Origin of the sequence: Streptomyces sp. NPDC059874, assembly GCF_042731135.1 — a bacterium.
Taxonomy (GTDB): Bacteria; Actinomycetota; Actinomycetes; order Streptomycetales; family Streptomycetaceae; genus Streptomyces.
This window is the reverse complement of the sequence record NZ_JBHWJY010000033.1, coordinates 1-44,561: the sequence shown is the minus strand read 5'-3', so window position 1 is coordinate 44,561 and position 44,561 is coordinate 1. Positions and strand designations below refer to the sequence as shown.

The window sequence follows — 44,561 nt, the reverse complement described above, 5'->3', positions numbered from 1 at the left end:
CGGGGGGTACCGCCGCGTGCGGGCCCCCCGGGTGGCCGTGGTGGGCTGGCCCGGCCGCTATCGGGGGCCCCCCCACGGGGCGGCTTTCGGCCCCTTGTTGGGGGGGGGCGGGCACCCCGCCGCCCCACCGCCACCCGGCCGGCCCGGCACGGAACCGGGCCACTACCTGGAACGGGTGGGGGAGTTCGACGCGGAGTTCTTCGGGCTCGACCCGCAGGAGGCCGCGCTGACCGACCCCCGGGAGCGCCTGCTGCTGGAGACGGCCTGGGAGGCCTTCGAGGACGGCGGGTGCACCGGCAGCCGGCTCGACGCACTGCGCGCACCGGACGGAACCCCGCGCAACGTCGGGGTGTTCGTCGGCGCGGGAGCGGGCGACTGGCCGCTGCTCGCCGCCGAGGCGGGAGCGGCCTCGCGCGGCGGTCAGTGGGACATCGCCAACGGAGTGTCCCGGGTGCTCGGCCTGACGGGGCCCAGCCAGTGCGTGGACACGGCCGAGGCCTCGGTGCCGACGGCCGTCCACCTCGCGCTCGCGGCCATGGAGCGCGGGGAGTGCGCGGCCGCCCTGGTCGGGGGCGTCCACCTGCTACTGCACCCCTGGAGCCGCCGGCCGGGCGCGGCCGGCGCGGGCGCGGCGGGCGAGGCAGTGGGGGCGCTGCTGTTGAAACCGCTCGACCGGGCCCTCGCCGACGGCGACACCGTGCACGCCGTCGTCCGCGGCAGCGCGGCGGCCCACGCGCGCGACGGGGTGGCGCCCGCGGCGGCCCTGGCCCGGGCCGGGGCCCTGGAGGAGGAACCGGCCCTGCGGGAAACGGCGCCGTGCGCGCGGCCTTCCGTCGGGGGCGGCGGCCCGGCCACCGGACTGGCCCTGCTCACCCGGGCCGTCCTCCAACTGCGTCACGGCGTCCTGGTCCCCGCCCCGGGCCGCGAGGTCGCCGAACCCTGGAACCGCCCCGACCCGTCGGAACCCGCGGTGCCCCGCCGCGCGATCGCGGGCCTGCGCGGCGCCGGCGGAGTGGACGCCCAGGTGGTGCTGGAGGAATACGCGCAGGAGTACGCGGAGCACCACGCGGACCGGGCGTCGTCGCCGGCGCCCCACCGGCACGCCGCGGCCGCGCCGACCCGCGACCGCGTGGCCGGACGCGGGGAGCTGGTGCTGGTGTCCGGACCCACACCGGCCCATGTGCGGGCCACGGCGCAGCGGCTGGGGGAGTGGCTGCGGGCCGGTTACGAGGTGCCCGGCCTCGCGGCGGTGGCCCGCGGCCTGCGGACCGGGCGCGCCGCCATGGACTGCCGGCTCGCGTTCGTCGTGCACGGCGTGGAGGAACTCGTACGGGTCCTGGAGGAGGCGGAACCGTCGTGCGCGGACCTGCGCGACGGGCGCCGGGACCCGATGCGGCTGGGCCAGGCGCCCGAGACCGCCGACTACCTCGCCGGCCTGTGGCACGGCGGCCGGCTCGGGCAGCTCCGCGACCTGTGGCTGGCCGGGGTCGACGTGGACTGGGCCGCGTTGGAGACGGCACCCGGCGCCGGGGCGGTATCGGTCCCGATACCGCCGTCCGCCCTGCTGCGCACCGCCCTGTGGCTGCCGGCGCGGTGAGCGTCACCCGGTGAGCGTCAGCCTCTGGTTCTGTCCCGACGCGGACCTCGCCCCGGCGGTCTCCGCGACCCTCGCCGCCCACTGGCTCGACGAACAGGAGCGGGAGACCGCCTCCCGCTTCCTCTTCGAACGGGACCGGCGCCAGTACCTCGTGGCGCACACCCTGCTGCGCCGGGTGCTGGCCCTGGAGACCGGGATACCCGAGGCGGAGGCCGTCCTACGGCGCTCACCGCACGGCCGGCCCCACCTCCAGCCGCCGCCGGGAGGACTGCCGGGCGGGGGCGACGCGCCGGACTTCAACCTGGCCCGCACGCACGGCCACACCCTCGTCGGCGTGACCCGCGGCCACCGCATCGGCGTGGACCTGGAACACCTCGGCCGGGGTGCGGCGGCCCTGGACGGCATCGTCGAGGGCTTCCCGCGGGCGGAGCGGGACTGGATCGGCGCGGTGCCCGCCGGGCGTCCGCGCATCCGCCGGGCGCTGCGGCTGTGGACGCTCAGGCAGGCGTACGCGAAGGCGTGCGCACCCGACGGCGGGCCGGACCGCGCCCCGTACACCTTCACGCGGTCCGACGAGCGCGGCACGCTCGCCTTCACCGTGGACGGGGAGGGTGGCGACGGCGGGGAGGACCGCTGGCGCTTCCTGGAGTTCGAGCCGGTGCCGGAGATGCTCGCCGCGGTCGCCGTCCGCACCGCACCGCCCGCGGGCGGCCCGCCGGCGGTGCACCTGAGGCGGGGATTCCCCTGGGCGCGGTCGGCGCCACGCGTCCTGCGCCTGACCTGACCCGGGTGCCCCGAGTGACCTGAAACAGACCCCCGTTCCAGGGGAATTCAAGCGCCGTTCGAAGGGCCCGTGGCAATGGGAAATTCGGTGCCGGGCCTTCCGTATACGGCCTTCGCCAGCAACAACTCCCTTCGGGCGTAAGGAAATTGGAAGCCCGCTCGACGGCTGCTCAAGCTTCCGGAGGTTATTCGCGGAGTCCCGCTACCGTGCACGGGTCAAGGCTGGAAATCGAGGGGAACTCGACGAAAGTGACGGAGGAGACCATGCAGATTCAGGTTCTGGGTCCGTTGAGTGCCGAGGTCAACGGGGGCTCGATTGTTCCGACCGCCCGAAAGCCGCGCCAGATCCTGGCACTGCTCGCGCTCTACCCCGGCCGGGTCATGCCCGTACCGACACTCATGGAAGAGATCTGGGGGACGCAGCTGCCGCACAGCGCCCTCACCACCCTCCAGACCTACATACTCCAGCTGCGCCGACGCCTCGGAACCGCCATGGGACCGGGGGCCCCGGGCAATGCCAAAGAGGTGCTCGCCACCCGTCACGGCGGCTACCTCCTGCAGATATCCCCGGAGTCCGTCGACGTCCACGAATACGAGCAGCTGGTGACGCGCGGCCAGGGCGCCTTCGAACAGGGGGACGACGAATCCGCGGCCACGATGCTGCGCCGCGCCCTCGCCCTGTGGCAGGGCAACGCCCTGGTCGACGTACGCGTCGGGCCGATCCTGGAGATCGAGGTGATGCGGCTGGAAGAGAGCCGGCTCGTCACCACCGAGCGGCGCATCGACGCGGACCTGCGCCTCGGCCGGCACACCGAACTCCTCGCCGAACTCAAGGAGCTGATCGCCCGCCACCCCCAGCACGAGGGGCTGCACTCGCAGGCGATGGTGGCCTTCTACCGCTCGGGCCGCCAGGCCACCGCCCTCGACATCTACCGCAGGATGCGGGCCCGGCTGATCGAGGAGCTCGGGGTGGAACCCTCGCCCCAACTCCAGCGGCTGCACCACGCGATGCTCGCGGTCGACCCGGCGCTTGACGTGGTCGCCGGACCGCGGGGAGGCTCGACCTTCAATCTGTACGCGGCCTGAGCGGCCCGACCGACACGGGAAGGGCACGAGGATGGGCGTACGGGTGTGGTGCTTCGCGCACGCGGGGGCCGGGGTCTCGGCCTTCCACCTCTGGCCGAGGCTGATCGGACCGGGCGCCCTGCCCGACGCGTGGCTGCTGCCCGGGCGGGACGCGCGCCGCGGCCAGGCACGGGCGACCGACCGGCCCGGGCTGCTGGCGGACCTCGCCCCGCTGGTGGAATCGCTCGCGCGGGCCCGGGAACCGTACGTGCTGTACGGACACAGCCTCGGCGGCCTGGTCGCCCACGCACTCACCCGGCACCTGCACGACCGCGGACTGCCGCTGCCCGCCCTGCTCGCCGTCGGCGCCGTGCCTCCGCCCGACGGGCCCGCCGCGCTCGCCGCCTCCGCCGACCTGCCCGACACCGCACTGCTCAGACTCCTCGACACCTTCGACGCGGTGCCGGCCGGCACCGCACCCGGTGACCTCTGGCACCGCATGGTCTTCCCCGTCCTGCGCGACGACCTCAGGCTCGCCGGAGCGCTGCGCACCGACGCCATGGATACGGGGGCCGCCGATCCGCTCCCGGTGCCGATCCTGGCGGTCGCGGGACGCGAGGACCCCCTGGTCACGCCCGAGGTCGTGGCGGGCTGGGCCCGCTGGACGACGGGCCCCTTCATCCACCGCACCGTGCCGGGCGGGCACTTCTTCGTACGCGACCGGGCCCTGCCGCGCCTGATCGGGCGGGCCGCGCGGGTCGTGGGGCGGGTGGCGGCGCCGGCGCCCGTGCCCGCCGCGGCCGTGGTGAGGGGTCGGTGAGGCGGGCCGTCGTCACCGGCCTGGGCGTCGTGGCCCCGGGCGGGACCGGGGTGCGGGGCTACTGGGACCTGCTCACCTCCGGGCGCACCGCCACGGGGGCGCTGACCCGCTTCGACCCCTCCGGATTCCGCTCGCAGGTGGCCGCGGAGGCCGAGTTCGACGAACTGGCCCGCGGGCTCAGCCTGACCGAGGCGCTCCGGCTCGACCGCGTGGCGCAGTTCGCGGTGGCCGGGGCGCGGGAGGCACTGGCCGACAGCGGGCTGACCGGGCTGACCGGGGCGGCGGACCCGCTGCGCCGCGGGGTGTGCCTGGGCAGCGCGCTCGGCTGCGCGAGCTCCCTCGACCGGGAGTTCGCCACCGCTGCCGCCACCGCTGCCGCCACCGGCCGTGCCGCGGTCCGCTCGGCGGAGCGGCTGTACGACTACTTCGTGCCCTCCTCCATGGCGGCCGAAGTGGCCCGTACGGTCAGCGCGCAGGGCCCCGTGTCCCTGCTCTCCAGCGGCTGCACCTCGGGCCTGGACGCCATCGGGCACGCCGTCGACCTGATCCGCGACGGCACCGCAGACGTGATGGTCGCCGGGGCGAGCGAGGCGCCGATCTCACCGATGACGCTGGCCTCCTTCGACGCCGTCCGGATCGCCTCGCACCACCGCAACGACGACCCGGCGGGCGCCGCCCGGCCCTTCGACCGCACCCGCGACGGGTTCGTCCTGGGCGAGGGCGCGGCCCTCCTCGTCGTGGAGGAGCTCGAACACGCGCGGCGCCGCGGAGCCCACGTGTACGGCGAGATCGCCGGGTTCGGCTCGCGCAGCAGCGCCTTCCACATGACCGCGCTGCGCGCCGGCGGAGCCGACCTCGCCGAGGCCGTCCGGGCCGCGCTGGACGAGGCACGCTTGGACCCCGGCGCCGTCGACCACGTGGCCGCGCACGGCTCGGGCACCCGCAGCGGCGACGTGCACGAGACGGCGGCGCTCAAGCGCGCCCTGGGCGCCCACGCCCACCGGGTGCCGGTCAGCGCGGTCGCCTCGATGATCGGCTACTCGCTGGGCGCGCTCGGCGCCCTCGCCGTGGCCGCCTGCCTGCTGGCCGTCGAACACGGCGTGGTCCCGCCGACCGCGAACCTGTACGAGCCCGACCCGATCTGCGACCTCGACTACACCCCGGTCACGGCCCGCGAGCAACGCGTCTCGACCGCCCTCACGGTGGGCAGCGGCTTCGGCGGCACGCACAGCGCGCTGGTGGTGACCCGCGTCTGAGCCGGCACGCGATGGGGTACCTCGTCACAGGTCACCACCTACCGGGTCGCGGGCCGGACGGCGGCTGTGGACTTTGGCCTCGCCGGTGTGGGGTGCGGTGACGACGGAGTGGTCCGGGACGGTGCGGATGGCGAGGGTGACGCCGCTGTTGATCCGGGTGTGGCGGCCGATGGCGACGCCGGGGCCGAGGCTGATGTTGTTGCCGGTCTGGGTATGGTCGCCGATGAGCGCGCCGAACTGGGGGGGTGCCCCTATGTCTTTGGTCAAGCTGGTCAGGTGTGAGTTCGGGGCGTCTGGAACGATGTGTCCGTGCATGCTGATGATCAGGTTGGTGAGGGTGTCCCCGCGGAGCTCGCGGTGTTCCTGCAGGGTGCGGTTGACGGACGCCCGGTGAAGATCGGTGCTTCCGTGTGTGAGTGCGGTGGCCGGGTGTTTTTCGTGCTGGTCAATGCGTCCGGAGCGGAACGGGAGTGCTCTGTCTGCGGCAGCCGTGCGTTCATCGCGGATAGCGAGGAGTACTGGAACGAGGAGTCCTGGGAGGACGACGAGCCCGGTGCGGCCGGCTGCCCCTGCGGGAGCGAGGAATTCGAGGCCGCGGTCGCGTTCTCACTCGGCGACGACGGATCGGTCCGCTGGGTAACCGTGGGCTTGCGGTGCATCAAGGATGGATTCTGTGGGGTCTATGCCGACTGGAAGATCGACTACGGTCCCACGGATCACCTCCTGACCATGGTTTAGGTCTGCGGAGCGACCGTCCGAACAGGCTGTGGTTCGTAGAAGGTTCCGTCCCGGAGCATCGCGAAGAGGACATCTGCCCGGCGTCGTGCGAGGCAGAGCAGGGCTTGCGTGTGGTGCTTTCCCTGAGCGATCTTCTTGTCGTAGTAGGCCCGCGATTCCGGGTCCCCCAAGGCCGCGAACGCGGAGAGGAAGAAAGCCCGTTTGAGCTGCTTGTTTCCTCGTCTGGAGGGCTGTTCGCCGCGGATCGACGACCCCGAGCTGCGGGTCGCGGGGGCGAGTCCGGCGTAGGCGGCGAGGTGGCCTGCGGTCGGGAAGGTGCTGCCGTCACCGACCTCGATCAGGATCCTGGCTCCGGTCCTGACGCCGACTCCCGGCATGGACGTCAGGACCTTCGAAAGAGGGTGAGCCTCCAGGAGTTCCTCGATCCTCGTGGCCAGCAGTTTCCGCTGGTCAAGCACGGCCGTCAGCGAGCCGGCCAGGCTCGGGACGATCAGCGCTGCCGCCTCGGTCCCCGGAACGGTGACGGTCTGTTCGTCCAGAGCGGTGAAGATGTCCTCGACCAGCCGCTCGGCCATCCTCGGGGCCTTCGGCCGTAACAGCGTGACCAGCCGTCGCCGCCCGGCCTTGCGGATCTGGGCCGGAGAACCGAACCGCTCCAGCAAGACCAAGACGGCCGGGTGATGCAATCGCGGCCCCAGCACCCGTTCCAGCGACGGATGGATCTGGGTCAGCAGGCCGTGGAGCCGGTTCGCGACCCTGGTGGCCTCGCCGGCCAGGTCGTCGTCGAAGCCGACGATCATCTCCAGCTCGGCGATGGTCTCGTCCTCGCCGTCGATCGCCCGCAGCGTGTGGGGCATCGCCCGGGCCGCGTCCGCGATGATGAACGCGTCTTTCGCATCCGTCTTGGCCTCGCCCGGGTAGAGGTCGGCGATCCGTCGCATCGTCAGCCCCGGCAGGTAGGCGACCGGGCAACCCATATCGCGGGCGACCGCCAGGGGCAGGGCTCCGATCGAGGCCGGCTGGTCGACCACGACCAGCACCGTCCCGTGCTTGGCCTGGAGTTTCGCGAAGAGCTCGCGGAGCTTGGGCTCCGTGTTGGGCAGCCGCTTGTTGAATGCCTTCTTCCCGGCCGGGGTGACGGCGGTGGCGTGGTGTTCGCCCTTGCCGACGTCCAGGCCGAGGAAGACGTCGATGTCGCTGGTGTCGATCACGTGCAGGCCCCTCCGCTCACGTTCTCGTCCGGCCTTGCCTCGGCACCGAGCTGCCACATCCACGTTACGGAGAGCTCTTCCGGCTCGGGTAGGCCGGTGCTCAAGCCCCTCATCAGCGGTCCGTCGATACCTCCGGACCCGGTGACACCACCCCCCGGATCATCAAGAACAGGAGGGGGAAGTCATGCCGGACCCGAAGGCCGGAGGCCCCATTGCGGAGCCACGAAAAAGGTAACGGGGGGGGCGGATGACGACCTCGCGTTCCGGGTTGCGTATGTCGTCGCACATGTTGATCGCGGCGACCGTCACCCCGGCGGACAGGTGCGCGCCGGTGCCGACGATCGTGCGGTTGATGCCGATGCGGTGGCCGAGGACCGCGCCCGCGCCGACTGCTCGGCCTGCGGCGGCGGTTGGCCGGACTCGGCGCGGACGCGGCGATCGTGGGGATGCTGGACGCGGCGATGGACGCCGACCGGATCATCAGCGCCACCCTCGGCGGCACCGGCGGGCCGCACCCCCTTGCGGAGTGGGTGCACACCCGGGACACCGCGCACATGCTCGCCTGGGCCCTGACCGGGACCCGGCCGCCCTCTCTCGCCGGGATCCCCTCTGCCCGACGCAGAGGTCCGGCGGCAGCGTCTCCGGCCCTCCCCGTGCGGGACCGGGCCGTGTTCTTCGAGCGCCTGCGGACCACGGTCGAAGCGGCCCCTCGTGCCGATGCCCAGGGGGTTCTCCTCCACCGCCAGGCCCTGTACCTGACCTCGTACGACAAGACTCCGGCGGCGGCGGCCTGGACGGCGCAGGCCCTCCACGCCCGGCGGGGACTCCTCGCCCGGCGCGGGTGGACACCGCAGTGGGCGGAGGCCCGGTCGACGGCCACCGCCCTGGCCCGGCTCGGCGACCCGGTGCCCCTGCTCGACTTCATCGAGCGGGCGATGGTGGACGACGACGCGGGCGAGGCCGCGAACCTGAACTACTGGGCGTACTGGCTGGGCGGCACTCCGCTGCCGCAGTCCGACGACCTGTTCATGCGCGACCGGCAGCTGACCGGCTGGGACCCCGTCACGCTGCTGCGCGGGCTGACGTACGGAATGCACCATGCCCCCGGGTACGTCGACCTCTACGCGCACACCATGTGGGCCCTGCTGACGGCCCATCCGTGGCTCTCGCAGGCATCTGGCGTGCTGGCGCGCGACCTGGCAGAGCGTACGGAGCGCCTGTTGGACGGGGGCGGCATCTCGGAAAGAGCCCGCCGTGAACTGAGCACCGTGAACTACGTTCTACGTGATCGAACCTGAAACCGGAGGTCACCACATGGCAGCAGACTCAGCAGACGAGACGGCGAACGCACAGGGAACCGCCGGATTCCTCTTTGAGATGGGCGTGCTCAAGAATGCCAAGCGGACCGGCTGGTGGTTCACCGGGAACAACAACCCCGAGTCGATCGCGGAACACTCGTTCCGCGTCGGCATCGTCGGCGCCGTGATGGAGGGCGTGGACCCCGCCAAGGTGGCCCTGATGTGCCTGTTCCACGACACGCAGGAGACCCGGATCGGGGACATCCCCCACATCGGGCGCCGCTACATCGACGCGGCGACCAACGAGACCGTCACCGCAGACCAGGTCTCCGCCGCGCACCCGGCGGTGAAGGCCGGGGTACAGCGGGTCGTCAGCGAGTACGAGAACGGTGACACCCCCGAGGCGATCGTGGCCAAGGACGCCGACAAGCTGGAGTGCCTGGTGCAGGCGGTGGAGTACCGCGCCCAGGGCTACAGCCTGGTGCAGGACTGGATCGACACCTCGCTCAGCAGCCTCAAGACAGCCTCTGCGCAGGCCCTCGCCGAGGCCGCGCTGACCATGTCCCCACTGGAATGGCGCAAGACGTTCCTGGGAGAGTGACCGTACGGGCCCAGCCCCGTCAGGCGTTGTGAACACGAGCCACAGAAAGCCGGCCCAGACGATGCCCGCCATGCGGACTCCGGTAGCAATGTGGGCATCAGCCAGCCCCGGTATCAGCCACGCTGACTGGTTTTGCTGGTCCTCCCGCGCCGACACGGAGAGTACTGGTGCTCGCTGGGCGGTGGAACCACCTGGGAGCGCTGTCGTGAAGCGACAGGGCGAGCAGCAACAGCCCTCCCACCAAGGGACGTAGCCCCAGTCGGCGTGCGGGCTCCGGGTGTTGGTGTTCCTGATGGCGGACATAGAGGACGCAGCCCCCGAGAGGCTTTGACCTGCGGAAACTGGATAAGGATGGGCATCCTGGGATGCCCATATCGGCACCCTGGGATGCCATTACGTGGCGTGTGTGGTCATGTCATTGGTGGTCGGTGAAGGAACCGCAGGATTCGTTCAGTTACCACTGACGACATGACACCTGCGGTAATGTCTAAGGGGATTCGGATCACACAAGTCGGGGGTCGGAAGTTGCCAGGGAATCCGCGCAGCACCCGCCGGGAGCTGGTCAACAGGCAGACCGGTGAACTGCACGAGCTGTGGGAAGACGAGCCTTCGCGCCGCTCGTACAACCTCGGTGGCCGGTTCGGGCAGTTCTCCTTCGCCCGGATCATGGCCATGCTGAGCAAGGACTCCGGTCTGACCGGCGACGACTTCCGGGTGTTCTTCTACTGCGCAATCCAGACGTACGAGCAGGGCGGAGCCACGGCTGTCGAGGCTGCCGCGTACCTTGGGCTGACGCCTCAGGGAACGAGGAGGATCGCGAAGAAGCTGGCCGAGAACAAGATCTTCCTCGTCGCCGAGACCGTGGGTCGCACGATCAAGTACCGGGCCAGCCCCCACATCGTGTCCAGCCTCACCGGCGAAGAACAGTCGGAAGTAGCGGCCGCCTACCACTTGCCTACTCTCCCGGGGAGACCCGACGCAGCACCGAAGGACGAACGCCATGTCACGCCAAAGCCCGTACCCCGAGCTCGAAGCTCTGCGTCTGCGGATAAGCGGACTGTCGCACCTGAAGCAGAACTTGCTGATGACGTACGCGATCTTCGGCGGGATGGACCGCGCCGTGGAAATGACGGCCGCCGAACTGGCTGAGATCGTCGGCGTTCCCGCCTCGCACTTCTCCCGGAGCCGACGGGAGCTGGAGGCGGAGGGGTGGCTGGAGTTCACGCACAAGGAGGGCCAGGTGAAGTTCTTCCGTCTGGGCGCGAAGGCCACCGGCCGGCGCGTGGTCGTTCCTCTGCGGCGGGTAAGTGGCTGACGTTTGAGACGACCCCCTCAAGGGGGATGACCGCGGTGGTTCAGCCTTCGTGGTCGTCGTGGTCGTGCAGGCGTTGGTCGAGGTCGGTGACCCAGTTCTGGGCCCAGGCCCGCAATTCGGCCGTGTCCGTCTCGGTCAGGCCGTACGCGGCGAACTCCTCGTCGTCGGCCCAGTCCGCTCCGGCGAGGCGGTCGCGGAGGTCGGAGAGGCGGAACTCGTCGCGGCCGTGGCGTTCGCCGAGCCGTTCGAGCTCGTTGGTGGTGCGGTGTGCGGCGGCGGCATGGACGTCGATGAGGTCGCGTACGGCGCCACGGTTGGCGAGGGCGCGGACCTTGGTGCCGATCACCGAGTCGAGGGCGAGTACCGGGCCGTACTCGGTCTGGGCCGGGGGAGCCCAGAAGTGCTCCTTGAGGACGTCGACCTCGCAGTCCTCGCCGGTTTCCGGGTCGGTGACCATGAGGCGGGCGGAGAGCGCGTCGACGTCGATGACCCGCACCCGCCATCCGCGCGCCGCCAACTCGCGGCGAGCACTGGTGGCTGCCGGGTGGTGGACCCGCCTGGGAGCGCTGTCGGGAGCGACGGGGCGAGCAGCGAACGCCCGCCGGGGTGTAGCCCCGGCGGGCGTTCGGGGCCCGGGACCCCGCGAACCCCAGCCCACGACGGAGCGAGGGTGGCTGCTTTGTTGCCGGTCTGGGTGTGGTCGCCGATGAGGGCGCCGAACTGGGGGATGTCGCACCGGTAGAGGCCGGTGCCGGTGCGGATGACGACCTGACGGTCCGGGACTCGACGCCCCTGCGAGCGATGTGGTGACGGATTCCCCGACCGCGGAGCCATCGGCGCAGGTAGTCGTAGTCGTATCCCTTGTCGGCGTGAGTTTCGCTGGCCTTCGGCGCCGGGGGCTGCGGCGGGACCGGATGGGTGGGATGCCGCGCATGAGCGGTTTCAGGACCTGACTGTCGTGCATGTTCGCAAGGTGCCCTTGCCCCTTGTCGGCGTGAAGTCGCTGGGCGTTGCCGGCGCGGTACGCGGATCGGCGGGATCCCCTTCGCCAGTGGGATCAGGGCCTGGCTGTCGTGCAGGTTGGCGCCGGAGATGCCCCGCGACAGGGGCAGACCAGTGCGCTGGGTTACGAGATGACATCCCGCCCGTCAGTTCCCCCCTTTCAGCGCCCGCATGTTCACCGAGTCGATCGCACAGCGCGACCAGTCGAGCTCGCCGTGCGAGCCGAGTTCGTCCAGGATCAGCCGGTGCAGTTTGGCCCACGCGCGCGCCGCGCTCCACTCGGTGAAGCGGCGGTGCGCGGTCGGCCCGGACGGACCGAACACCGGCGGCAGCTGCTTCCAGGTACAGCCCGAGGCCACATAGATGATCGCCGCGAGCACGGCGCGGTCCCCGTACCAGCGACGCCCGCCACCCTGCGGCCGCGTCGGTGCAGGCGGCACCACCTGTAGGAACAACGCCCACAACTCGTCCGGCACCAGCCGCTCCACCGGATCCATGCCCCGGAGCGTATCGGCGATCACGCCAAATGACTCCAGCTCTAAAGGGGCAACCCTCGCGCCCTTCCAGTCTCGGAACACCGCTCCAGTTCCTTGAGCGCACAGCTGTATCCGGACGGAGCCAGTGGGGTAGGCAGCCGGCGCCCAGCGGACCCTCGGTTCGCCTCAGGTGTTGGGTCGAGCGCGCCGGGTCGGGGGTCATGAACATGACTGAAAAATCGCCATCGGACCCGCACAGCCGCCCTCACGGCTGGGCGAGTTGGTCCGCGAAGGCACGAGAAGGAGCACCCGGCCCGCCCGGAGCTCCTCCGCGCTCTGGGCGGCGACGAGACTCTTCCCGGACCCGGTGTCGTGATCATCTGAGTCCTCAGCCCGGGTGGAGAGACGGCTGATCTTGCAGGCAACTCCAGGGCACGCAGTACCGCGTCCACGGCTTCTCGCTGGTGTGCACGGAGTTCGTTGACTGCCATTCCGATCTCAGTTCTCCCTGCGGGTCGCGCGGCAGGACTCGCACGGCCGGAATCGCGAAGCCTGCACGTAGACAGCGTGATTGCGCGTTTGCAGGCCCTTCGTGGTCTGGGCGTGAGTGTTGGAAGTGTTCCGGGCCCGGCTGTCTGCGGCAGTCCCGGGGTCAGCGGGAACCGCCACGTTGGCGCCGGATCAGGAGATAGGTCGCCGCTCCTGCGGCTGCGAGGACGGCGCCGCCGATCAGCCAGGAGGTTGACTGTCCAGGCTCGCTCGCCTGGGGCGGGGCGGGGTCGTGGCAATCCGGTGCGGCTGGGGTCACGCGGTAACGGGCCCAGATCTTCGCGGGTTTGCGCTGCTCGTTCCAGTGCACGGTGTAGAGACCGGGCTTCGCGTCGCATCGGATCTGGACGGTGGCGGACGCCAATTTCGCGCCGTGCATCACTACCGGCCGCGTGAACGCCGGGGATGACAGAGTGACTTCCCCGTCGTTCGCCATCGCCAGCCCGTCCGTGGCTTTCAGCTGCCCCCCAGCCTGTATGGAGCGCACGTCCCAGGGCGAGGCCGGCCAGACACCGTCATCAGGCCAGTGCTCCTCCTGCGACACCGGTGGTAGTTCGGCCACCCGCCGTGCGCAGTCCGCCTGCTCCGCCTCGTCGGCTGGCGACACTCGGACGCTTCCCCACAATGTGTCGATCTTGGGCATGTTTTCGTCGCCGACGGGCGGGGCGAACCGCACCTCGTAGGAACCGGGGGCGGATGAGCACGAGACCGTCACCACTGCCACGAGGAGGCTGTCGTCCCTCCGCAAAGTGCCGTCGGCGGCAAAGGCCGGCGAGGTCACCCGTACGCCGTTGAACGCGTCCCCGGAAACCTTGGCCTTGGCTGTGACGGTGATCCGTTCACCGGGCCGGACGGGCAGCTCCGCACCGCTGGGTAGCGGTCGGGGCGGATCCACGGGAGGCGCCGCTAAGGCCACTCCCGTTGCGCCTGACAGCAGTAGCGTCAGCACGGTTGCTGCGACGGCCCTCGTCCCGTTCGTGGCCATAAAGCCTCGCTTCATCTCCGTTGACGATCTTTCAGATCGCTGCATACCCTGCCCCCTTATCGAACTGACGCACGATTATGTCTGCCGTGATGCGTCCTCACCTTCTCCAGGAAGTCAGTGCCTTGAGATCCAAATGGTTGACCATATTCGCTCTCAGCGTTGCCACTGTCTTATTTGGGAGCCATGCCGCTGTGGCCGCGGGTACGCCATCGCCGACCGCTTCGGCTTCCGCTTCCCCGTTCGTCTTGCCCTCTCCCTCCCCCTCCGGATCCCCTTCCGGATCCCCGTCCGTGTCACCGCCGCACGCACCACCGAAGTCCGCGTCCTCCTCAGCGGCTTCCTCACCACCACCGACGCGGCGCGCTTCGCCGCCGACTTCGCCCTCCGCTTTCCCCTCCACTTCTGCGGAAGAGGAATTCTGGACCGCTGAGCGGATGGCGCAAGCCGAGCCCCTCGACCCTTTGCGCAGTGGGGGATCTGCTGCGGGCGATTCCTCGCCCGCAGCCCAGGGCCTGGCCGCTGCCGCCCCTGCGGGCACGCCGACGGCGGTCCACTTCGACGGGCTCCCGATGGTCGGGACGTTCTTCTTCGACGGCACGCCGGTGAGCGGCACCAGCACGTACTGCAGTGGCAGTGTCGTGCGCAGCAAGGGCAAGAACCTGGTGCTCACAGCCGGCCACTGCGCGAACGGCCTGAACGCCGCGACACACCGTATCTTCGTGCCGCAGTACCGCTACGGCCTCCATTCGAGCGCGCAGCCGTGGGGTGTCTTCCCGATCTCAGCCGTCTACAAGGACCCCCGGTACCCCAACGGCGAGGCCACGAGGGGCCCGCTGTCCGACCTGGACTTCGCTTTCGTCGTGGTCACACCCAATGCCAAGGGGTCGGTCGAGAATGTCACGGGCGCGCTGACCTTCACGCCCGTGACCACGTACGAGCACAACGTGAAAGTGGTCGGATACCCGTCCAGAGACTCGGAAAACAAGACCCACAGAGCCATCACGTGCGATGTGCCTACCACCCGTCTGTACGGGTTCCGTCAGATGAGGATGGAGTGCAGCGGATACTACGGCGGCGTCTCCGGCGGTCCGTGGATCAGGGCATACGACCCGAAGACGAACACCGGACAGGTGATCGGGAACGTCGGCGGCGAGGGCGGCGGCGGCGACGTTCACTGGATCTCGTACTCACCGATCTATGGCAAGGACGCCCAGGACCTCTACAACGACGCCAACAGTGGCATCGGACCTGGCAACGTCAAGCGGCCGAATCCCTACCAGGGCGTGACGGACGGCCCGGTCCTGCCGGGCAGTGGTGAGACGTGGAAGCATGCCAAGCAGATAGCCTCCGGCGACTTCTCCGGCACGGGCCACAGCGACCTGCTCGTCATCTGGACCGACGGCGAGGTCACGCTCTACCCCGGCGACGGCAACGGCGGGTTCCGGCCCGAGCGACAGCTCCTGGCACCCAACGCGTCCTGGAAGCCGGCCGCCACCATTACGGCGGGGGACTTCGCCGGCTCGAACCAGTTCGACCTGATGGTCCGCTGGGACGACGGCAGGATGACGTTGCACGCCGATGTCGGCTCCAACGGCCTGGGCATCGGCACCGAGATGGCACCCTCCGGGTCCATCTGGAGCCACGCCACCCAGATAGCAGCCGGCCGGTTCAACGCCTCGACCTACGTCACCGACCTGATGGTGCGCTGGTCGGACGGCGAGCTCACCCTCTACACCAACGTCGGGGCCGGCACCCTGGGACAGGAGTACAAGCTCAAGGACCCCAACGACACCTGGAAGGGCGCCACCCTGTTGACCGCCGGGCAGTTCTCCGGTAACCAGAAGTGGGACCTCATGGTCCGCTGGTCCACAGGTGAGCTCGACAACTACGTAGGCACCACCACCGGCGGCCTCGGCCGGGAGGAGCCCATCCACGGCCCCAACAACACCTGGACCCACAGCGTCATAATGACCACCGGCCAGTACACCGGCGACGGCCTCACCAACGACCTCATCATCCGCTGGACCGACGGCGAAACCACCATGTACCGCGACACCCGCATGAACAACCTCGGCACCGAACGCATGCTTACCCCACCCGCCTGACCCATGACCGATGATGAGACCGCGCGGGCCGCCTGCACGCGGCCCGCGCGGTCTCATCATCGCCCTGAGGTTCGCTTGGGCAGCGCCCTGGGGCACGCGCCCGTGCAGACCGGGGCGCCTCAGTCGCCGGTGAAGACTCCACTCAGCTGAGCGGGAGGACTGAGCGGAAGGAATGAACGGGAGTTCGCGATCTTGCAGGCCACCGGCCCGATGCGACCACAAATTTGGCCCGGGACCTGGGACTTCTTCTCGGCCTTCTGAGCTGCCTCCAGTGTGGCCCGGTGGGCCTTCGCCTTCCAGGCCGACTCCGCACAGCTGGCGCGTTCACTGTGTCCAGGACCGCTAACGCGTTGCGTGGCCCCGTGTAACCGCGGGGCGGCACGTCGTGATCCGGATACGCAGAGCCCCACCCGACTCCTTGACCGCGAGGACGTCTTGAGCGGCTTCCCGTCCGGGGTCGTCACCAGGACGCTGAAGTCAGCTCATCGAGCAGCGAGCGAAGCCGCGGGCGGACCGGGTCGCTGTCGCCCATGACTGGATCGTACGGCCGCTGGCGTGCGACAGCTGGCGTGCGGGTCGTGCGTCGAGTCCAGCCACGGTGACACACGCCCCGCTGCTTGATCCGCCAGCCGACTGGACCGCCCGGACAGGGCTGCGCGGCGAGTTGCTTGCGCTCTTGGTCCTATTCGCGCGCTTCGCCGACGTGCCGGAGGGTGAACGGTCCGGCCGGTGCGGGGTCTGTGGCTCCGGGCGATAGTAGGGACGTACGCATGATGCCAGCCGCTCACTTGTTGTCGGGCCGGTACAGCAGGAGGTCGCCGGGTTGGCAGCCGAGCGTCTCGCAGAGCCTGGTGAGAGTGCTGAAGCGAACGGCCTTGGCACGGCCGTTTTTGAGGATGGAGAGGTTCACACTGGTGACGCCGACTCTGGCGGCTAGTTCGGTCAACGTCATGCCGCGTTCGGAGAGCAGTTCGTCGAGTCGGAGCTGAATCGCGTGCGGCTCACCGTTGGTCTCCGCCATCAGATCGTCGCCTCGATGTCCTCGCGCATGTCGGAACCGTTGCGGATGACAGAGCTGAAGACCAGCAGGGAGAGCCCGATGAAGACGGCGAGGTAGGGCGCCGTCCAGAGGTCGAACCAGGAGAACGCCGAGTACGGCGCTTCGCGGGTGAGCGTGGCCAGCAGAGCAGCCTGCGCGTTGGCCTGGGCGACCTCCGCGGTGACACTGCCCACGATCAACCACCAGCCGAGCCTGCGCATCCTGGTCGCGCTGTCCCTGGTGTAGACCCCGTCCCGGCCGGCGGTCCGCAGGAGCATGTTCAACAGGAGCAGCCCACCGACCAGCATCAGCATCCACGGCAGTTCACCGAGAGTGCTGAGTGTGCGTTGGTAGGCACTCGCGCTCACTGCGCAGTACTGGGGAATGGCGCTGACCTGCGAACCGTCCAGGGTGGGGAAGAGCGCGGTGGTATCGGCCGAACGCCCGTTCATCCACGTGGCGGTCACGCATCCGTCGCCTCCCCAGCCCATGCGTACGTCGGTGAACAGACTCAGGACGAACGTGACGACGGTGAGCCCAGCCAGGACGCGCAGGGTGCCCTCCACGGTCGAAGCCAGGGGGCCGATGAGTTTCGGCTCTTGGGGCATCGCCACCACCTCATGTATCGTTTATCGATAGTATCGATAAACGATACATGATCGGGCGGGTGGTGACACCGTGTCTGCTGGAACAGCAGATCCGACCTGTGCTCAAGTGGGTCCGGTTTTTTGCAGGCGAGGCGTCACAACCGGCTGCGATTCCATCGGGTGAGGCGGTGTCCCCTTGGTAGCGGCGCCTCACCCCCCAACCTCTGGAGAGCTCATGCTGAACATCATGGGGCCGGGCCCCGTCCTCGCGACCCTGGTGCTGATCGCTGTGGTCGTTGCCGCTGGCCTGGGAGTGCGGGCCTGGCGCAAGCGCCGCTGACCCTCCGCCCCGACCCATGCGCAACCGTCCGATGCGGCCCCCTGTCGATGTCGACGCTCGGGAGGGTCGCGTGTGCACGCATAAGGCGGCCCGGTGTCGGTTCGACCGGCATCGCATCGTCCACCGCTTGATCTGCTGTAGTCGACCCGCATGATCGGCCTGTTATTGCATGCATGGCTCGAACCTTTCCGTCATGCTCAGGTAAACCTCAAGGAATGGTCGTTCCTATTGATCTGGTTCGCCTCAGCGTGGAACTGTCATGGCTGTGCAGGGAGTTGAGGGGAAAAGCAACGACCTCTGCATGGGGGAATTGGGGGATGGTCGCTGGCGTGAGCCTGGACGGCTGTTGTCTGTCACCCCGCTCTATTCACCTGATCACGAGACGGCGGAGAGCGGAATTATGTCCATCACCACGAAGAACAAGATCGCAACCAGGGCGGGACTGACTGCGTCGGTCGCTACCGCGTTACTCCTGGCGGGTGTGGGAGCTGCTGGCGCCGCGCCCGTGCCGATCGACCCGGTCGAGAGGTACGAACTCTACCTGTCGGAGAAGGTTGCGGCCGGAGTGCCGGAGGCGGCCGAAGTCATGAATGGCTTCAAGGCACTCTCCGACGAGAAGAAGGAAGACTTCGTCGGGTACATCAACGACCCGGAAGTGAACAAGGCGTTCGTGGAAGCGCTCTCCGGCGCCGGCGGGCCGTCGGACACCCCCGTGAACGAGGAGAACTTCGTCACGGAGACCCGCAAGGTGCTTCACGGCGGGGACGTAGTCATCGAGAGCGAGCACAGCACGGGGACGGCCGCCCCGGCCGCCCCGGCCAAGGCGGGCTTCTCGGCCCTCGGGTGGGCGGGCGACCACTCGGAATGGCACAGCGTCTCAGACACCGTCCTGGGCATCAGGGTCACCACAGTGACGATCGGCGTGAACTACCGGACCTCGGCGTGGCGAACCCTTGAGGTCTACAGCGGTTGGGCAGGGCAGTCCAACTTCGTCCCCGGCGTCACGTTCTCCAACAGCCCGGTCCAGAAGTGGATATCTGTCGACCCGGGCAACAACGCCCACGCGGAAACCGTCTGGAAGGGCAAGATCGCCGGAACCTACTCCTGGTCTGCCCGGCATCGCGTGTGGGCCGACCAGGACGGCTACCAGGGCGGATACCTCAAGAGGATCTGAAACCCGATGGGGAACCAGGCGGAATGCCCGATGCGCCATCGAACATAGACGCCGATGCGGGGTGGAGCAGCATGGCCTCCACCCCGCAGCGGCGCATCTCTGACGATATTCAAGCGGCCGGTTTGAGTTCCCGATCTCCGCGCGCTCGCCTTCGAGTCGGACGGGTTCGGCCGAGTAGGCGAGGTGCCGCACACCGTACTCATCGAAGGACTGCTAAAGCGTGCAGGCGGCTCAGCAGACGACTCATCGGTTGACTAGCCGCTGCATTGTGTCGAGCCCCTACGGGTTCTCCAAATTGGGGAGGGATGTTTCATGCACCGCATCGCCAAGGTGGCTGTTCTCGCGACAGCCGCCGTCGCCTTCAGCGCTCCCGTCGCGAACGCAGAACGCTCCTACATCTACAGCAGTTATAGTGAGGATATTTGGGAATGGCGCTCTGGTGTCCAGTGGGCCGGCGCGATTGCGTGTGACATGGACCAGGACGGGAACTCTGTGAAGGCTCACTACACTCGGGACAGTGGTTCCGTGGGCTATTCCCACGCCTCTGGTGGATACGGAACATGTAATTCCGGAACCCTCAGCACGACCAATCGGGTCACGAAGCACCGCTCGCAGCAGATTCGTGACTGGGCGACCGACCCCTACGGCCCCTGGAAGTACCGGCCCTGATCCAGCACATGCTCATCGCGCGGAGCCGGAATGTTCGGCACACCCGGCTCCGCGCCGCCCGGCCGAGAATAGGGAAGAATGAATACTGACCTGCACAGTCGCAAGACGGCCGCGGTGCAAGTGGAAGACCTGCACTACAGCATCGGCGACCGCCGTCTTCTGAACGGTTTGACCCTAGATGTTGCGGCCGGGTCATCCGTCGCTGTCACAGGTCCCAGCGGATCGGGGAAGACGACCCTCCTCTGCTGCCTCAGCGGCCTGATCGCTGCCTCCTCCGGCGTCATCCGCATCGCCGGCATCGACATCGCCCAGGCATCTGCCGGCGAGCGAGCGGCCATGCGGCTGCGCACCGTGGGCACCGTCTATCAGTTCGGTGAGCTGATTCCCGAGCTGTCGCCTCTGGAGAATGCCGCACTGCCGGTTCTGCTTGCCGGAGGCGACGCGAAGAAGGCGTACCGGGACGCACAGAGCCTGCTGGATGACCTCGGCGTGCAGGGAGCCTCGTCCAAGAACACCGCATCGCTGTCGGGCGGAGAGCGTCAGCGTGTCGCGGTCGCTCGCGCGCTGATCGGCAGGCCTTCTGTGGTGCTGGCGGACGAACCCACTGGCTCCCTCGATCAGCGCACGGGCGACGTGGTCGCTGATCTGCTGTTCGGCCTACCTGATCGTTTTGAGTGCGCGCTGATCGTTGTCACCCACAATCCTCAGATCGCTGCCCGCGCCGACCGAACGCTTGAACTCACCGAGGGGCGTCTGATTGCGGACTTGGAGGGTAGTAGGTGAACAGGCATATTCCCATGCTCCGGCTCGGGCACCGAGTAGGGATGTCCAGCGGTGTGTCCGCCCTGGTTCACCGCTTCGGACTGTTCGCAGCGTCCTTCCTGGTCCTATGGGTGGCCTGGAGCCTCCTTGCGGTGGATTCCAGCTTGGACGCTCGCCAGGAGCGGCAGGACGCTCGTTCCCCTGTCATGACCCAGCAGAGCCAGGAGGCCGTGGCCCACTGGCTGGAGCGACCGGACTACGCCGATGGTCAAGCGGTATCGGTTGTCTTCCTGGAACCGTTCCAACCAGATGCCAGTCCGCCCCCGGGCCTTGAAAGGTGGCCCGAGCGGGGCGAGTCGTTTCTTTCACCCCAGGCCGCAGCGCATGCGGGCGGAGCGCTCGTCTCCCGCTACGGCACGATGGCTGGGATCATTGGTCGAACAGGCCTTGCAGAGCCTGACGAGTTGCTGGTGTACACCCGGTCCCCCGTCGAGGGCATCTTCAGCGAGACAAGCCACAGCACACTCATCTCGGGATTCGGACACCCAGACTCTCAGTTCATCGACTACTTCACCGTAAGTCACCAGTTCGAACGTTCCTCCAGTGACCTCTGGGTACTTCTCCTGCTGTTCACCGTGATGCCGGCCGCGGCCTCGCTCATGGTTGTGGTACGCGGCGGCGCGGAACTGAGAGACCGCCGAATCTCAATGCTCGAGGCTCTTGGAGCTTCGCGCGTATCACGGCTCTTGGTGGTCATCGGTGAGGCCGCTGTCCCTGTGCTGGCCGGCTCTCTGTTGGCGGCAGCGGCTGCGTGGGCCACGACCCTTTGGGACACCGACCTCCCCTTCACCGGGCACACCGTCTCAGCTGGTGATGTGGCACCACTGCGCATGTGGACCCCCCTGCTGATTCTTGTTGCGACTACCCTTGTTCTGGGGATCAGCGCGCTGCGCTACGCCAGGCCTCCCAAACGAACTACCACCCGCCCACAGCAGACCAAGGGCACATCTGGTCGGACGGGTTGGGTGTTGGGCGCGATAGGTTCCGTCCTGTGCCTGTACGGAACATCGCGGGCAGACGGTCCGGGGCGGGTCGCCTTCTTCTTTGGAGCCATGCTCGTCCTCGGAGTCCTCCCCAGTCTTGGGGGTCGCCTGTCCGGCTCGCTCGGATCGGCGATCGCCTCCCTTTCGATCCGTAGGGGCGATCCAGCTGGGCTCATCGCTGGGCGGTGGCTCGCTGCCAGGCCTGTCGTCCTTGCAGTACTCAGTGCGGCAATGATTGTGGGGCTCGGTCTGACGACACTGGGCCAGGTCGTCACCAGCCAGCTCGAAGGTCCTGAAATTGTTGCCAAGCGCTTGGCCGGTGCCACGAACCGCAACGCTGTCTTGATCAATGCCTCAGGTAATCCGGCCCGCTTCGACCAGCTCCGCGCACAGCTCGCTGGCTATCCCTCAGCCCTCATGTACCGCGAAGGCGACCGCACGACGCTGTCTGCCGACTGCCAGGCATTGGCATTCTTCGGAACACTGACAACCTGCCCCACGGCGGCAACCGAACTGACGCACGCGGTGAAGGACCTTGGGCTCACGGCCCGCGCAGCGCTGGCCGTCCTCGGCCTCTCACCGGACGAGGTGAGCATCACCTCCCGCCACCCCGGCATCACCGACCCTGTAAGCGTCTCCCTGGTCGTCTTCAACACCTCAGGCGGGGCCGGAGCCGAACAGATTTGGGGTGCTGCCTACCGGACACTGGGCTTCCCTATGCTCGATGTGCCGGTGGAGTCGGGGATGCTCGGCGCGCAAGCCAGGGCCGACTACGTCAAGTGGGTGCTGGATGCCGCTCTGATCGGTCTCCTTGCCCTGGTCCTTGCCGGAATCGTGGGCGCGGCCTCGGTTTTCGACGACCAGGCGCGAGGCCTCGGGCCGATCGCTTCGTTCCGACGAGACAGGAGATTCTACTTGAGAGTCGCCTTCTGGAACCTCTCGGTTCCCCTCGCGGTTGTGGGAGCCGGCGCCGGAGTGGCTACGTACCTACTCGGCCAGATGCTGCTCTCGATCGGCGACGGTGGTGAGCTCTCCGGCGGGCTCGTGGCTGCCGGTTCATTCGGCATCGCCGTCAGCGGTGTTGTCGTAGCCTTCGTCTGCGCAGAGATCGCAGTACGGCGTAGCCGAACCTGGCTCCCTACGGGTGACTGATCAAGGCGCTGGCGGCCGGGCCCTGTACGACCGGCGAGCGAAACCGCTGGACTTGTTCGGCGGCACGCCTGATCTGGGTAGAGCGGGCGGGCCGCACGGAGGTCTCCGTGCGGCCCGCCGCCGTCTGCTCTGGAGGTTCACCGGCTGAGGCGGGTGGGCGGCCCCCAAGCGAATTCGAGGTCGGTGTGGGCGCCAGCCACTGCCCCGGCCTCCAGCTCGGACACGATCTCGTCCGCCTGCTCGGGCGAGACCCCGACGGCGGCCAAGGCCTGGAACAAGTCGGAGCGGGCCTCGGCGCCCTTGGGTCTCTGGCGGGCATCAGCCGCGTGCATTGCTTCAGCGTCGCGATGGCGGCGGTTGAGGCCGCTTGCCGATAGCCCAGTCCTGGCCACGGGAGTCCGTCTCGGGAAACCACGCGGTGTGCCGTGCGCCAAGGTCACAGCAGCACACCAGCGCTCGGCGTCCTCGCCGTGGCCGCCGGCCTGTTGGCCGTCGAGCACGGCGTGGTCCCGCCGCCCGCGAAGCCCCGTCGCTAGTTCGAGTCGTCCCCGCCGGTGTCCGAGGGTGTCTCGGGTTTCGTGTGGAGGATCGCGCGGGCCTGTTCCGCGGCGCGGAGGGTGCTCTCGGAGACGAAGTCGAGGAAGCGGGCGACGTTCTCCAGGCGGGTGGCGGCCGGGGTGTGGCGGCCGAGGACGCCGACGCCCTGGCGTGCGATCTCGACGATCTGGGCGGTGGCGCGGGCGCTGGCCATCATCGACTCGTACCAGATGTCGTCGTCGACGACGTAGCGCTCGCGGCGGCGTTCGTCGCGTTCCCGGCGGACGAGGCCCTGGCTGTCGAGGAACGCGATCGCCTTGGAGATGGACGCCGGGCTGACCTGGAGGCGCTGGACGAGTTCGGACGCGGTGAGGCTGCCGGTGTCGGTGAGGGTGAGGCAGGCCATCACCCGGGCCATCATCTTGGGCATGCCCGAAGCCATCATGACGGTGGTGAACGTCTCCTCGAACTCGCGTACGGCCTCGGCGTCGCGTCCGTGGGCCTGCGGCGGTGCCTCCGCCCCCCGTGGCGCGGCCTGCCTGCGCCGGTGGGCGCGGCGTTCGGTGGCGCGGTGGGCCAGATCGGCGCGGTAGGCGGTGGGGCCGCCGTTCCGCATCACCTCACGCGTGATGGTCGAGGTCGGGCGGTCGAGACGTCTGGCGATCTCCGCGTAGGCGAGACCGTCGGCCAGTCCCAGCGCGATCTGCTGGCGTTCCTGCTGGGTGAGCCTGCCTCCCGGCATCGCGTTCTCCTTCGTTCTCCTTGGTGCTGCCGAGTATAGCGTTCATTCGCTTTCCATTGCAACGTTCATACGGCTGTCATTGCGTTAACTTCAAGACCCATCGCAACGATTTCCCTGGCCTGAGCTGGGAAAACGATGTTTGCGTGCAACGAATGTGTTGCCGGATCTTTGAATGCAACGTAGCTTTTCGTCCATCGGAAACGACGAGCTCAAGGAGAGCACGATGCAGAAGTTCGACACCCCCGCCACGATCGCCGCCGTTCTGGACGTCCCGGCGGGGCGTATCCGGTTCATCGCCGCGGACCGGGCCGACACCACGGTGGAGGTCCTGCCCGCGAACGCTTCGAAGAGCAGTGACGTGAAGGCGGCGAAGGAGACGACGGTCGAGTTCGGTGACGGGGTCCTGCGGATCGCGGGGGCCCCGGTGAAGAACCGGATCCTGGGGAACTCGGGTTCGGTCGAGGTGACGGTGCAGCTGCCGGCCGGTTCCCGGGTCGAGGCGAAGACGGCCGCAGGCGAGTTCCGCGGCGTCGGGCGGCTCGGTGACGTCGACTTCGAGGGCGCGGCCGGTTCGGTGAAGCTCGACGAGACCGCGGAGGCCCGGCTCAGTCTCCAGGCCGGTGAGATCTCGGTCGGCCGGTTGGGCGGTCCCGCCCGGATCAGCACCCAGCAGGGCGACATCCGGATCGCCGAGGCCATGCGTGGCACGGTCGAACTGCGTACCCAGCAGGGCGGGATCACGGTCGGCGCCGCTCGCGGAGTCTCCGCCTCCCTGGACGCCGGTACCGGCTACGGCCGGATCCACAACTCGCTCCAGAACGCCGAAGGCGCCGCGGCCGGCCTGAGCATCCACGCGACCACCTCCTACGGCGACATCACCGCCCGCAGCATCTGACCGCCCGACCGCAGCCTGTAGAAGGAGCACCTCTCATGACCAACCTGGCCATCGCGGCGAACGGGCTGCGCAAGTCCTACGGAGACAAGACCGTCCTCGACGGCGTCGACCTGGCCGTCCCCGAAGGCACGATCTTCTCCCTGCTCGGCCCGAACGGCGCCGGCAAGACCACCGCCGTGAAGATCCTCTCCACCCTCATCTCCGCGGACGCCGGCGAGATCCGCGTCGCGGGCCACGACCCCGCCGCCGCCCCGCAGGCGGTACGCGCCGCGATCGGTGTCACCGGGCAGTTCTCCGCCGTCGACGGTCTGATCACCGGTGAGGAGAACATGCTCCTCATGGCGGACCTGCACCACCTGTCCAAGCGCGAGGGGCGACGGGTCGCCGCCGAACTGCTGGAGCGGTTCGACCTGGTCGAGGCGGCGAAAAAGCCCGCCTCCACCTACTCCGGCGGCATGAAACGCCGCCTGGACATCGCCATGACGCTGGTCGGCGACCCGCGGATCATCTTCCTCGACGAGCCGACCACCGGTCTCGACCCGCGCTCCCGCCACAACATGTGGCAGATCATCCGCGACCTGGTCACGGGCGGCGTCACCGTCTTCCTCACCACCCAGTACCTGGAGGAGGCCGACGAACTCGCCGACCGCATCGCCGTGCTCAACGACGGCAAGATCGCCGCGGAAGGCACCGCCGAGCAGCTCAAGCGGCTCATCCCCGGCGGCCACGTGCGACTGCGCTTCTCCGACCCGGCCGCGTACCAGAGCGCCGCCCGCGCCCTGCGCGAGGTCAGCCGGGACGACGAGGCACTGTCCCTGCAGATCCCCAGCGACGGCAGCCAGCGCGAGCTGCGCTCCATCCTCGACCGGCTGGACTCCGTCGGCATCGAAGCCGACGAGCTGACCGTGCACACCCCCGACCTCGACGACGTGTTCTTCGCCCTGACCGGCGGCGCCGGCGTTCCCCACCAGGCCAAGGAGGCCCTCCGATGAGCTCCTTCTCCCTCGCCGTGCGCGACTCGTCCACGATGCTGCGCCGCAACCTCCTGCACGCGCGCCGCTATCCGTCCCTCACGCTGAACCTGCTGATGACCCCGGTCATGCTGCTGCTGCTCTTCGTCTACATCTTCGGCGGCGCGATGAGCGGCGGCATCGGCGGCGGCGACCGCTCCGACTACATCGCCTACGTCGTCCCGGGAATCCTGCTGATGACCGTCGGCAGCACCGTCATCGGGGCCGCGGTGTCCGTCTCCACCGACATGTCCGAGGGCATCATCGCCCGCTTCCGCACGATGGCGATCCACCGGAGCTCCGTGCTCATCGGACACGTCATCGGCAGCGTCCTCCAGTCGATCGCCAGCGTCGTCCTCGTCGGCGCCGTCGCCGTCGCCATCGGCTTCCGCTCCACCGATGCCACCGTCCTGGAATGGCTGGGTGCCTTCGGTCTGGTCGCGCTCTACGCCCTGGCGCTCACCTGGATCGCCGTCGGGATGGGCATGGTCAGCCCGAACGCCGAGGCCGCCAGCAACAGCGCCATGCCGCTGATCCTCCTGCCCCTCATCTCCAGCGCGTTCACCCCGATCGACTCGATGCCGGGCTGGTTCCAGCCGATCGCCGAGTACCAGCCGTTCACCCCGGCCATCGAGACCCTGCGCGGCCTGCTGCTCGGCACCGAGATCGGCCACAACGGGTGGCTCGCGGTCGCCTGGTCCATCGGCCTGGCCGCGCTCGGCTACCGCTGGTCGACCGCTTCGTTCAAGCGCGACCCGAAGTAGGCGCCATGAGCGGGCCGCCTCCCGCAACTCGTCCCGCCCCAGGGCGGCGTCACCCCGACAGCGCGTCGGAGTACGCCGCCCTGTCGGCGTTCCCGGCTACGGCTACGGCAGATCGTCCCGGGAGACCACGCGGTGGGCCGTGCGCCAGCGGCCGCGGCAGCGGACCAGGGTGTCCCGCATGACGCACACCCGGTGCACCTTGGGGATGCCGTCCGGCGGGGTCATGTACACCAGCGCGTAGGCGCGGACCCGCACCGTGCCGTCGGGGCGCGGCTGTACGTCGAGCATGCCGAGCCAGTGGCGCAGGCGCTCGCCGGTGCGCTGCGCCAGTTCCTCGTTGTGGCGTACGCATGCGGCCAGGGCGGTCCGGCCGCGTACCGGCTCCGGCAGCGTCGGGACGTCGAAGACGGCCTCCTCGGTGAACGTCGCGGCCCACGACTCGGCCCGGAACGAATCGAAGAGCTGCATCTGGTGCGCGTAGAACTGCTGGATCTCGGCGTACAACGCACCGAACTCAGCCTGTTCGCGCGCGGACCGGTCCATTGCGTCGATCGTCGTGGTCGGTGTCATGCCGCACAGCTTCTGCACCACACATCGAGCCCGCTTCGAATCCTTCTCAAGCACCCCGGCCGAGGGTGGGGGCACGTCCGACGAGGAGGGCCGTGCCGTGCCGAGCTCCATCACGTACCCGCAGCTGCCTCTCGACGGCCTGCTGCGCCGCGCCGCCGAGCGGGATCCGGACGGCTGCGCCCTGCGTACCGGCGCAGGGGCAACCACCTTCGCCGAACTCGACGCGCTCGCCGACCGGTTCGCCGCGTGCGCCGCGCGGCTGGCCGGCGGTCCGGGGGCGCGGATCGGGGTGGGCAACACGCTCGGCCGGGAGTTCCCCGCCGCCTACTACGGCGCCGTGCGCAGTGGCAACACGGCCGTCCTCGTCAACCCGCTGATCAAGGAGGCGGGGCTGCTGCACGTGTTCACGGCGGCCGCGGTCGAGGTCGCCTTCGTGCCCGCCGCGACCGCCGAACTGCTCGCGGGGCTGCGCGACCGACTGCCGGCGCTGCGCGCGGTGGTCGTACTCGATCAGGCCTGTGCCGAGCCGGTCGGCACGCTGCCCGACGGCCTCGCGGCGACCGACCTCGACGCGGACGCCTGCATCCAGTTCACCACCGGCACGACGGGACGGCCCCGCGGAGTCCGGCTCACCCACCGCAACCTGGTGGCGAACGCCGCGCAGACCGCGGCCGCCCACCGGCTGGACCGCGGCTCCGTCACCCTCAACCACCTGCCGCTCTTCCACACCATGCACCTGAACTCCGCCGTGTTCGCGGGCGCCGCCCAGGTACTGTGCGCCGACCCCGACCCGCTGGCCTCCCTCGCCCTGGCCGCCCGCACCGGCGCCACCCACTACTACGGCCTGCCCGCCCGGCTGCACCGGCTGGCCGGGCAGCTCGCCCAGGCCGGGCCCCGTACCGAGGGCGTACCCGCCGGGCCCGCACTGACGGCGGTCCTGTCCGGCGGTACCGCGCTCGCACCCGCCACGGCCGGTGCGCTCGCAGAACGGCTCGGAGTGCCCGTCATCCAGGGCTACGGGATGGCCGAACTGTCCCCGCTCTCGCACTGCCAGAGCCCCGACGCCGCCGGCGGGCCCGCCGGCAGCGTCGGCCGGGCCGTGCCCGGCACCGAATGCCGCGTCGTGCACCTGGACGAGCGGCTGCCGTTGGGCGCGTACGCCACCGGCGAGGTCCAGGTGCGCGGGCCCCAGCTGATGGCCGGCTACCTGGATCCTTCCGAGGACTCCGGGATCGACGCCGAGGGCTGGCTGTCCACCGGCGACATCGGCTACCTCGACGCGGACGGCGAGCTGTTCCTCGTGGACCGGATCGGGGACGTCTTCAAGTACGACAACGAACTCGTCTCGCCCACCGCCGTCGAGAGCGTCCTCGCCGAGGACCCGCGGGTGGCCGACTGCGTGGTCACGGCCTGGCCCGACCCCGTCCACGGCGCCGTCACCTGGGCCGGGATCGTGCTGCGCGAACCGTACGCACCCCGCCTCCTCGACACCCTCGACTCGATCGTCGACGGAGCCAACCGGCGCCTGGCCCGCTTCGAGCGGATCCGCCGCGTCGAGGTCGTCGACGCCGTGCCCCGCACGCCCGTGGGCAAGCCCGAGCGGCGCGGACTGCGCCAGGCCCTGCAAGGCCGCGCGGCCGTCGAAGCCGCTGCCTGAATCGCGCGCCCCGACCGCAGAGAGAAGGTGACCGCCATGGTGACGTCCGACCAGACCTCGGTGCTCGTCGTGGGAGCGGGGCCCGTCGGCCTGACCGCCGCCCACGAACTGGCCCGTCGGGGCATCCGCGTACGGCTCGTCGACGCCGCGCCCGGACCGGCCCGCACCAGCCGGGCGGTCGCCGTCCACCCGCGCACCCTGGAGACCTTCGACCAGATGGGCGTGGCCGAGCCCGTCCTCGCGAGCGGCCGGCACAACAAGGCGTTCACCATGTACGCCGGCGGGCGGCGCCTGGTGCGCCTCGAAGCCGACTACTCCTCGATGCCCACCCGCTTCCCGTACACCGTCGTCATCGAGCAGACCCGCACCGAGCAACTGCTGCGCGAGGCCTGCGGACGGCTCGGCGTCACCCCCGAATGGGGCGTCCGGCTGACCGGCCTCGACCAGGACGAGCACGGCGTACGGGCCCGCCTGGAGCATGCCGGCGGCCGCATCGAGGAGTACGCGGCCGGCTGGCTGGTCGGCTGCGACGGTGGCCACAGCACCGTGCGCAAGGAACTCGGACTGGAGCTGATCGGCGAGTCCAGCGAAACCTGGGAACTGGCAGACGCCCCCGTCGACTTAGACCTGCCGCCCGACACCATCTACTGGGTCCACACCGGTGGCCAGGCCCTGATGATGGTGCCCTACCAGCGGGACGGCCACTGGCGGCTGCTCGACACGGCCCCCACCGCCCGCCCCGGCACCACCGGCGCCGCCCACGACCGGGAGAGCGCCGAACGCTTCTCCGCCCGCCTCAGCGCCGGACTCGGCCGCGAGGTCCGCGTCGGCCGGCCCGAATGGACCTCCGTCTTCACCTTCCAACAGCGCATGGTGCCCCGCATGCACGAAGGCCGCGTCTTCGTGGCGGGCGACGCGGCGCACGTGCACAGCCCCGCCTCCGGCCAGGGCATGAACACCGGCATCCAGGAGGCGTACAACCTCGCCTGGAAGCTCTCCATGACCGCGCACGGCCAGGCCGGGCGGGACCTGCTCGCCACCTACACGCAGGAGCGGGTCCCCGTCGGCCGCAGGCTGCTCGGCTCCACCAAGCAGGCGACCTTCCTCGTCCAGCTCAAGAACAACCTCGCGGGCGTGATGCTCCCGGTCGTCTTCTCCGTCGTACGCGGCGCACCCCCGCTGCGCCGCGCCATCCAGCGCAAGGTGCTCGGCGGCATGTCCGGGCTCCTCCTCGGCTACCCCGACTCCCCGCTGACCGGCGCCGACGGCGGGCTGCGGGCGCCCGCCGGATCGCGCGCCGCCGCCATCGCGGCCGCCCTGCCCGCAGGCCCGACGGCCACCGCCCTGCACGCCGAACTCCGCGACACCCGCTGGACGCTGCTGTACGCGCCCGACGGAGACGAGGCGAGCGCGACCGCCGAGGGCGCCGCCGCCGCGGCCGCGCACTGGCTCTCGGTCCGGGCCGTCGGAGCGCCCGCGGGCAGCGCGCCCGGACCGCTGCCCGACCCGGACGGAGCGCTCCGCGACGCGCTCGGCCTCGCCTCCGGCGGCTGGACGCTGATCCGCCCCGACGGCTACCTGGCGGCGAGCGGCCCCCGACTCACCACGCGGCGGCTGGCGCAGGCCCTGGCCGTGCTCGGTCCAGTGCTCCTCCACCACTCCTCGAACCGGTCCCCAGCGGCTGCGGACACGGTCGAGACAACCACCCGAGTCCTGGAGGGACGACGATGACGGCGACGACTGACGAGGCGGTGCCCCCCGCCCCCGTGGCCCTGGTCACGGGCGCGACCAGCGGAATCGGCCTGGCCGTGGCCCGGGACCTGGGCCGGCGCGGGCACCGGGTGTTCATCTGCGCCCGCGACCGGGCGGCCGTCAAGCAGACCGTCGAGGACCTGCGGGCCGAGGGCCTGGAGGTGGAGGGCGGGGCTGGCGACGTCCGCGTCAAGAAGGACGTCATCGCGCTGGTCGCGGCCGCCGTCGAAACCTTCGGCCCCATCAGCGTCCTCGTCAACAACGCCGGGCGCAGCGGCGGCGGCCGCACCGCCGAACTCACCGACGAGCTGTGGCACGACGTCATCGACACCAACCTCAACAGCGTGTTCCTGGTGACCCGCGAGGCGCTGCGCAGCGGTGGCCTCGGCACCGGCCCCTACGGCCGCGTCATCAACATCGCCTCCACCGCCGGCAAGCAGGGCGTGGTGCTCGCCGCCCCCTACACGGCCTCCAAGCACGCCGTCATCGGCTTCACCAAGTCCCTCGGCAAGGAGCTCGCGACGACCGGGACCACCGTCAACGCGGTCTGCCCGGGATACGTCGAGACGCCGATGGCCGCCCGGGTGCGCGCCGGGTACGCGGGCGTCTGGAACAAGACCGAGGAGGAGGTCCTGGAGGAGTTCGAGGCGAAGATCCCGCTGGGCCGCTACTCGACGCCCGAGGAAGTCGCCGCCCTGGTGGGCTACCTGACCACGCCGCTCGCGGCATCGATCACGGCCCAGGCGCTGAACGTCTGCGGCGGTCTGGGGAACTTCTGATGACCACCTCCGCACCCGAGGCCGGGCGCCTCCACCACACCTCCCACACGATCGAGGTCGCCGCCCCCGCGGGCGTGGTCTACGGGCTGATCGCGGACGCCGCCAAATGGCCCCTGTACTTCCCGCCCAACGTCCACGTGGAGCGGCTCGCATTCGACGGGGTGCACGAGCACCTGGCGGTGTGGGCCACGGCCAACGGCCGCGCCACGTCCTGGACCTCCCGCCGCCGGCTCGACGCGGCCGCCCGCCGGATCGAGTTCCGCCAGGAGGTGCCCGCGGCCCCGCTGTCCGCGATGACCGGCACCTGGGCCGTGGAGTCGCTGGGCGCCGAACGCTCCCGGCTGACCCTGCTGCACGAGTTCTCCGTGGCCGGCGACCGGGCCGAGGACGTGGCCTGGGTCAACCGGGCCACCGACACCAACAGCCGCGCCGAACTGGGCAACATCGCCCGGCTCGGGGAACGCTGGGGGCGGCTGGACGCCCTCGTGATGTCCTTCGAGGACACCGTCCACGTGGCGGCGCCGCCCGACGCCGTCTACACCTTCCTGGAGAAGGTCGCCGACTGGCCGAAGCTGCTCCCGCACGTCTCCCGCCTGGAGGTGACGGAAGAGGGGCCGGTGCAGGTGATGTCGATGGACACGCTGACGGCGGACGGGGCCTCGCACACCACCGATTCGGTACGCGTCTGCTTCCCCGAGGCCCGCCGCATCGTCTACAAGCAGACCCGCACCCCGGCCCTGATGGAAGCCCACACCGGCTCCTGGACGGTGACCGCAGACGCGCACGGCACCACCGCCACCGCCCAACACAGCGTGGTCCTGCGCGAGGACGCCATCACCGCCGTGCTCGGGGAGGACGCCGACCTGCGCTCGGCGCGCGCGTACCTCCGTACGGCACTGGGACGCAACAGCACCGCCACGCTCACCTTCGCCAAGCGGTACGCCGAAACCCGCTAGCGGATCTGTTGCCGCAGGGGGACGGCCGCTCCAGCCGTCCTCCAGCGCGGTCGTCGACGCTCGAAGACCGGCACCGGCAACCAACCCGTGGGGGGCAAGGCGATGAGACGCGTGGTCGTCACCGGCATCGGGGTCGTCGCCCCGGGCAAGCCCGGTACCAAGGAGTTCTGGTCCCTGCTGACCTCCGGGCGCACGGCCACCCGCACCATCACCCTCCTCGACCCCGCCCCCTACCGCTCGCAGGTCGCCGCCGAGGCCGACTTCGACCCGGTGCAGCACGGGTTCGGGCCGCCGGAGGTCGAACGGCTCGACCGGGCCGCGCAGTTCGCCCTCGTCAGCGCCCGCGAGGCACTCGCCGACGCCGGGCTGGAAGGATCGCTCGACCCCACCAGGTGCGGGGTCACCCTCGGCAGCGCGCTCGGCTGCACCACCGGCCTGGAACGCGAGTACGCGCACGTCAGCGACCGCGGCGGACGGTGGCTGGTGGACCACGACCGGGCCGCCGAACAGCTCTACGACTACTTCGTGCCCTCCTCCATGGCGGCCGAGGTCGCCCGCACCGCCGGCGCCCAGGGTCCGGTCTCCCTGGTGTCCACCGGCTGTACCTCCGGCCTGGACGCCATCGGGCACGCCGTCGACCTGGTCCGCGAAGGCAGCGCCGACGTGATGGTCACCGGCGCCGCCGAGGCCCCGATCTCGCCCATCAGCCTGGCCTGCTTCGACGCGATCAAGGCGACCACCCCGCGCAACGACGACCCGGCCGGCGCCTCGCGGCCCTTCGACCGCACCCGCAACGGCTTCGTACTGGGCGAGGGCGCGGCCGTCCTGGTCATCGAGGAACTGGAGCACGCCCGGCGGCGCGGTGCGCACGTCTACGCCGAGATCGCCGGTTTCGCCTCGCGCAGCAACGCGTACCACATGACCGGACTGCGCCCCGAGGGCACGGAGATGGCCGAGGCCATCCGCGCCGCGCTCGACGAGGCACGCCTCGACGCCGGCGCCGTGGACTACATCAACGCGCACGGCTCCGGCACCAAGCAGAACGACCGGCACGAGACCGACGCCTTCAAGCGCAGCCTCGGCGAGCGCGCCCGCCAGGTACCGGTCAGCTCGATCAAGTCGATGATCGGGCACTCCCTCGGCGCGGTCGGCGCCCTGGAGGTGGCCGCCTGCGCGCTCACCATCGAGCACGGCGTCGTACCGCCGACCGCCAACCTGCACGAGCCCGACCCGGCCTGCGACCTCGACTACACCCCGCTCACCGCCCGCGAGCAGCGCACGGACACCGTCCTCACCGTCGGCAGCGGCTTCGGCGGCTTCCAGAGCGCCATGATCCTGACCCGCCCGAGCCTGAAGGCAGCAGCCGTATGAACACCGTCCTCGCGGCCCCCGCGACCACCGCCGTCTTCACCGGGATCGGGATCGCGGCCCCGGGCGGGCTGGGCACCGAGGCCTGGTGGGCCGCCGTCCTGCGCGGCGAGAGCGGCATCGGCCCGGTCACCCGCTTCGACGCCTCCCCGTACCCGGTGCGCCTCGCCGGGGAGGTGCCCGGCTTCGTCGACGAGGACCACGTCTCCAGCCGGCTGCTGCCGCAGACCGACCGGGTGACCCGGCTGTCGCTGGCCGCAGCCCAGGAGGCCATCGACGACTCCGGGGCCGACATCGCCGAACTGCCCCCGTACGCGGCGGGCGTGGTCACCGCGAACTCCTCCGGCGGCTTCGAGTTCGGCCACCGCGAGCTCCAGGCCCTGTGGAGCCAGGGCCCGCAACACGTCAGCGCGTACCAGTCCTTCGCCTGGTTCTACGCCGTCAACAGCGGCCAGATCTCCATCAAGCACGGCCTGCGCGGAGCCTCCGGCGTGGTCGTCTCCGAACAAGCCGGCGGCCTCGACGCGGTGGCGCACGCCCGCCGCCAGCTCCGCAAGGGCGCCCGGCTCGTGGTGACCGGCGGCCTCGACTCCGCCCTGTGCCCCTGGGGCTGGGCCGCGCACCTCGCGGGCGGCTCCATGAGCACCGTCGCCGACCCCGCCCGGGCCTACCTGCCCTTCGACGAGGACGCCTCCGGCCATGTGGTCGGCGAGGGCGGAGCGCTGCTCGTCATGGAGGAGGCCGGCAGCGCGGCCGCCCGCGGCGCCCGCGTGTACGGCAGCCTGGCCGGGCACGCGGCCACCTTCGACGCCTCCCCGCAGGAGCCGCGGTTGGCGGACGCCGCGCGGCTCGCGCTCGCCGACGCCGGGATCGAACCGGCCGACGTCGACCTGGTCTTCGCGGACGCCGCCGGCGAGCGGGGCGCCGACCGGGCCGAGGCCGCGGCACTCGCCGCCGTCTTCGGCCCGTACGGGGTCCCCGTCACCGCGCCCAAGAGCATGGCCGGACGGCTCTCCGCGGGCGGCGCCGCCCTCGACCTGGCGGCGGCCCTGCTCGCCCTGCGCGACCAGGTGATCCCGCCGACCACCGGCACCGTGCGCCCCGCCGCCGACTGCCCCGTGGACCTGGTCACCGGCGCCCCGCGCACCGGGCCCGCGCTGCGCACGGCCCTGGTGCTGGCCCGGGGCCGGGGCGGCTTCAACGCGGCGGCCGTCGTCCGCGCCGCCTGACACGACAGACACAACGGAGCACGGAAGAGAGGCAGATTCATGGGACAGGAGCGGTTCGAACTGGCGGACCTGGTCAGGCTGCTGCGCGAATGCGCGGGCGAGGCCGAGGGGACCGACCTCGACGGGGACATCCTCGACAGGAGCTTCGGGGACCTCGGCTACGACTCGCTGGCGATGCTGGAGACCACCGGCCGGGTCGAGCGCGACCACGCCGTGGTGCTCGACGAGGAGGAGCTCGACGAGGCGTACACGCCGCGCCGCTACCTCGACATGGTCAACCGGGCGATGGCCGCCCAGCGCGCGACGGTCTGACCGGGCACCGGGCACCGGGCACCGGGCACCTGACATCGGGGAGGCGCGGGAAGCCCGTCGATTACTCCCCGAACGGTCCTCTAGCGGCCTTCCAGCCACCTTCCGGCGGGCTCGGGCACATTCGTGACCCTAGGGCGAGAGAGGTGGACCGATGTCACTCGAGCGGACACATCACAGGGCTTACACGGTGGACATGGACGCACCCGCGGGCGTGGTGTACGGCCTGATCGCCGACACCACCCAGTGGCCCCTGCTCATGCCGCCCAGCGTGCACGTCGAGCGGCTCGACTTCGACGGGACCGAGGACCGGTTCCAGATGTGGGTCACCGCCAACGGTCAGGTGAAGTCCTGGTTCTCCCGCCGGGCCATGGACCCCGTCGCCCGCCGCGTCGAGTTCCGCCAGGAGACCCCCGCGGCGCCGGCGCTGAGCATGGGCGGCCGCTGGACCGTGGAGGAACTCGGCGCGAACCGCTCCCGGCTCACCCTCGACCACGACTTCACCGTGGCGCCGGGCCGCCCCGACGACGCCGCCTGGGTGGGGCTCGCCACCGACACCAACAGCCGCGCCGAACTCGACCGCATCAAGGAGACCGCCGAGCGCTGGACGCGCCTCGACGAACTGGTCCTCACCTTCGAGGACAAGATCAAGGTCCAGGCGCCGCCGGAGCTCGTCTACGACTTCCTGTACCGGGTCGACGCCTGGCCCGCGCACCTGTCGCACGTCACCCGCGCCGAGGTCACCGAGGACGCCCCCGGCATCCAGCACGTCAGCACGGAGACCCTGGGCGCCGAAGGCTCCCGGCAGACCACCGAAGCCGTACGGATCTGCTTCCCGGCCGCCTACCGGCTCGTCTACAAGGAGACCCCGGCCACCCCGCTGTTCGCCGCCCACACCGGCGAGTGGTCGCTGTTCCCCGACGAGACCGGCGTCACCGCCGTCTCCCGGCACAGCGTCCTGCTGCGCGAGGAGGCCATCGAAATGGTGTTCGGCCCCGACGCGGACCTCGCCGACGCGCGGGCGTACGTACGCCAGACGCTCGGCCGCGACAGCACGGCCACCCTCGCCGTCGCCGCACAGCACGCGGAATCCGCTGTCCGCAGTCTCTGACCAGGGAGTTGAGCACCGCACATGACGACCTCCCTGGCCCCCGTCGGCCTGCCTGCCGGCCAACCCGCGGCGGCCCGGCCGCGGCTGGGCGCACCCGAGGCGGCCGCCCGCGCCGCCCGCCTCGAATCGCTCCTCGGAGACCCGCACGACCCCGCCAACCGGCACGGCATCGCCGCCCTCGCCGGAGCCGACGCCCGGTGCCAACCTCCGGCCGCGACCGAGGAGCTGCTCGCCTCGGCCGGGCTCGGAGCCGAGTTCGTGCCCGCCGGGGAGGGCGGCCGGCTCACCCGCGCCGACCTGCTGGCGCAGGTGCTGCGGCCCGTGTTCCGGCGGGACGTGGCCCTCGGCTTCGGGTACGGCATCACCTCGCTGTTCGCCTCCGCCGCGGTCTGGGCCGAGGGCACCCCCGAGCAGCGCGCCGAGCTCGCGGGGCTGCTGGTGGGCGGCGGCCGGGCGTCGATCGTGCACCACGAGCTCGCCCACGCCAACGGCATCCTGCGCGACGAGTTCACCGCCGAGCCGGAGCCAGCGGGCGGCTACCGGCTCAGCGGCAGCAAGGACGTCATCCTCAACGCCGCCCGGTCCGAGGCGTACGTGGTCTACGCCCGCACCGCCCCGGCCCGCGGCCCCCGCAGCCACTCGGTCTTCCTGCTCGACGCCGACGCGATCGCGGGCGCCCGCGCGAGCGGCCGACTCGCCCATCTGCCGCGCGTCGCCACGCACGGCATGCGCGGAGGCCTCTTCTCCGGGCTGGAGTTCAGCGGCTTCCCGCTGCCGGGGCACACCCTGGTCGGGCAGGAGGGCCAGGGCGTGGCCCTGGCCCTGCGCACCTTCCAGGTCAACCGGTGCCTGATCCCCGCCGTCGCCGTGGCCGCGGCGGACACCGTCCTGCACTCCGCCGTACGCGCCGTCACCGAGGGCCGCACCGCCCCCCTGGCCCGGCGCCGGCACAAGCCGCTCGCCGGGGTCTTCGCCGACCTGCTGGCCGCCGACAGCATGGCCACCGTGTCCCTGCGCGCCCTGAGCCTGCTGCCGGCGCACGTCAACGTGCTGGCCGCGGCCGTCAAGTACGTCGTACCGGACCTGATCCGGGAGAACCTGGAGGAGCTGGCCGGCGTACTCGGCGGCCACGGCTACGTGCGCGGCGACGCCCAGTACGGAGCCCTGGACAAGCTGGTCCGCGACCTGCCGGTGGCCGGCCTCGGCCACGCCGGGACCGCCGCCTGCCAGGCCGTCATCGTGCCCCAGCTGCGCGGCCTGGCCGAGCGCTCCTGGTTCCGCATGCCCGAGCCGCCCCCCGGCCTCTTCGGCGACGGGGCCCGGCTGCCCGACCTGGACTACCGGCAGCTGGGCATCGCCGGGGGCGACGACTTCCTCGCGGCCACGCTCGTCGGCGCGGCCGACCGACTCGGCACGGCCCTGAGGCTCGGCGGCCAGATGGCGGCCCTCGCCGAACTCGCCGACGGATTCGTGGGCGAGCTGCGCGAGCTGCGCACCCGGTGCGCGGCCCTGCCCGCGGGCCGGGCCACGCTGGCCGGTCCCGGGGTGGCGGTACTCGCCGACCGGTACGCGCTGATCCTGGCGGCCGCCGCGGTACTCGGCGTCTGGGAGGCGCAGGACGGCACGGACGCCTTCCTCGCCGACCCCGCCTGGGCCGTGCTCGCCCTCACCCGGATCGGCAGCCGCCTCGGCATCGCCGTCCCCGACCTGCCCGAAGGCTGCCTCGCCCAGGTGCTCGACGAGCTGATCCGCCGGCACCGCACGGGCCGCAGCTACGACCTGGCCGGGACGGAGCTCACCCGATGAACCCGGCCGCCCCGGCACCGTCGGCCCCGACGAACCCGTCCTCCACACACCCATCCTCCACACACCCGTCCTCCACACACCCGGCGGCGGCGCCGCCCGTCCACGTCACCGGCCCCGACGGGCCCTGGGAAGAGGTGTCCGCGGGGCTGGAGCTGCGCGGCAGCGTCGTCGTGTACGCGACGTGGGGGGAGTGGCTGACCGCCGCGCTCGCCGACGCCTCGCTGCGCCCGCTGCTCGGCCGGGACTGGCAGCGCTACCGGCGCACCCCCGACGCGGCGGTCCGCTACCGCTTCGTCACCTCGCGCATGGTCGTCAAGTACACGGCGGCCGCCGCGCTGCGGACCGAGCCGGCCGCGCTCGACCTCTCGTACCGGATCGGTGGACGTCCCTACATCCGCGGCATGAGCCAGATCGACCTCAGCCTCAGCCACACCGAGGACCTGATCGCCGTCGGGATCAGCCGGATCGGCCGGATCGGCGTGGACGTGGAACCGGCCGGCCGCCGGATGTCCTACGAACTGCTGAAGGACCGCGTGTGCATCCCCGCCGAGTCCGTCGAGCTCGACCGGATGACCCCGGACCGGCAGGCCGCCGAGATGCTGCGGCTGTGGACCCTCAAGGAGGCCTACACCAAGGCGCTGGGACAGGGACTGAGGCTGGGATTCACGGAGTTCGGCTTCGGCCTGGCCGACGGCGCGTTCCTCGGACCCGACGGAAGTCCGGCGGCCGGCGCCGGCTCCTGGTGGTTCGCCACGCACCGGGTGCTGGGGCGGTACCTGCTCAGCGCCGCCTGGTCCGACACAGGGCTCGACACCGCCCGCGACACGGCCGTCGACACGATGTTCGACGAGGGATTCATGGGAGCCGTGGAGGCCGAACTCGAAGCCGGCTGAAGCCGAGACCCCCGACCCCCGACCCGCGACCCCCGACCCACGCGAGAACCCCGATCAGGAACCCACAGGAGAGAGAGGAGGAAGGAACGCGATGAGCGCGGCCCGCCAAAGCTTCCGTACGGGCACCGGCCCGCGCCCGCGGCCCGTACCAGCCTCGGCCCTCCAACGGGACCTGCTGCTCGACACGCTGGAGCGCCCGGGCGCCGGAATCCACGCCGGGCAGCTGGTGGTGCGGTGGCAAGGGCCGCTGGACACGGCGCGGTTCGACGCGGCCTGGCAGACCCTCCACGACGCGGACGCCGCCCTGCGCACCGCGCTCGCCGAACCCGCGGGAGAGCTGCCCACGATGGCCGTCCATCCCCGGGTGGAGCCGCGGATCGCGCACCAGGAGCCGGGCGGCGCCGACTGGTACGCCCTGGTCCGGGGCGAGCGGCTGCGCGCGTTCGACCTGAGCCGGCCGGGGCAGCTGCGCATCCTGCTGGGCGAGGAGGGCGCGCCGCCCGGGGCCACGCGGATCCTGTTCACCTACCACCACGCCTTCCTCGACGGGCGCAGCATGCGCGGCCTGCTGAGGGCGTTCCTGCGCGCCTACCTCGCCGACGGCCGGCCGCTGGGCGGCGAGCGCCGGCCCGACGTGCGCGACCACGCGCACTGGCTGTCCCGGCAGGACACCTCGGCCGCGCGGGAGTTCTGGTCGCGGGCCGCACCGCCGCCCGAGGCGGTCACCCTGCCCGCCCTCCCCGCCGAGCCCGTCGTGCCCGCTGAACCTGCCGTGGTCCGGTCCGGCCACGGGTGGAGCCGGGAGCGGCTCACGCCGCCGGAGGCCGCGCGGCTGCGGGCCTGGGCGGCGGGCCACGGGGCGACCGAGTCGACCGCCCTGCACGCGGTGTGGGCGCTGCTCCTGTACCGGGCCGCCGCTGCCGCGGAACTCGCGGACCCGGTGCCCGTCGCCTTCTCCGCGGCCGTCTCCGGCCGGGGCATCGCCCTCGCCGGCGCCGAGTTGCTCTCCGGCACCCTGCGCAGCTCCCTCCCGCTGTCGGTGCGCGTACGGGCCTCGATGCCGGTGGCGCTACTGCTGGAGGAGCTGAGCGGACACGCCCTGGACCGCGCGGCGTACGAATGGGTGTCGGCCGGCCAGATCGAGGAGTGGGCGGGCCACCGCGACGGCACGGCGGACGCGACGCCGCCCGTCGTCGAGTCGCTCGTCGTCTTCGAGCCGGGGACCGCGAACGACGCCGTCCTCGGCACGGTCGCCGACGAACTCGCCGAAGAGGGCGTACGGGTGGACGCGCCCGAGGTGATCGAGGGGCACGCCGCGGTGCCGTTCGCCCTCGTCGCCCACCACGACCCCGAAGGCGGACTGGTGCTGACCGGCGGGCACGACCGCGCCCGGTTCGAGGACGCCGACGCGGCCGCGCTGCTCGCCCAGGCCGCCCTGCTGCTGAGCACCCTGCCCGAGGGGCCGGCGGCCCTGGACGTGGCCGGGGTCCTGGAGCTGCTCGACGGCGTGCCCGTACCGCGGGTGCGGCCCGGGCCGCCCGCTCCGGCGCGCATCCTGCGGGCGGCCGCCCGTCCCGGGGCGGGCACGATCTGCCTGCTGCCGCCACCGGGTTCGCCGCCCGGCTGCTACGACGGGCTCCCCGCGCTCTACGACGGCCCGCAGGCCCTCGCCACCGTGGCCAGCCTCCCCGACGGGCAGGACCCGACCCGCTGCCTGCGGGCCCTTCGGCCCGCGCTCACCCGGGGCGAACCGGTGCTCCTCGGCGGCTTCTCCGGTGCGGGCGATGCCGCCCGGCAGGCCGCCGAGCGGGTCGCCGCACACGGCTGGCGCCCGCCGCCGGTCGCCATCGCCGGCGCCGCGGACGGCGGGCCCCGCCCGCTGCGGACACTGGCCCGCGCGCTGGCGGCAGCCGTGCGGAGCCCGCGTTTCACGTCCGCCTCCTCGGTCCCACCCGGCTCAACAGCTCCCTCTGCCCCCTCAGTCCCCTCCGTCCCAAACCATCAGGAGTGACATGTCCCGCCGTCTGTTCACCTCGGAGTCCGTGACCGAGGGCCACCCCGACAAGATCGCCGACCAGATCAGCGACACGATCCTCGACGCGCTCCTCACCGAGGACCCCACCTCGCGCGTCGCCGTGGAGACCCTCATCACCACCGGTCTCGTGCACATCGCGGGCGAGGTGACGACGAAGGCCTACGCGCCGATCGCGAAGCTCGTCCGCGACAAGATCCTGGAGATCGGCTACGACTCGTCCGTCAAGGGCTTCGACGGCGCCTCCTGCGGCGTGTCCGTCTCCATCGGCGCACAGTCCCCGGACATCGCGCAGGGCGTCGACACCGCCTACGAGAACCGGGTCGAGGGCGAGGAGGACGAGCTCGACAAGCAGGGCGCCGGCGACCAGGGCCTGATGTTCGGCTACGCCACCGACGAGACCCCCGAGCTCATGCCGCTCCCCATCCACCTGGCGCACCGGCTCTCCCGCCGGCTGTCCGAGGTCCGCAAGAACGGCACGCTGCCGTACCTGCGCCCGGACGGAAAGACCCAGGTCACCATCGAGTACGACGGCGACGCGGCGGTCCGCCTGGACACCGTGGTCGTCTCCTCGCAGCACGCCTCCGACATCGACCTGGAGGGGCTGCTGGCCCCCGACATCCAGGAACACGTGGTCGAGCACGTACTGGCCCAACTGGCGAAGGACGGCATCAAGCTCCAGACCGAGGGCTACCGCCTGCTCGTCAACCCGACCGGCCGCTTCGAGATCGGCGGCCCGATGGGCGACGCCGGCCTCACCGGCCGCAAGATCATCATCGACACCTACGGCGGCATGGCCCGCCACGGCGGCGGCGCCTTCTCCGGCAAGGACCCGTCGAAGGTCGACCGCTCCGCCGCGTACGCGATGCGCTGGGTCGCGAAGAACGTGGTCGCCGCCGGCCTCGCCTCGCGCTGCGAGGTCCAGGTCGCGTACGCCATCGGCAAGGCCGAGCCCGTCGGCCTCTTCGTCGAGACCTTCGGCACGGAGAAGACCGAGATCGCCAAGATCCAGGACGCGATCGCCGAGGTCTTCGACCTGCGCCCGGCCGCGATCATCCGCGACCTCGACCTGCTCCGCCCGATCTACGCCCAGACCGCCGCCTACGGCCACTTCGGCCGCGAGCTGCCGGACTTCACCTGGGAGCGCACCGACCGGGCCGAGGCCCTCAAGGCCGCCGCCACCCGCTGACGGCTCCCCTCCCCCCACGGCTCCCCTTCCCCCCACCCCTGCCCCGCCCGCCCCCGCCCCACCCCGCCGACAGCGAGAGCCCGGCCCAACCCCGCCCCAGGAGACCACGTGCGTATTGCGGTGACAGGATCCATCGCCACGGATCACCTCATGGCCTTTCCGGGCCGGTTCGTCGACCAGCTCCTCCCCGACCAGCTGGAACACGTCTCGCTGTCCTTCCTCGTCGACTCCCTGGAGGTCCGGCGGGGCGGGGTGGCGGCCAACATCGCCTACGGCCTCGGCGTGCTGGGGCTCGACCCCCTGCTCGTCGGGGCCGTCGGCCCCGACTTCGGCGAGTACGAGGTCTGGCTCAAGGAACACGGTGTGGACACCGGCGGAGTGCACGTCTCCGCCGGGCACCAGACCGCCCGCTTCATGTGCATGACCGACCAGGACTCCAACCAGATCGCCTCCTTCTACGCGGGCGCGATGGCGGAGGCCGCCGAGATCGACCTGCGCGGACTCGTCGCCACCGGCGGCCCCCTGGACCTGGTCCTCGTATCGCCCAACGACCCGGCCGCGATGCTCCGCCATACCAAGGAGTGCCGCGAACTGGGCATCCCCTTCGCCGCCGACCCCTCCCAGCAACTGGCCCGGCTCTCCGGGGACGAGGTACGGACCCTGGTCGACGGAGCCCGCTGGCTGTTCACGAACGAGTACGAGTCGGCGCTGCTGCGCGAGCGCGCCGAATGGAGCGCCGAGGACGTGCTCGCCCGGGTCCACACCTGGGTCACCACCCTCGGCTCGAAGGGCGTGCGCATCGAACGCCAGGGGGCCCCGGCCCTCATCGTCGAAGCCGTCCCGGACGTACCCGCCGAGGACCCGACCGGCGTCGGAGACGCCTTCCGCTCCGGCTTCCTCGCCGCGGTCAGCAAGGGCCTGCCGCTGGAGGCGGCAGCCCAACTCGGCTGCGCGATGGCGGCACTGGTCCTCCGCGCCGTCGGCTCCCAGTCGTACGAAGCCCGGCCCGCCGAGCTGCTGCGCACGGTACGCGCGGTGTACGGGCCGGGCGCCGAGCGCCGGCTGGAAGCCGTACTGGGCCCCGAGGGAGGGGACTCGTGAACCGGGCCGATGCCCTCCGAGAGGCACTCGCCACGCGTGTGGTCGTCGCCGACGGGGCCATGGGGACGATGCTCCAGGCGCAGGACCCCTCGATGGAGGACTTCCAGCAGCTGGAGGGTTGCAACGAGGTCCTGAACGTCACGCGTCCGGACATCGTGCGGACGGTCCACGAGGCGTACTTCTCGGTGGGTGTGGACTGCGTCGAGTCGAACACCTTCGGTGCGAACTACGCGGCGCTGGCCGAGTACGACATCGCGGACCGCAACTTCGAGCTGTCCGAGGCGGGCGCGCGCATCGCCCGTGAGGTCGCCGACGAGTTCACCGCTTCGAGCGGGCAGCAGCGCTGGGTGCTGGGCTCGATGGGGCCGGGGACGAAGCTGCCGACGCTGGGCCACATCACGTACGGCCAGATCCGCGATGCCTACCAGGTCAACGCGGAGGGTCTGCTCACCGGCGGCGCCGACGCGCTCCTCGTGGAGACCACGCAGGACCTGCTGCAGACCAAGTCGTCGATCATCGGCGCGCGGCGGGCCATGGAGGCGCTGGGCGTGTCCGTCCCGCTGATCTGCTCGGTGACGGTGGAGACGACGGGCACGATGCTGCTGGGGTCGGAGATCGGTGCGGCGCTGACGGCGCTGGAGCCGCTGGGCATCGACATGATCGGTCTGAACTGTGCGACCGGTCCGGCGGAGATGAGTGAGCACCTGCGCTACCTCGCCCGCAACGCGCGCATCCCGATCTCCTGCATGCCCAACGCCGGCCTGCCGGTGCTGACCAAGGACGGGGCGCACTACCCGCTGTCCGCCTCCGAGATGGCCGACGCCCAGGAGAACTTCGTCCGCGAGTACGGGCTGTCGCTGGTGGGCGGCTGCTGCGGTACGACGCCGGAGCACCTGCGGCAGGTCGTCGAGCGGGTGCGGGGTGCGGAGATCACCGCGCGGACCCCGCAGCCGGAGCCGGGCGCTGCTTCGCTGTATCAGACGGTGCCGTTCCGGCAGGACACGTCGTACATGGCGATCGGTGAGCGGACGAACGCGAACGGGTCGAAGAAGTTCCGTGAGGCGATGTTGGAGGCCCGCTGGGACGACTGTGTGGAGATGGCGCGGGACCAGATCCGTGAGGGCGCGCACATGCTCGACCTGTGCGTGGACTACGTGGGGCGCGACGGCGTCGCGGACATGGAGGAGCTCGCCGGCCGTTTCGCCACCGCCTCCACCCTGCCGATCGTTCTGGACTCGACCGAGGTTCCCGTGATCCAGGCGGGTCTGGAGAAGCTCGGCGGGCGTGCGGTCAT

The 44,561-nt window shown here is 70.9% G+C and carries 39 protein-coding genes and 3 pseudogenes; 31 read left to right on the top strand and 11 right to left on the bottom strand.

Features of this window, described 5'->3' with window-relative positions:
* Nucleotides 1-16: 16 nt before the first annotated feature.
* The 5 genes from ACFV9H_RS20220 (at nt 17) to ACFV9H_RS20200 (ending at nt 5,521) form a co-directional block, all read left to right on the top strand.
* A complete protein-coding gene (locus ACFV9H_RS20220) occupies nt 17-1,597 on the top strand; it encodes a beta-ketoacyl synthase N-terminal-like domain-containing protein (RefSeq protein WP_385400046.1) in 1,581 nt (526 codons plus the stop codon).
* A gap of 10 nt (nt 1,598-1,607) precedes the next feature.
* The gene (locus tag ACFV9H_RS20215; protein ID WP_385399943.1) at nt 1,608-2,381 is read left to right on the top strand and encodes a 4'-phosphopantetheinyl transferase family protein; all 774 of its coding nucleotides are present in this window, start codon (nt 1,608-1,610) and stop codon (nt 2,379-2,381) included.
* A gap of 263 nt (nt 2,382-2,644) precedes the next feature.
* Nucleotides 2,645-3,466, top strand: coding sequence for a BTAD domain-containing putative transcriptional regulator (locus tag ACFV9H_RS20210; protein WP_385399939.1), 822 nt, complete (start codon nt 2,645-2,647; stop codon nt 3,464-3,466).
* 31 nt (nt 3,467-3,497) lie between these two features.
* Complete coding sequence (locus tag ACFV9H_RS20205) at nt 3,498-4,265, top strand: thioesterase II family protein (protein ID WP_385399936.1); 768 nt, start codon at nt 3,498-3,500, stop codon at nt 4,263-4,265.
* Complete coding sequence (locus tag ACFV9H_RS20200; RefSeq protein WP_385399933.1) at nt 4,262-5,521, top strand: beta-ketoacyl-[acyl-carrier-protein] synthase family protein; 1,260 nt, start codon at nt 4,262-4,264, stop codon at nt 5,519-5,521. The genes ACFV9H_RS20205 and ACFV9H_RS20200 overlap by 4 nt, the downstream gene beginning before the upstream one ends.
* A gap of 24 nt (nt 5,522-5,545) precedes the next feature.
* Here the strand turns inward: ACFV9H_RS20200 and ACFV9H_RS20195 are convergent, their stop codons facing one another.
* Nucleotides 5,546-5,788, bottom strand: a complete 243-nt coding sequence (locus tag ACFV9H_RS20195) for a hypothetical protein (RefSeq protein WP_385399930.1) — start codon at nt 5,786-5,788, stop codon at nt 5,546-5,548.
* A gap of 42 nt (nt 5,789-5,830) precedes the next feature.
* Between ACFV9H_RS20195 and ACFV9H_RS20190 the strand changes: the two genes are divergently transcribed.
* On the top strand, nt 5,831-6,259 hold the full coding sequence (locus tag ACFV9H_RS20190; protein ID WP_385399928.1) for a hypothetical protein: 429 nt from the start codon (nt 5,831-5,833) through the stop codon (nt 6,257-6,259).
* Here ACFV9H_RS20190 and ACFV9H_RS20185 read toward each other — a convergent pair.
* Nucleotides 6,256-7,470 (bottom strand): IS110 family transposase, encoded by a 1,215-nt coding sequence (locus ACFV9H_RS20185; RefSeq protein ID WP_385399925.1) that lies wholly within the window; start codon nt 7,468-7,470, stop codon nt 6,256-6,258. The two genes, ACFV9H_RS20190 and ACFV9H_RS20185, sit on opposite strands and share 4 nt — an antisense overlap.
* 410 nt (nt 7,471-7,880) lie before the next feature.
* Here ACFV9H_RS20185 and ACFV9H_RS20180 point away from each other — a divergent pair, with 410 nt between their 5' ends.
* From ACFV9H_RS20180 to ACFV9H_RS20170, 3 genes are all read left to right on the top strand, one after another.
* Complete coding sequence (locus tag ACFV9H_RS20180; RefSeq protein ID WP_385399924.1) at nt 7,881-8,768, top strand: XRE family transcriptional regulator; 888 nt, start codon at nt 7,881-7,883, stop codon at nt 8,766-8,768.
* Nucleotides 8,769-8,784: 16 nt separating this feature from the next.
* Entirely contained in the window at nt 8,785-9,369 is a 585-nt protein-coding gene (locus ACFV9H_RS20175) for an HD family hydrolase (RefSeq protein WP_385399921.1), read from the top strand.
* 1,000 nt (nt 9,370-10,369) lie between these two features.
* Nucleotides 10,370-10,684 (top strand): hypothetical protein, encoded by a 315-nt coding sequence (locus tag ACFV9H_RS20170; RefSeq protein ID WP_385399919.1) that lies wholly within the window; start codon nt 10,370-10,372, stop codon nt 10,682-10,684.
* Between the two features lie 40 nt (nt 10,685-10,724).
* Here the strand turns inward: ACFV9H_RS20170 and ACFV9H_RS20165 are convergent.
* From ACFV9H_RS20165 to ACFV9H_RS20150, 4 genes and pseudogenes are all read right to left on the bottom strand, one after another.
* Nucleotides 10,725-11,201: pseudogene (locus ACFV9H_RS20165) on the bottom strand (nucleotidyl transferase AbiEii/AbiGii toxin family protein); the annotation flags it as partial.
* 259 nt (nt 11,202-11,460) lie between these two features.
* A pseudogene (locus ACFV9H_RS20160) lies at nt 11,461-11,559 on the bottom strand (IS5/IS1182 family transposase); the annotation flags it as partial.
* A 129-nt stretch (nt 11,560-11,688) separates the two neighbouring features.
* Nucleotides 11,689-12,183 (bottom strand): annotated as a pseudogene (locus ACFV9H_RS20155) (transposase); the annotation flags it as partial.
* A 631-nt stretch (nt 12,184-12,814) separates the two neighbouring features.
* Nucleotides 12,815-13,606 carry a hypothetical protein gene (locus ACFV9H_RS20150; RefSeq protein WP_385399916.1) on the bottom strand — a complete coding sequence of 264 codons (792 nt, stop codon included), beginning with the start codon at nt 13,604-13,606 and terminating at the stop codon, nt 12,815-12,817.
* A gap of 524 nt (nt 13,607-14,130) precedes the next feature.
* On the opposite strand from ACFV9H_RS20150, the gene ACFV9H_RS20145 reads away from it, so the two are divergent.
* Nucleotides 14,131-15,801: a trypsin-like serine peptidase gene (locus ACFV9H_RS20145; protein ID WP_385399913.1), complete on the top strand. Its 1,671-nt coding sequence runs from the start codon at nt 14,131-14,133 to the stop codon at nt 15,799-15,801.
* Between the two features lie 784 nt (nt 15,802-16,585).
* Here the strand turns inward: ACFV9H_RS20145 and ACFV9H_RS20140 are convergent.
* Nucleotides 16,586-16,822 (bottom strand): helix-turn-helix domain-containing protein, encoded by a 237-nt coding sequence (locus ACFV9H_RS20140; RefSeq protein WP_385399911.1) that lies wholly within the window; start codon nt 16,820-16,822, stop codon nt 16,586-16,588.
* Nucleotides 16,822-17,448, bottom strand: coding sequence for a DUF2975 domain-containing protein (locus ACFV9H_RS20135; protein ID WP_385399909.1), 627 nt, complete (start codon nt 17,446-17,448; stop codon nt 16,822-16,824). Before ACFV9H_RS20135 ends, ACFV9H_RS20140 begins: the two co-directional genes overlap by 1 nt.
* 578 nt (nt 17,449-18,026) lie before the next feature.
* On the opposite strand from ACFV9H_RS20135, the gene ACFV9H_RS20130 reads away from it, so the two are divergent.
* From ACFV9H_RS20130 to ACFV9H_RS20115, 4 genes are all read left to right on the top strand, one after another.
* Nucleotides 18,027-18,941 (top strand): hypothetical protein, encoded by a 915-nt coding sequence (locus ACFV9H_RS20130; protein ID WP_385399906.1) that lies wholly within the window; start codon nt 18,027-18,029, stop codon nt 18,939-18,941.
* 312 nt (nt 18,942-19,253) lie between these two features.
* Complete coding sequence (locus tag ACFV9H_RS20125; RefSeq protein ID WP_385399903.1) at nt 19,254-19,610, top strand: hypothetical protein; 357 nt, start codon at nt 19,254-19,256, stop codon at nt 19,608-19,610.
* 78 nt (nt 19,611-19,688) lie between these two features.
* On the top strand, nt 19,689-20,393 hold the full coding sequence (locus tag ACFV9H_RS20120) for an ABC transporter ATP-binding protein (protein ID WP_385399900.1): 705 nt from the start codon (nt 19,689-19,691) through the stop codon (nt 20,391-20,393).
* Nucleotides 20,394-20,578: 185 nt separating this feature from the next.
* Nucleotides 20,579-22,567: an FtsX-like permease family protein gene (locus ACFV9H_RS20115; protein ID WP_385399897.1), complete on the top strand. Its 1,989-nt coding sequence runs from the start codon at nt 20,579-20,581 to the stop codon at nt 22,565-22,567.
* Nucleotides 22,568-22,704: 137 nt separating this feature from the next.
* Here the strand turns inward: ACFV9H_RS20115 and ACFV9H_RS20110 are convergent, their stop codons facing one another.
* Together ACFV9H_RS20110 and ACFV9H_RS20105 are read right to left on the bottom strand one after the other, a co-directional pair.
* Complete coding sequence (locus ACFV9H_RS20110) at nt 22,705-22,899, bottom strand: hypothetical protein (RefSeq protein ID WP_385399895.1); 195 nt, start codon at nt 22,897-22,899, stop codon at nt 22,705-22,707.
* Between the two features lie 200 nt (nt 22,900-23,099).
* Nucleotides 23,100-23,846, bottom strand: coding sequence for a helix-turn-helix domain-containing protein (locus ACFV9H_RS20105; RefSeq protein ID WP_385399893.1), 747 nt, complete (start codon nt 23,844-23,846; stop codon nt 23,100-23,102).
* Between the two features lie 223 nt (nt 23,847-24,069).
* On the opposite strand from ACFV9H_RS20105, the gene ACFV9H_RS20100 reads away from it, so the two are divergent.
* From ACFV9H_RS20100 to ACFV9H_RS20090, 3 genes are read left to right on the top strand one after another with little or no spacing between them, the layout of a single operon-like run.
* A complete protein-coding gene (locus tag ACFV9H_RS20100) occupies nt 24,070-24,741 on the top strand; it encodes a DUF4097 family beta strand repeat-containing protein (RefSeq protein WP_385399891.1) in 672 nt (223 codons plus the stop codon).
* Nucleotides 24,742-24,776: 35 nt separating this feature from the next.
* Nucleotides 24,777-25,733, top strand: coding sequence for an ATP-binding cassette domain-containing protein (locus ACFV9H_RS20095; RefSeq protein ID WP_385399888.1), 957 nt, complete (start codon nt 24,777-24,779; stop codon nt 25,731-25,733).
* Nucleotides 25,730-26,515 carry an ABC transporter permease gene (locus ACFV9H_RS20090; RefSeq protein ID WP_385399885.1) on the top strand — a complete coding sequence of 262 codons (786 nt, stop codon included), beginning with the start codon at nt 25,730-25,732 and terminating at the stop codon, nt 26,513-26,515. Before ACFV9H_RS20095 ends, ACFV9H_RS20090 begins: the two co-directional genes overlap by 4 nt.
* Nucleotides 26,516-26,617: 102 nt before the next feature.
* Here the strand turns inward: ACFV9H_RS20090 and ACFV9H_RS20085 are convergent, their stop codons facing one another.
* Entirely contained in the window at nt 26,618-27,085 is a 468-nt protein-coding gene (locus ACFV9H_RS20085) for a nuclear transport factor 2 family protein (RefSeq protein ID WP_385399882.1), read from the bottom strand.
* A 97-nt stretch (nt 27,086-27,182) separates the two neighbouring features.
* Between ACFV9H_RS20085 and ACFV9H_RS20080 the strand changes: the two genes are divergently transcribed.
* The 14 genes from ACFV9H_RS20080 to ACFV9H_RS20015 form a co-directional block, all read left to right on the top strand.
* Nucleotides 27,183-28,742, top strand: a complete 1,560-nt coding sequence (locus tag ACFV9H_RS20080) for a class I adenylate-forming enzyme family protein (protein WP_385399879.1) — start codon at nt 27,183-27,185, stop codon at nt 28,740-28,742.
* A gap of 36 nt (nt 28,743-28,778) precedes the next feature.
* Nucleotides 28,779-30,473, top strand: coding sequence for an FAD-dependent oxidoreductase (locus ACFV9H_RS20075; RefSeq protein WP_385399876.1), 1,695 nt, complete (start codon nt 28,779-28,781; stop codon nt 30,471-30,473).
* Nucleotides 30,470-31,273: an SDR family NAD(P)-dependent oxidoreductase gene (locus ACFV9H_RS20070; RefSeq protein ID WP_385399873.1), complete on the top strand. Its 804-nt coding sequence runs from the start codon at nt 30,470-30,472 to the stop codon at nt 31,271-31,273. The genes ACFV9H_RS20075 and ACFV9H_RS20070 overlap by 4 nt, the downstream gene beginning before the upstream one ends.
* Nucleotides 31,273-32,229: an aromatase/cyclase gene (locus ACFV9H_RS20065; protein WP_385399871.1), complete on the top strand. Its 957-nt coding sequence runs from the start codon at nt 31,273-31,275 to the stop codon at nt 32,227-32,229. The genes ACFV9H_RS20070 and ACFV9H_RS20065 overlap by 1 nt, the downstream gene beginning before the upstream one ends.
* Nucleotides 32,230-32,331: 102 nt before the next feature.
* The gene (locus tag ACFV9H_RS20060; RefSeq protein WP_385399869.1) at nt 32,332-33,600 is read left to right on the top strand and encodes a beta-ketoacyl-[acyl-carrier-protein] synthase family protein; all 1,269 of its coding nucleotides are present in this window, start codon (nt 32,332-32,334) and stop codon (nt 33,598-33,600) included.
* Entirely contained in the window at nt 33,597-34,826 is a 1,230-nt protein-coding gene (locus tag ACFV9H_RS20055) for a ketosynthase chain-length factor (RefSeq protein WP_385399867.1), read from the top strand. The genes ACFV9H_RS20060 and ACFV9H_RS20055 overlap by 4 nt, the downstream gene beginning before the upstream one ends.
* Before the next feature lie 39 nt (nt 34,827-34,865).
* Nucleotides 34,866-35,138: an acyl carrier protein gene (locus ACFV9H_RS20050; RefSeq protein WP_385399864.1), complete on the top strand. Its 273-nt coding sequence runs from the start codon at nt 34,866-34,868 to the stop codon at nt 35,136-35,138.
* Between the two features lie 193 nt (nt 35,139-35,331).
* Nucleotides 35,332-36,246, top strand: a complete 915-nt coding sequence (locus tag ACFV9H_RS20045; RefSeq protein WP_385399862.1) for an aromatase/cyclase — start codon at nt 35,332-35,334, stop codon at nt 36,244-36,246.
* A gap of 21 nt (nt 36,247-36,267) precedes the next feature.
* On the top strand, nt 36,268-38,052 hold the full coding sequence (locus ACFV9H_RS20040; protein ID WP_385399859.1) for an acyl-CoA dehydrogenase: 1,785 nt from the start codon (nt 36,268-36,270) through the stop codon (nt 38,050-38,052).
* On the top strand, nt 38,049-38,945 hold the full coding sequence (locus tag ACFV9H_RS20035; RefSeq protein ID WP_385399856.1) for a 4'-phosphopantetheinyl transferase family protein: 897 nt from the start codon (nt 38,049-38,051) through the stop codon (nt 38,943-38,945). The genes ACFV9H_RS20040 and ACFV9H_RS20035 overlap by 4 nt, the downstream gene beginning before the upstream one ends.
* A 91-nt stretch (nt 38,946-39,036) precedes the next feature.
* Nucleotides 39,037-40,956, top strand: a complete 1,920-nt coding sequence (locus ACFV9H_RS20030; protein WP_385399853.1) for a condensation domain-containing protein — start codon at nt 39,037-39,039, stop codon at nt 40,954-40,956.
* 1 nt (nt 40,957) lies between these two features.
* Entirely contained in the window at nt 40,958-42,166 is a 1,209-nt protein-coding gene (gene metK / locus ACFV9H_RS20025; RefSeq protein WP_385399851.1) for a methionine adenosyltransferase, read from the top strand.
* Nucleotides 42,167-42,274: 108 nt separating this feature from the next.
* Nucleotides 42,275-43,267: a carbohydrate kinase family protein gene (locus tag ACFV9H_RS20020; protein WP_385399849.1), complete on the top strand. Its 993-nt coding sequence runs from the start codon at nt 42,275-42,277 to the stop codon at nt 43,265-43,267.
* Nucleotides 43,264-44,561, top strand: a 1,298-nt coding sequence (locus ACFV9H_RS20015) for a homocysteine S-methyltransferase family protein (protein WP_385399846.1), incomplete at its 3' end; no start/stop codon positions are given. The genes ACFV9H_RS20020 and ACFV9H_RS20015, both read left to right, overlap by 4 nt.

Bases quoted from the DNA above. Each gene is read 5' to 3' on its own strand.
- ACFV9H_RS20210 (WP_385399939.1), top strand. From the start codon at position 2,645: ATGCAGATTCAGGTTCTGGGTCCGTTGAGTGCCGAGGTCAACGGGGGC.
- ACFV9H_RS20205 (WP_385399936.1), top strand. From the start codon at position 3,498: ATGGGCGTACGGGTGTGGTGCTTCGCGCACGCGGGGGCCGGGGTCTCG.
- ACFV9H_RS20175 (WP_385399921.1), top strand. From the start codon at position 8,785: ATGGCAGCAGACTCAGCAGACGAGACGGCGAACGCACAGGGAACCGCC.
- ACFV9H_RS20170 (WP_385399919.1), top strand. From the start codon at position 10,370: ATGTCACGCCAAAGCCCGTACCCCGAGCTCGAAGCTCTGCGTCTGCGG.
- ACFV9H_RS20145 (WP_385399913.1), top strand. From the start codon at position 14,131: ATGGCGCAAGCCGAGCCCCTCGACCCTTTGCGCAGTGGGGGATCTGCT.
- ACFV9H_RS20140 (WP_385399911.1), bottom strand. From the start codon at position 16,822: ATGGCGGAGACCAACGGTGAGCCGCACGCGATTCAGCTCCGACTCGAC.
- ACFV9H_RS20135 (WP_385399909.1), bottom strand. From the start codon at position 17,448: ATGCCCCAAGAGCCGAAACTCATCGGCCCCCTGGCTTCGACCGTGGAG.
- ACFV9H_RS20130 (WP_385399906.1), top strand. From the start codon at position 18,027: ATGGCTGTGCAGGGAGTTGAGGGGAAAAGCAACGACCTCTGCATGGGG.
- ACFV9H_RS20125 (WP_385399903.1), top strand. From the start codon at position 19,254: ATGCACCGCATCGCCAAGGTGGCTGTTCTCGCGACAGCCGCCGTCGCC.
- ACFV9H_RS20120 (WP_385399900.1), top strand. From the start codon at position 19,689: ATGAATACTGACCTGCACAGTCGCAAGACGGCCGCGGTGCAAGTGGAA.
- ACFV9H_RS20115 (WP_385399897.1), top strand. From the start codon at position 20,579: ATGACCCAGCAGAGCCAGGAGGCCGTGGCCCACTGGCTGGAGCGACCG.
- ACFV9H_RS20110 (WP_385399895.1), bottom strand. From the start codon at position 22,899: ATGCACGCGGCTGATGCCCGCCAGAGACCCAAGGGCGCCGAGGCCCGC.
- ACFV9H_RS20105 (WP_385399893.1), bottom strand. From the start codon at position 23,846: ATGCCGGGAGGCAGGCTCACCCAGCAGGAACGCCAGCAGATCGCGCTG.
- ACFV9H_RS20100 (WP_385399891.1), top strand. From the start codon at position 24,070: ATGCAGAAGTTCGACACCCCCGCCACGATCGCCGCCGTTCTGGACGTC.
- ACFV9H_RS20095 (WP_385399888.1), top strand. From the start codon at position 24,777: ATGACCAACCTGGCCATCGCGGCGAACGGGCTGCGCAAGTCCTACGGA.
- ACFV9H_RS20090 (WP_385399885.1), top strand. From the start codon at position 25,730: ATGAGCTCCTTCTCCCTCGCCGTGCGCGACTCGTCCACGATGCTGCGC.
- ACFV9H_RS20085 (WP_385399882.1), bottom strand. From the start codon at position 27,085: ATGACACCGACCACGACGATCGACGCAATGGACCGGTCCGCGCGCGAA.
- ACFV9H_RS20075 (WP_385399876.1), top strand. From the start codon at position 28,779: ATGGTGACGTCCGACCAGACCTCGGTGCTCGTCGTGGGAGCGGGGCCC.
- ACFV9H_RS20070 (WP_385399873.1), top strand. From the start codon at position 30,470: ATGACGGCGACGACTGACGAGGCGGTGCCCCCCGCCCCCGTGGCCCTG.
- ACFV9H_RS20065 (WP_385399871.1), top strand. From the start codon at position 31,273: ATGACCACCTCCGCACCCGAGGCCGGGCGCCTCCACCACACCTCCCAC.
- ACFV9H_RS20060 (WP_385399869.1), top strand. From the start codon at position 32,332: ATGAGACGCGTGGTCGTCACCGGCATCGGGGTCGTCGCCCCGGGCAAG.
- ACFV9H_RS20055 (WP_385399867.1), top strand. From the start codon at position 33,597: ATGAACACCGTCCTCGCGGCCCCCGCGACCACCGCCGTCTTCACCGGG.
- ACFV9H_RS20050 (WP_385399864.1), top strand. From the start codon at position 34,866: ATGGGACAGGAGCGGTTCGAACTGGCGGACCTGGTCAGGCTGCTGCGC.
- ACFV9H_RS20045 (WP_385399862.1), top strand. From the start codon at position 35,332: ATGGACGCACCCGCGGGCGTGGTGTACGGCCTGATCGCCGACACCACC.
- ACFV9H_RS20040 (WP_385399859.1), top strand. From the start codon at position 36,268: ATGACGACCTCCCTGGCCCCCGTCGGCCTGCCTGCCGGCCAACCCGCG.
- ACFV9H_RS20035 (WP_385399856.1), top strand. From the start codon at position 38,049: ATGAACCCGGCCGCCCCGGCACCGTCGGCCCCGACGAACCCGTCCTCC.
- ACFV9H_RS20030 (WP_385399853.1), top strand. From the start codon at position 39,037: ATGAGCGCGGCCCGCCAAAGCTTCCGTACGGGCACCGGCCCGCGCCCG.
- metK (WP_385399851.1), top strand. From the start codon at position 40,958: ATGTCCCGCCGTCTGTTCACCTCGGAGTCCGTGACCGAGGGCCACCCC.